This is a genomic window from Streptomyces sp. NPDC014995 (genome assembly GCF_043080745.1).
GTDB lineage: Bacteria > Actinomycetota > Actinomycetes > Streptomycetales > Streptomycetaceae > Streptomyces.
The window spans coordinates 16,141-73,811 of the sequence record NZ_JBIBVX010000023.1; the positions used below are offsets into that span (position 1 = coordinate 16,141).

The following is a 57,671-nucleotide window of genomic DNA, read 5'->3' on the forward strand; positions in this document are numbered from 1 at the left end:
CTGTTACCCGCGCGCCGACCCGGATGGGGACGATGCTGGTCCCCTGTTCCGCGCATTGCCACGCCCGCTCGGCCTGACGCCGCTCTGCCGTTCCCGCGCCCCAACCCGGGGTTCAACCGGACGCCGGTCTCGGTTCGCCTGTGCCGACCCGGCCGGGGCCGAGGCCGGTTGCCTGTTACCCGCGCGCCGACCCGGATGGGGACGATGCTGGTCCCCTGTTCCGCGCATTGCCACGCCCGCTCGGCCTGACGCCGCTCTGCCGTTCCCGTGCGCCGACCCGGCCGGGACCGGCGCCGGTTTCCCGTTCACCTGCGTCCGCGCCTTTTCGGGCCGCCGGCGACCCCCCTCATATCCCTCCGCCCTCCGTCTCCAGCTGACCGCGCCGCTGCCCGAGCCGCCCCCGTCGACGGCCGCCCGACCGTTCCGGTCCGGCGCCGCCCCCCGAACCGGGTGCGCTGAACCCGCCGGGGACGAGGCGCGACGGGGCCGTGGTCGGTGGGGCGACGGGTGCGGGGGGAGACGGACGGCTGTCTGTCGGCCGTGCGGCCTCCGGTGCGCCCGTGCCCGGGCCCGCGTCGGAGGCGGGGCGGGGCGCCGCGCGGCCCATCACGCGGGTGTGCGGCATCAACTGTGCGCAGGCCGCGCACACTTCGCTGAGTGTCCACACCTGGCCGACGGCCGGGTCGTGGCGCAGCACCAGGACGACCAGGCCCGCGCAGGCGATCCGGGTGCCCTCGTGGAGCGCGCACCGCTGGCGGCGGCACCAGCAGGCGGCGTCGGGCCGTACCGAGGCCGCTCGGGCGTGGGCGGCGGCATGGGCCTCGGCGAAGCGGCGCAGGGCCGCGAGGTCGCGCGAGCGCGGTGGCATCGCGCACGCCGAGGAGCAGGTGACCGAAGCGGTGCGGTTCCGGTGCCCGACCACACGGATCGTCCAGCAGCGTCCGGGACGGCGGGCTGACGGGGCGTCAGGATGCATGAGAGCCAAGACCACATGTCCTTCGTGGGAGGCGAGACGGGCGGAAGGGGCACTCCGGGCTGGTTCCGGCGCGGCGCTCCGGAAGTGACCCCGTTCACAGCATTCCCGTGCCCCCGCGGACCATTCGCGCCGTGCCCCCTCCGGCCGACGGACCGCCGTCGCGAGGACCAACGGCGCGTGAACGTACCCGTCCGTCCGTCAGTGCGGAAACGCCCGCGGCTGCCTGAGCCGGGGGAGCGCGTCGCGGAACTCCTCGATACGGGAGCTGATCTGGCGCATGAGAACCGTGTCCTCGATGCGGTCCAGATAGAGGTTGCGGCGGGCGAGGGCGGGCGCGTCCACGCAGAAGTACAGCGCCATCAGCGGGTTGACGAACAGTTCGCCGTCCTTCGTCCGCTCCGTGAACCGTACGTCGCCGAATTCGCCGCGTACGGCGGCGGCGACGGAGCCGTTGACGATGCTGGGGTGCCCCGGGGTGTGGGCCTGGGCGTGGGCCACCGCGTCGACGTACAGGGCGCCCTCGCGGCTGTCGCGCGGCAGGGAGAACGCGCCGAGGTAGGCGCCCTCCCGGTCCAGGGCGGCAAGGTTCTCCAGCACGAGGGAGTGGTTGACCCCGTGGTAGGAGTCCACGCCGAAGCCGAGGCACGCCACCAGCCGGTGCTCGACCTCGTCGAGGCCGTGCACGACGGCCAGGCTGGCCATGTCCTCCTCGGGCGTGCCCAGTCCGTGCTCGTCGCCCCGCATGAGGATGTCCGTCCCGCCGTCCACCAGGACGACGGCGTCCACCCCGCCCAGGTGGTCGAGGAGCGCGCGGTAGGCGGTCCGCAGCGGGGCCACGCCGGTGCGCGGGAACGCGTACACCGTCGAGGGCAGGCCGTGGAGATCGAGCCAGCGGGCCAGGGTGCGCTCGGGGAAGTAGTCGCCCCGGGCCGGGGTGCCGGGGTCCACGGCCGCGACGTCCGGCTCCACCCACACGTCCGCGGGCAGGCCGTACAGGTCGGAGAAGGAGAGGTTGGCCAGATGGACGTCCTTGCCCGCCGCCCGCAGGGCGAGCGCCAGCGGGAGGCCCGCGTAGACGTCGAAGCCGCCGCCCGCGCCGGCGACGAGTATCCGCCGCGCGTCGCGCAGCCGGGTGAACAGGGGTGGCTCGTGGAGGGAGAACACGCCGGGACGCTAACAGGCGTCGACCACGGGGCCCACCGAAAAAGCGGCCCACCGAAAAAGTGGACGGGTACGCCGAGGGCCCGGAAGTCCGTGACTCCGGGCCCTCGGAACAAGGCGATCACGCGCCGCAGACGCGCTCACGCGCCACCCCTGCGCTCACTCGCCGGGGACGAGCTCAGGCGCCGCTCTCGCGGAGCATGTCCTCACGCTCGACGATCTTCACGCGCTCACGGCCCTGCGGCTCGCCCAGTGCCTTCTCCGCGGCGTCCAGCTTGTACCAGCCCTCCCAGGTGGTGAAGCGGACGTCGCGCTCGGCGAGGAACGCGTCCACGGCCTCCGGGGCGGGAGACGCCGGCGTGTGCAGACGGCCGTTGGCGAAGTCGTCCAGCAGGTTCGACACGGTCTCGTTGGCGTCGCCCTTGGTGTGGCCGATCAGACCCACCGGGCCGCGCCGGATCCAGCCCGTGACGTACGTCGACTGCAGGTGCGCGCCGCTCTCCTCGATGACGCGGCCGCCCTCGTCCGGGACCGTGCCCGAGTCGATGTCCCAGGGCAGCTTGGGCAGCTTCTCGGACAGGTAGCCGACGGCGCGGTAGACGGCGGTGACGTCCCAGTCCTTGAACTCGCCGGTGCCCTTGACGTTGCCGGTGCCGTCCAGGGCGGTGCGCTCGGTGCGCAGCCCCACGACCTTGCCGTCCTCGCCGAGGATCTCGGCCGGCGACTCGAAGAAGTGCAGGAACAGCTTGTGCGGGCGGTCGCCGATGTCGCGGATCGCCCAGTTCTCCAGCGTCTTGGCGACCATGTCGGCCTGCTTGTTGCCGCGCCGGGTGGCGATCGAACCCTCGTCGTAGTCGATGTCCTCGGGGTCGACGATGACCTCGATGGTGGGGGAGTGGTCCAGCTCCCGCAGCTCCATCGGGGAGAACTTCGCCTGCGCCGGGCCGCGGCGGCCGAAGACGTGGATCTCCAGCGCCTTGTTGGCCTTCAGGCCCTCGTAGACGTTCGGCGGGATCTCCGTGGGCAGCAGCTCGTCCGCCGTCTTGGCCAGGATGCGGGCCACGTCGAGGGCGACGTTGCCGACGCCGAGGACAGCGACCTTCTCCGCCTCCAGCGGCCAGGTGCGCGGCACGTCCGGGTGGCCATCGTACCAGGAGACGAAGTCGGCGGCGCCGTACGAGCCGTCCAGGTCGATGCCGGGGATGGACATGTCCCGGTCGGCCATGGCGCCGGTCGAGAAGACGACGGCGTCGTAGAAGGCGCGCAGGTCGTCCAGGTTGATGTCGGTGGGGTAGTCGACGTTGCCGAAGAGGCGGATCTGCGGCTTGTCGAGGACCTGGTGCAGGGCGGTGATGATGCCCTTGATCCGGGGGTGGTCCGGAGCCACGCCGTAACGGATCAGCCCGAACGGGGCCGGCATGCGCTCGAAGAGGTCGATGGAGACACCGGGGTCGGTGGCCACATCGGACTTGAGCAGCGCGTCGGCGGCGTAGATCCCGGCGGGGCCGGCTCCGACTATGGCTACCCGCAGGGGGCGGGACATGATCAGTTCCCTTCGAACGACGACAGATCGACTCGACGGGAAGCCTAAACTAAGGCAAACCTAAGTCGGTACGCGGGTCCGGTCTATGAGCTCATAAACGTCATTTATGAGCCAGGGGCGGGGCCCGCTCAGGCCGTCGGGAGGGCCCGGGAACGTCCGGTGGACGGGACAGGAAGGCGAGCAGGAGGAGCAGGCCGCCCCCGGGATGTCCTTCGGCCGGGTCCTCGCCGTCAGGGCAGCGGCTGTTCCGCCCAGATCACCTTTCCGCTGGGCGTGTAGCGGGTGCCCCACCGGTCGGTGAGCTGGGCGACCAGGAACAGGCCGCGGCCGCCCTCATCCGTCATCGCCGCGTACCGCAGGTGCGGCGAGGTGTTGCTGCTGTCGGACACCTCGCAGATCAGGGTGCGGTCCCGCAGCAGACGGACCCGGATGGGCGGGCTGCCGTAGCGGATCGCGTTGGTGACCAGCTCGCTCAGGATCAGTTCCGTCGTGAAGGACAGCTCCTCCAGGTCCCAGCGCTCGAGCTGCCGGACGACCGCGGACCGCACCTCGCCCACCGCCGCCGGGTCCACCGGCACGTCCCACTCGGCGACCCGCTCCGCGCCCAGCGCCCGGGTGCGCGCGACGATCAGCGCGATGTCGTCGTTCGGGCGGGCCGGCAGCAGCGACTCCAGCACGACCTGGCAGGTCTTCTCCGGCGAGCCGTCGGCCCGCTCCAGGGCGCCGCGCAGCCGTTCCAGACCGGTGTCGATGTCCTGCCTGCGGTCCTCGACCAGCCCGTCGGTGTACAGCACCAGCCGGCTGCCCTCCGCCAGCTCCAGCTCGGCCGTCTCGAACGGCAGCCCGCCCAGCCCGAGCGGCAGCCCGGCCGGCACGTCCGGGAACTCCACCTGGCCGTCGGGGTGCACCAGGGCGGGCGGCGGATGGCCGGCGCGGGCGACGACGCAGCGCCGGGAGACCGGGTCGTAGATGGCGTACAGACAGGTCGCCCCCGAGACCGGCGCGGCCGTCCCGTCGGCCGCCTCGTCCTGGTCGATACGGGCCACCAGCTCGTCCAGCAGCCCGAGGAGCTCCTCCGGGGCGAGATCCAGGGCCGAGAAGTTGTGGACGGCGGTGCGCAGCCGGCCCATGGTGGCCGCCGCGTGCAGCCCGTGGCCCACGACGTCGCCGACCACGAGCGCGACCCGGGCACCGGACAGCGGCAGCACGTCGAACCAGTCGCCGCCGACGCCCGCCTGCGCGGGCAGGTAGCGGTAGGCGATGTCCAGCGCGCCCTGCTCGGGCAGGGTCCGCGGCAGCAGGCTGCGCTGGAGGGTGACGGCCATGCCGTGCTCGCGGGTGAAGCGGCGCGCGTTGTCGATGGAGACCGCGGCGCGCGCCACCAGCTCCTCCGCGAGGACGACCTCCTCCGGATCGAAGGGCTCGGGCCGCTCCGAACGGTAGAAGCTGACCACCCCGAGGAGCAGTGCGCCCGCCCGCACCGGCACGGTGATCAGCGAGTGGATGCCGAACTCCATCACCTGTTCGGTCCGTTCCAGGTCCTGCGCGCGCCAGCCCGGTGACTCGGCGAGCCGGGCCTCCAGGACGGGCTGCCCGGCGGCGAGACTGCGGGCCTGCGGAGCGGTGTCGACGAAACGGATGCGCTCGCCCACCGCGTACAGCGGCGCGCCCTTGCGGATCCCGCTCATCGCGGTGCGCCGCAGCACGGCCCGGGAATCCGGCTCCTCCCCCTCCAGGACGGCGTCGAAGAGGTCCACGGTCAGGAAGTCCGCGAACCGGGGCACGGCCAGTTCCGCCAGCTCCTCCGCGGTCCGGGTCACGTCCAGGCTCGTCCCGATGCCCACCCCGGCCGCGTACAGCATGTCGAGGCGTTCGCGCGCCGCCTCCGCCCGGCCCGACAGGGCGCGCAGCTCCGTGGAGTCGCGGAGCGTGGCGACGCTGCCGGCGGGTCCGCCCGCCAGATCGGTGGGCCGCTGGTTGATCGCCAGCAGCCGCTCCCCGACCAGGTGCACCTCGTCCGTGACCACCCGACCGGAGGCGAGCAGCTCGGCGGTGTCGGCGTCCAGCCCGAGCTTGCGGACGTCACGGCGTTCGGCGTCCGGCGGCAGGTTCAGCAGCCGGTGCGCCTCGTCGTTGGCGAGCAGCAGCTCCCCCTCGCCGCCGACGATGATCACCCCTTCGCGCACGGCGTGCAGCACCGCGTCGTGGTGTTCGTACATGCGGGTCATCTCGCGCGGACCCAGGCCGTGGGTCTGGCGCAGCAGACGGCGGCTGACCAGCGCCGTGCCCCCCGTCGCGAGGGCGAGGGCCGCCGCGGCGGTGGCCAGCACCAGCGGCAGCTGACGGTCCGCGTTCCCGCCGACGTGCGCGGTGGTGATGCCGGCCGACACCAGCCCCACGACCCGGCCGTCGGCCGCCTTCACGGGCACCACCGCCTGCACCAGCCGGCCGATGGTCCCCTCGATCTCCTCGACCACCGTGCCGCCGGCCTGCGCGGGTGCGAGCGTCCCGACGAACTTCTTGCCGATGCGGTCCGGCTTGGGGTGGGTGTAGCGGATGCCCTCGGTGTTCATGACGACGATGAAGTCGACCCCCGACGCCTCGCGGGCGGCCTCGGCGCGCGGTTGCAGCACCGCCGTGGGGTCGGGACCGCGCAACGCCTCGGCCATGCCCGGGGCGTTGGCGAAGGTCTCGGCGACGGCGAGGGAGCGGTTGCGGGCCTCCCGGGTGCTGTCGTGCCGCACCTGGAGCACCAGGGCGACCACCGCCGCGACGACCAGCAGCAGCACGATGACGACCTGGAGGACGAACACCTGAGCGGCGACGCTGCGCCCGCCCAGCGTGCGCTCGGGCGTCCGCCGCGCCCGCAGGCCCCGGGGACGACGGGCCGGCCGGGTATCCGATCGCCCCAGGAGTCGGACCATGTGCCATGTCTACACTGCCCGGCTCCGTGAGGCGAGGGGCGGTACGCAGAGTGATGGAGCGTTCCCGGTCCGGCGCTCACCGGGACAGCGGGGTGGCCAGCAACAGGGCGATGTCGTCGGGCCGGTCCGCGGCCTGCCGGGCCGTCGCGGTGAGCCGGTCGGCGACGTCCGCGAGGGACCGTTCGGGCGGAGCGCCGGCGGCGGCCAGGGTGGTGCGCAGGGCGGTGATGCCGTCGTCGATGTCGTGGCCGGGCCGCTCGACCAGCCCGTCCGTGTACAGCGCGAGGATCGCGCCGGGCTCCAGGCGCAGTTCCGCCACCGGGTAGTGGGCGCGTGCGTCGACTCCGAGGACGACCCCGCCCGGCAGGTCCACGGTCCGGGTACGTCCGTCGGGACGGCGCAGCAGCGGCGGCGGGTGCCCGGCGTTGACCGCCCGGGCCAGGCCGGTCGCCGGATCCAGGCGGACGTAGCAGCAGCTGGCGAACTGGCCCGGGTCGAGGTCGATGAGGAGGTGGTTGGTGCCGCCCATGACCTCCTCGGGCGGCCGGTCGCCGAGCGCGAACGCCCGCACCGCGCTGCGCAGCTGCCCCATGGTCGCCGCGGCCTGCACGCCGTGCCCCTGGACGTCGCCGATGACCAGGGCCAGGCCGTCCCCGGCCTCCACGACGTCGTACCAGTCGCCGCCCACCTCCATGCCCTCGGTGCCGGGCAGATAGCGTCCGACGGTCTCCACGCGCGCGTGCCGCGACAGCCGCCGGGGGAGGAGTGCCTGCTGGAGGCCGCGGGCCAGGGCGGCCTCGGTGTCGTAGCGCTTGGCCTTCTCCATCGCGTGGGCGATCAGGCCGGCGAGCGCGGTCAGGACCGTGCGCTCCTCGGAGCTGAAGCTGCGCGGACGGTCGAAGCCGAGGATGCAGGAGCCGACCCGGCGGCCGGAGGCGATCAGCGGCAGGAAGGCGCGGGCGCCCTCCGTCGCGTCGAGCGGGATGCCCGGATAGGCGTCCGCCAGCTGCTGCATCGAGTCGAAGAAGAGCGGGCGGCCGGTGGTGAGCGTCTCCACGCCCGGCAGCCGCGCGTCCAGCGACGCCCTCGAACGGGGCCAGGAAACCCTCGGGGAAGCCGGTCTCCCAGGCCAGGTACAGGTGCCGCTCCTGGAGCAGGTAGATGGCCAGCCGGCGGCCGCCGAACGCGGGCAGCAGTTCCTGCATGACCACCGCCGACACCTGGCGGGCGGTCACCGCCTCCGTCAGTGCGATGGCCAGGACGATCGGGCGGTACGGCGGGGCGGTGGCGGCGACGGCGTCCGGGGCGGGGGCCTCGGTCTCCGTGTCGGCCGTGTCAGCCGCGGCGGTCGCGGCGGTCGCGGGCCGGTCCGAGGCATGCGGTACGCGGTTGGCCGGAGCGGCGGTGCAGGTGAGGAGGTCGGGGCCAGGGTAGACGGCCATGCTCAGCCAGTCGCCTTCGTACGGCCGCGGCGCGGCCCCCCGGTCCTGGTCCTCGGTGGCGGGTCCGGACCGGCGGACGTGGAAGTGCACCGGCTCCTGCGGTGACAGCAGGGCGCCGCGCAGGTGCTCCTCGTACGCGGGCTGGTCCAGCCAGGGCACGGCCTCCCACAGGGACCGGCCGAGCAGCCGGGAGCGCTCGGTGCCGAGCAGGTGCGCGGCACGGTGATTGGCGTAGACGATCAGACCGAGCCGGTCCAGGCAGAACACGCCCTCGGGCAGCAGGTCGGCGGCACCGTCGGCGAGGGCGCCGGGCCCCGGGTCGACGAGGACGCCGGTGACCGGGGCCGACGGGGTCGGACCGGGCGGCCACAGCTCCAGCAGCCGCAGGCCCCCGTCGGTGGTGCGGACCTGGACCGGACGGGGCGGCGGTCTGCCCTGGGCGGCCTCGCGCAGCAGGGCGGGAAGCGGGTGGGCGTCCGCCGGGTCGACGGCCCGTACCAGGGCGTCCAGGGTGCCGGGGCGTTCGTCCGGCGCGAGCCCCAGCAGCGCCCGGGCGGGCTCGTCGGCGGTGACGGCGCCGGTCGACGGGTCCCAGGCCAGTTGCCCGACCCGCCCCGGCGGTCCCGCGGCCGGCGGACGGACGCAGAGCGGTTCGTCGTCCCAGGTGGCGGTCCCTCCCTCGGCCTCCCGGTGGAGCAGCGCGGCCGCGAGGTCGCCCGCCACGAGCGTCAGCCGCTCGCGCGGCGCCAGCACCTCCCCGGCGTCGGAGACCGCCGCGTGCAGCACGGTCATCACCCCGAAGGGCCGGCCGTCCGCCACGACGGGCACGTTGAGCGTGCCGAACTGGAAGGGCAGGCCCGCCGCGTACTGGGGGTAGCGGCGCATGGCCTCCGTGGCGTTCGCCAGGATCACCGGCACGCCGAGCCGGTGCGCGTCGGCCACCGGGAACGGCCGGTCCACGCTCACCCGCCACCAGGGCCGGAACAACGGCCCGGGCAGTCCAGCGAGCACCGCGAGGCGCAGCAGTCCGGGCGTACGGGAGCGCAGATACACGCCGCCGGCGCGGGCGCCCACGGCACTCAGCGCGTCCGCCGCGGCCCCGGCCAGCACGCCGGCCGGCACCCGCTCGTCCCCGGCGCAGCTCCCACTCATCGGCCCCACCTCGTCCGTGCGCCGCCCGACGGGCGACACAGCAAGAATGCGCCACATCGACGGCGGTATGCATCCGCGCGGGGGACCGGACGGAGCCCGGCGGAGAGGGCAGTGCGGACGGGGTGCGGATGGAGTGCGGATGGAGTGGGGACGGAGTGCGGACGGATGGGGTGAGCCGGTGGCGGTCCCCAGCTCAGCCCCGGTTCACCCGGCCGCGGGCATGGCCCAGCTCAATCCCGCTCCGTACGTCTGTCCGGCCCTCTCCCGGTGTCGCCCGGCCGCCCGCCCGGTTGCCCCCGGCCTCCCAGCCGCCGTCCCAGCCCCGCTCCGTCTGTCCGGCCCCTTCCGGGCTTCGCCCGGCCGCCCGCCCGGTGGCCCCCGGCCGCCGTCCCAGCCGCCGGCCCAGCCCTGCTCCGTCTGCCCGGCCCTCGTCCCGGGCTTCGCCCGGCCGCCCGCCCAGTCGCCCCGGCCGCCGACCCCGCCGCCCCGGCTGCCCGCTGCCCAGTCGCCCTCGCCGACCCAGCCACCCCCCGCCCTACCGAGCCGCCCGCCCAGCCTCCCGCAGCGTGCGGGCATGGGTCAGGAAGCCGGTCAGGGCCAGTTCGAAGGCGCGGTTGGCGCGGCCTTCGGCCACTGCGGCGAGGGCCTCGGCCAGGCGGGGGGTGGGGGTGCGGTCCGTCAGTTCCCACATCGTCTCGGGGGCCGCGAGGTCGAGGGCGGAACCCAGGACCAGGTTCTCCAGGGCGATGATCAGCGGCATCACCTCGGCGGCGGCGAAACCGGCGTCCAGCAGCAGGGTCACCGCGCGCTCGTACTGCTCCAGGACCCGCGGTGCGCGAACGGGTGACGTCATCAGCAGGGGGATCGCCCGCGGGTGGGCGGCGAACGCGGCGCGGTAGGAGCGTGCCCACGCCTCCAGCGCGGCGTCCCAGGGCGTGAGGTCCAGGGTCCCGGGGTCGATCGCGGACGCGACCCGCTCGCGCAGCAGTTCCACGATGCCGTCCCGGCCGTCCACATGGTGGTACACCGAGCCGGTCTGGACGCCGAGCAGCCGCGCGATCCGCGGGACGCTGAAGTCGCCCTGTTCGTCGATCAGTTGCAGCGCCGTGGTGGTGATGCGCTCGCGATCGAGGAGCGGTGTGCGCGGCCGTCCCATGGTCAGTGTGCTCCCTGCGGTCTGCCCCGGGTCTTCCCGGATGCCCAACGGAAGGCTACATTGCGGAAACCGAAAGCCTTTAGGTTTACGGGTCCCGGCGCACGTCACCCCCGGTGCGCGGGACCTCGGCGCGATCCCGCACGCCCTGGTCCAGGCCGTCGCCGTGGGCCGTGAATCCGGCCGCCCGCCCGTCCGGAACCCCTCCCGTCCGCCGCTCGAAGGGCTTCCCCCATGTCCGTGACCACCCCCGACCCCGCCCAGGAGAGAGCGCCGTCCGCGGCGGCGGGCCTGCGCACCGGCACCCTCGGCACCGCCGACATCGCCTTCTACGTCGTCTCCGCCGCCGCCCCGCTCACCGTCATGGCCGGTGTCGCCCCGCTCGCGATCCTCCTGGGCGGCGTCGGCGCCCCCGTCGGCTACCTCGTCGCCGGCCTCACCCTGGCCGTCTTCGCCGTCGGCTTCACCACCATGAGCCGGCACATCCCGCACGGCGGCGCCTTCTACGCCTACATCACCCGCGGTCTCGGCCGCCCCGCCGGCGTCGGCGCCGCCCTCCTCGCCCTGATCGGCTACAACGGCATGGAGATCGGCGTCTACGGCCTCCTCGCCACCGCCACCCAGGACACCGTGCACGCCCTCTCCGGCTCGGACGTGCCGTGGCTGCCGATCTCCCTGGCCGGCGTGCTGCTCATCGGCTACGGCGGCTACCGCTCCATCGACTTCGGCGCCAAGGTCCTCGGCGTCCTCCTCGTCGCCGAGACCGGCATCCTCGTCCTCCTCGCGGCGGGCGTCCTGATCAAGGGCGGCGCCCATGGACTGTCGGCCGCCTCCCTCGCCCCCGGCAACGTCCTCGTCCCCGGCACCGCCGCCGTCCTCGCCTTCGCGTTCGCCGCGTTCACCGGCTTCGAGTCGACCGTCATCTACCGCCGCGAGGCCCGCGACCCCCAGCGCACGGTCCCGCGCGCCACCTACCTCGCCATCGGCTTCCTCGGCCTCTTCTACGCGTTCGTCGTCTGGATCGCCATCCAGGCCTTCGGCAACGACGACGTCCTCGCGGCCGCCGCCGAGGACCCGGCCGGACTGTTCTTCACCGCCATCAGCACCTACGTCGGCGACTGGGCGGCCGACCTGATGCACGTCTTCATCGTCACCAGCGTCCTCGCCTCCCTCCTCGCCTTCCACAACGCCATCAACCGCTACGGCCTCGCCCTCGCCGAGGAAGGCGTGCTGCCCCGGCGGCTGGGACGCGTCCACCCCCGCCACCGCTCCCCGTACGTCGCCGGCCTTGCCCAGACCGTGCTCGGCGCCGTGGTCGTCGTGGCCTTCTGGGCGGCGGGCGCGGACCCCTACGGGCAGCTCCTGCTCTGGGTCAACACCCCGGGCATGATCGGCCTGCTGCTCCTCCAGCTCCTCGCCGCGATCGCCGTCCCCTGCTACTTCCGCCGCGTGCGCCACCAGGAGGGCACGCTGCGCACCCTCGTCGCGCCGCTCGCCGCGACCGCCTTGCTGGCCACCGCGATCGTCCTCGTCGTCGGCCACATCGACCTGTTCACCGGCGCGTCCCCGACGGTGAACGCCGTCCTGGTCGCCGTCGCCCCCACGGTCTTCGCCGCCGGCCTGCTGCTCGCGTGGTGGCTGCGCCGCAGACGGCCACGCGTGTACGCCCGATTCGCCGCCGAATGACCTCACCGAGCAAGGGAGCCGCACTCAATGCCCACCGCCGACCTGATCGTGACCGGAGCCCGCATCCGCACCCTCGACCCCGCACGCCCCCGGGCCACCGCCGTCGCCGTGCGTGACGGATGTGTCGCCGCGGTGGGGGAGGAGACCGACGTGTGCGACTGGCGCGGGCCCGGCACGGAGGTCGTACGGATGGACGGCGCGCATCTCGTGCCCGGGCTGGTGGACGCGCACAGCCACCCCGTGTGGGGGCTGGAGATGGCGACCGGCACCGACCTGTCGGCGGTGACGGATCCGGCCGGGCTGCGGGCCGCGCTGGCGTCCGCCGAACGCGTCGACGGCTGGGTCCTCGGCTACGGCCTGGACCACAACGCCTTCGAGGGCCGGCCCATCGACCGCGCCCTCGTGGAGGACGTCCTGGCCGGATCGCCGGCCTTCCTGCGCCTGTACGACGGCCACTCCGCCCTCGCCGACGGCAAGGCCCTGGCCGCCGCCGGGATCACCGGAGCGCGGGACTTCGCGCAGCGCTCGCAGGTGGTGTGCGACGACTCGGGACGGCCGACCGGGTACCTCGTCGAGCACGCGGCGATGGACCTGGTCGCCGCGGTCGCCCCCCGCCCGTCGCACGGGGCCCGCCGGGCCCGTCTGCTCGACCTGCTGTCCGCGATGGCGGCGACCGGGCTGACCGGCGCCCACGTCATGGACGGCGGCGACCTCGACCTGGTGACGTCCGTGGCCGAGGAGACGGTGCTGCCGGTGCGGCTGCGCTTCGCGCCCTGGTGCATGCCGGGCGCGGACGCCGACGACCTCGGGGAGCTGATCGCGGCACAGGCCCTGAAGGGCCGTCACTGGCGGGTCGGCGGAGCGAAGTTCTTCATGGACGGCACCGTCGAGGGCGGCACCGCCTGGCTGGAGCACGCCGACTGCCACGGCCAGGGCACGGACGCCTTCTGGCCGGACCCGGAGGCCTACGCCGCCGCCGTCCGCACCCTGCACACGGCCGGCGTGCCGACCGCCACGCACGCCATCGGGGACGCGGCCGTCCGCCACGTCCTGGACACCGTGGCCGCCCTCGGGCCGGGCGCGCGGGGACGGCATCGGATCGAGCACATCGAGACGGCGCCGGACGACCTGCTGCCCCGGTTCGCGCAGGTTGGGGTGGCCGCCTCGATGCAGCCCCCGCACACCGCCTACACCCGCCCCGACGGCACCGACGAGTGGTCCCGCCGGCTCGGCACCGCACGGGCCGCCCACGCCTGGCGCCTGCGCGACCTGCGCGACGCGGGCGCCACGCTCGCCCTCGGCTCGGACTGGCCGATCGCCCACCACGACGTCCGGGTGGTCCTGGCGACGGCCCGCAGCCCCCGGGGCGCGGCCTCCCGGCGACCGGGCCTGACCGGCCTCGAAGCGCTGGAGGGCTGCACCACCCACGCGGCCCGCGCGGCGGGGGAGCACGAGGTCGCGGGCCGGATCGCGCCCGGCTTCCGGGCCGACCTCACGGCCTTCTCGGTGGACCCGGTGGAGGCTCCGGCGGACGAACTGGCGGACGCACCGGTCCGTCTGACGGTGACGGGTGGTCATGTCGTCCACCGCGCCGACTGACTTAGGGGAGGAACTCCCGCTCTTCGGGGTAACCGCCCGCCATGGGCGAGATAGTGGTCGGCACCTGTTCGTGGACGGACCGGGCGCTCGTCGGCAGCGGCTGGTACCCGGCCGGACGGCGGGACGCGGAGGGCCGGTTACGGCACTACGCCGAACGTTTCCGGGTCGTCGAGGCGGACTCGACGTACTACGCCCTGCCGAGCGAGCGCACCAGCGGGCTGTGGGCGGAGCGCACCCCCGACGGCTTCGTGTTCGACGTCAAGGCCTTCTCCCTGCTGACCGGCCACCCCACCCGGCCCGCCGTGCTCCCGCCGGGACTGCCCGAGGACATCCGTTCCCCGAAGGCGCTGGACGAGGTGTGGCGGCGGTTCGCGGACGGCGTCCGGCCACTGCGGGAGGCGGGCCGGCTGGGGGCCGTCCTGTTCCAGTTCCCGCCGTGGCTGCGGCCCGGGGCGCGGGCGCGGGAGTTCCTCGCCGAGTGCGCCGAGCGCACCGCGGGGTGGCCGGTCTGCGTGGAGTTCCGCCACCCCGACTGGTGGCGCGGTGAACGGGAGCGCACGACCGCCGAGTTGCTGCGGTCGCACGGATTCTCCGCCGTCGCCGTCGACATGGAGCCGTCGCTGCCGTCCGCGGTTCCTCCCGTCACGCCCGTCACCTCGCCGCGGCTGGCGGTCGTGCGCCTCCACGGCCGCAGCCCGGCCTGGGGCACGGGCAGCAAGGAGGACCGCTTCCGCCACGAGTACACCGACGACGAACTGCGGGAGTGGCTGCCCCGGGTGCGCTCGCTGGCCGGGCGGGCCGAGCAGGTGCACGTGCTGTTCAACAACTGCTGCGCCGACGCGGCCGTCCGGGCCGCCGCGAGGATGCGCGAGCTCCTCGGGCACTGACGGGACGCCGGTGGCCCGTCAGCCGGTCGCCCTGAGGGTGTTCCTGGCGAGTTCGTACGCCGGCAGCATCGCCTCGTGCTCCTCGGTGTCCATGCCGCCGAGGTGCAGTACGACCGGGCCGTCGGGCGTGGTCACGGCGAGGGCGCGCTCCGTCTTCGTCTCCTCCAGCAGCTCGCTGGTGGTGACGTACTCCACCTCCGCGCCGGTGAGGTCGCCCGCCCTGAACGTGCGGTACGTCGCCCCGCTCGCCGCGCTCTCGGCGGTGACGAAGTCCTCCAGCACGGCGCGGGCGTCGGCGTCACCCGGCCTGCCGGTCCACACCCGCAGGAAACCGATCTTCCCGGCCGGCTTCGCGTCCACCTCGCAGGCCATGGTGACGGGGCCCTGGCGCAGCAGCGCGTCGGCGAGCTCGTCGGTCGGTTCGTCGCCGGTGCCGCCCCCCTGCGCGGCCGCGTCGACGGCCTCGGCCTTCCAGGACTCGGCGATGTCGAAGGTGACGGGCAGTTCGCAGGCGGACCCGTCGGCGCCGATGCTGCCCCCGCGCGCCGCGACCTCAGCGGTCGCCCGCGTCGTCGCCGACGCCTTGGCGGACGCTTCCCGGTCCTGCCCGGCCTCCGCGCATCCCGTCACCACACCCGTCAGCAAGGCCGCCACCGCCAGGCCCCGTCCCGCGTTCCCCGCCCCGAAGCGCACCGCTGTCTCCCCTTCTTCCCGGCACCGGTCCACCCGGTACCGGCGGAGCACTGTATCCGAGGCCTCGGGCGCCGCGGACGGGCAGGTCACGGCGGACGACGCGAGCGCGCCCTCCACTCACCCGAAGGTGCCCTGCGCCTATTCGAGCGTGCTCTCCTCGACGTTCTCCATCCGCGCGTACAGCACCTGCTCGTTCACCTCCAGGTCGTTGATCAGCCTGAGGGCGGCCGCGATGCCGTTGCCGACGAGTTCGCCGGCGATCTCGCCGTACTCCACCTGGAGGACGGTGTTGGGGGCGCGATCGTCGTCGGCGGCGCGCAGGGGGTCCCGCCAGGTGCCGTGGGCGACCGGGCTTCGGCGCCGGTTCAGGCCTTCGGGTGAGGGACGGGGTGACGATGCCGCGCCCGCCCCCGGATGCGGGAATGTCCCGGCCCCCTCCGCCGTTGTACCGCGTGACTGACATGCACCGCTCAATGCAGGGGATGCGGTGCGAGGTCGGTGAAAGGAGGTCCCCCATGGCCCGCAGTACGGCGCGCCCCGTCGTCACCCTGAGGTCCACCGCCGGCACCGGAGTCACCTACGTGACCCGGAAGAACCGTCGGAACGACGCCGACCGGCTGGTCCTGCGCAAGTACGACCCCGTGGCCGGACGGCACGTCGCCTTCCGCGAGGAACGGTGACCCCGGAGTTCGAACGGAGGAGGCAGTCATGAAGGTGCGCAAGTCCCTGCGCTCCCTGAAGTCCAGGCCCGGCGCCCAGGTGGTGCGCCGCAAGGGCGTGACCTTCGTCGTCAACAAGAAGGAACCCCGCTTCAAGGCCCGCCAGGGCTGAGCGGCCAGGACCGGCCCGGTGGGCCCGGACCCGATGCGGGCCGGGCCCACCGGCATGCCGTCACCCGCCGCGCCCGCTCACCGGGCGGGGCGGCCCCTGCCGTCCTACGGTGGGGAAGCGGCCGGGCTCTCCGGAGACACCGTCCGCTCCCGGCCGGCGCCGACTTCCCCCACCGTCCGAACCGGCCGGGATCCCGCACGGACGGCGGCCCCTGCCCCAAGGCTCCGCCTCAGTGGCGCACCGCGTCCGGCGCCGCCGCGCGCGTGGACAGCGGACGGTCGGCCGGCACGAAGAACAGGGCACAGATGGCCAGGGTCCCCGGCCCACGGTTCTCCGCCCTGTGCACCCCCTGCGGTCCCACGGGCTCCACGATGCACTCCCCGGCGGGGGTGACGCACTCCGAACCGTCCGCCAGGGTCCGGGTGAGCGTCCCGGCGGTCACCACGGCCACGACCCTGCCCTCGTGGTAGTGCCAGGGCAGCTCGCCGCCCGGCGGGATCTCGTACCTCGCCACGACGACCCGCGTGCGCTCCGGCACGGCGAGTGCGAGCCGTTCGGTGAGGAGACCGTCGGCCAGCAGGGCCGGTACCGGGTCGACGGCGGCCGGGGCCGCCACGGGCGACAGCCTGCTCACGAGGCCCGCCTCGGTAACGGGGCCGGTGTCATGTTCCGCTGGTCAGTGCGTTTCACGGTGGTCAGATTATCCGACCGGTGTTACGCGACGGTGACGGGATGTCAGGTGCGGGTGGTACAGCAGCCCACCGACAAGGGCGTCCGGTACGCGCCCGGACGCGGGCTCGGAATGATCCTCGACGGCCGTCCTGGCGTCTACCAGGGCGACCGACCCGGCGCGCGGCCCTCCACCTCGACGCGGACCGCTCGCACGGGTGCGGAATTCGGCCGTACGCCCGGGCGGGCGCGCGGCGGACGTTGGGGAGACGGTGGGGATCGTGGGTCCGGCACACAGACGGCGGCAGGTCGGGAGCGGGCGGCGTGGTCGTGGCGCCGACGGCGGGCACGGAGCCGGTGCGGCGTCGCGTGCGGCCGCCTTCGTCGTGCGCACGCTGCGCGCCGAGGGGCAGGCCATCGTCGTCGACCCGGTACGACGGCTGCGCCGGCGTGGACCGTCCGCGCTCCTGCTCGCGTTCGTGGCCTGCGGTGGCGTGATCCTCTTCCACGCCCTCGCGCAACGGCCGGCCGGCGCGGAGGTGGTCCGTGCCGTCGGCGGGGTCCAGGGCGACCTGCCCCTGTGGCTGGCCCTGCTGCGCACTCCGGTCTCCCTGTACGTCCCGGCACTCGACCTGCCGGTGTGGGCCGGCATCACCCAGCTGTTCCTCGCCTTCGCCCTGGCCGAAGTCACCCTCGGCCGGGCGCGGACCCTGGCGGTCGCCTACGCCACCACGCTGGCCGGCACCCTCACGGCACGGCTGATGATCGCGGCGGGGCCGGACCGGTGGGGGTTCGGACTGCCGCCCGAGGCGGGGCAGGTGCTCGACACCGGCCCGTCCGCGGCGGTCGTCGGACTCTTCACGTACCTCTCGGTCGTCCGCCGCGCCCCCGTCGTCTTCATCCTCACCGGCGGCTCGATGGTGTGGGAGTCGATCGCCAGACCCAACCTGGCCGGCCGCGAACACCTCGTCGCCGTCGCCGCCGCCCTCGTCCTGGGCCTGTTCCACGGACAGGGAGGCAGATGGCGGCGGAAGCTGTCCCGGCCCGCACCCGAGCACGCGGAGCCGGAGTCTCCGGAACCGGAGCACACTCCTGAGGTACGCGCGAAAGCGCAGGACGGAGCCCTTCCCCAAGAGGTTCCTGTGAATTCCCGGGGCGGTTGAACACTCCCGCCTGCGGCTGCGTATGGGACGGGGGGATTCTCATGTCCTGGCCGCCGACGAGGTTTTGGAGCACTCCGTGGGACACAACAGGCGCAGACGCCCGACGGGCGGACGGCGCGCGACCTTCGCCGCGGTCGCGTTGATGCTGGGCGGCGGCGGCCTGATGGCCGCGAACGTCTACGCCTCCGCGACCGAGGACGACACCGGAAAGCCCTGGACGTCGGGCTCCGTCACCATCGACTGCCCCGACGTCGGCAGCCGGCTCACCAGCGTGCCGGACGCGGCCGCGCCCGAGGTCGACCGCGAACTCGCCCTGCTGGACGAGCAGATCGCCGCCGCCTACCGCCAACTCCAGGACTCGGCACAGGCCGTGCGCCAGGACGCCGGCTTCGCCGACAACGCGGTGATGAACCCGCTGAAGGAGAAGCGCGGCGCGACCATCGAGCGGATCGCGGTCGCCCTCGACCGCGCCGGCGACCGCCCGGACGGCCTGGGTGACCTCGCCGCGTGCAGCCTGCGCACGGCCGACGACCAGGCGGGCGAGGACGGTCAGGGTCAGGACGGTCAGGGCCAGGGCGACCAGGGCCAGGACGGTCAGGACCAGGGCGACCAGGGTCAGGACGGTCAGGACCAGAACGCCGGGCAGGACGACGGCCAGGCGGGCGAGGACGGTCAGCAGGGCAATGGCGGGCAGGCCGGAAACGGCCCCGTGGCCGCCGACTACGTGGACATCACCACCGTTCAGCCCAGCGGGCAGACCCCGCCGCCGACCGCCGACGCCTCCCGCGGCACCTTCACCACCAGCTGCGGAGTCAACGAGAACGGCCTGTTCAACTCCGACAACGTGATCGTCGCGCCGGGTGTCACCAACGGCGCCCACCACTTCCACGACTACGTCGGCAACCAGGCCAACAACGCCTTCGCCTCCGACGACGACCTCGCGAACGCCGACACCAGCTGCGTCGACCAGGGTGACAGGTCCTCGTACTTCTGGCCGGTGCTGCGTCTGCAGAACGGCACGCAGGAGCAGGACGCCCAGGCCCCCGGCGGCGGCATCGAGGGCAACGCCGGTGAGATCGTCACGCCCAAGGAGGTCACGATGACCTTCGTCGGCAACGCGCGCGGCGAGGTCACGGCCATGCCCCGGCTGCTGCGCATCATCACCGGCGACGCCAAGGCGTTCGTCAACGGCACGGCCAACGCCAACGCCTCCTGGAGCTGCACCGGTTTCGAGGACCGTCAGCTCAAGGACAAGTACCCCCTCTGCCCCGACGGCAGTGACGTGGTGCGCACCTTCCGCTTCCAGAGTTGCTGGGACGGCACCAACATCGACAGCGCCAACCACCGCACCCACGTGGCGTTCGCCGCCGCCGACGGCGGCTGCCCGGCCGGTTTCCGGGCCATCCCGCAGCTCGTCCAGCGGATCGTCTACGACGTCGACGCGCCCAGCCTCCAGGACGGCGGCCGCACGACCCCGCTGTTCGCGGTGGACTCCTTCCCCGAGCAGCTGCACAAGCCGGTCACGGACCACGGCGACTTCATCAACGTCTTCGACGAGGACCTGATGGGCCAGATGGTCGACTGCATCAACGAGGGCCGCACCTGCGGCGCCGGCACCGGCGGCGACAACGGCGGCGGTGCCGACAACGGCGGTGGTGACAACGGCGGTGGTGCCGACAACGGCGGTGGTGCCGACAACGGCGCCGGTGCCGGCGGTGACGGTGACGGTGCCGACCAGGGCCAGGGCCAGGACCAGGGTGGTCAGGACCAGGGCCAGGACCAGAACCAGGGCCAGGACCAGAACCAGGGCCAGGACCAGGACCAGGGCCAGCAGCAGCCCGCCCCCGCCCCCGCCGAGTCCCAGGGCGAGCCCGCCGCGGGTGACGCCGGGTCCGCCGACGTCCCGCGCAGCGCGGAACCCCGCGCTGCCACGAAGCCGACCGCCAAGTCCACCCAGGCACCCGCCCCGGACACCGGCTCCGGCACGGGCGCGGAGAGCGACGCCGGCGCCGCCGCGCCGGCCCCGGCACAGACCGCGCCCCCGGCCGACGCGGGCGACACCCCCGTCGTGCCGGCGCCCCAGGCCCAGGGCGGACTCGCCGACACCGGCGCGAACCTGTGGCCCGCGGCCGCCGGAGGCCTGCTGGTGACCGGTGGTTTCGTCCTCCTGCGCCGTACCGCCAGGCGTTCGTACTGAATCACCCGCCACGCCCCTGGCGCGGAGGCGGTCACGTTCGGGTGCTCCCGGACGCGGGAGGCTCCCCGGCCACCCGGCCGCACGGTATATGTCACTCGGAGCGACCGGCGCGGTCGCTCCGAGTGACGCCCCGGATCGGGGCGGCCGCCGCGCGACCAGGGGAGCACCATGGAGTCCATGGCGTACGACTACGACCTCGGCACCCACGGGCGTACCGTCACCACCTCCTCGCCCGACGCCCAGCGCTGGTTCGACCGCGGCCTCGTCTGGTCGTACGCCTTCAACCACGAGGAGGCCGTCGCCTGCTTCGAGGCCGCCGCCCGCGCGGACCCCGACTGCGCGATGGCGTACTGGGGCATCGCCTACGCGCTCGGCCCCAACTACAACAAGCCCTGGGAGTTCTTCGACGACCAGGAGCTGGTACGGACCGTCGCGCGCACCCACGAGGCGGTCGAACGCGCCCACGAGAAGGCCGCACGCGCCACGCCCGTCGAGCGGGCCCTGATCGGCGCGCTGCGCGCCCGCTACCCGCAGGAGCGGCCCGCGGACGACTGCTCGGTGTGGAACGCCCCCTACGCCGACGCCATGCGCGCCGTCCATGACCTGGCGCCCGACGACCTCGACGTCGCCACCCTGTACGCCGACGCCCTGATGAACCTGACGCCCTGGCAACTGTGGGACGTGCGCACCGGCGAACCGGCCGAGGGCGCCCGCACCCTGGACGCCAAGGCGGTGCTCGACCGGGCACTCGCCGACGGGGCCGTCGACCACCCCGGCATCCTGCACCTGTACATCCACCTGATGGAGATGTCGTCGTCCCCGGAGACGGCCCTGCCGGTCGCCGACCGGCTGCGCGACCTGGTGCCCGACGCCGGGCACCTCCAGCACATGCCCTCGCACCTGGAGGTGCTGTGCGGCGACTACCGGGCGGTGGTCGCGGACAACGCCAGGGCGGTCGCCGCCGACGAGAAGTACCGCGAGCGGGCCGGGGCGATGAACTTCTACACCCTCTACCGCGCCCACAACCACCACTTCAAGATCTACGGCGCGATGTTCCTCGGCCAGGCGCAGGTGGCCCTGGAGGCCGCCGACCGGCTGGAGGAGTCGCTGCCGGAGGAACTGCTGCGGGTGGAGAGCCCGCCCATGGCGGACTGGCTCGAGGCCTTCCTCGCCATGCGGGTGCACGTGCTGGTCCGCTTCGGACGCTGGGCCGACATCCTCGACCTGCCGGCACCCGCCGACCCAGGGCTGTACAGCATGACCACCGCGATGCGGCACTACGCCCGCGGTGTCGCGCTCTCCGCGACGGGCCGCATCCCGGAGGCGGAGGCCGAACGCCGGCTTTTCCACGAGGCCGTCGCCCGGGTCCCCGAGACCCGCATGCTCTTCAACAACACCTGCGCCGACATCCTCGCCATCGCCTCCTCGATGCTCGACGGCGAGCTGGAGTACCGCAAGGGCGACCACGACGCCGCCTTCGCCGCCCTGGAACGGGCGATCGCACTGGACGACGACCTCCCCTACGACGAGCCGTGGGGCTGGATGCAGCCCACCCGGCACGCGTACGGCGCCCTCCTCCTGGAACAGGGCCGCATCGAGGAGGCCGAGGCGGTCTACCGCGCCGACCTCGGTCTCGACGACACCCTGCCACGCTCCTCCCAGCACCCCGGCAACGTGTGGTCCCTGCACGGGCTCCACGAGTGCCTGGTGCGGCTCGGCAAGGAGGGCGAGGCCCGGATCGTGGCCCAGCAGCTGAGGTTCGCGGCCGCGCTGACGGACGTACCCGTCGAGGCGTCCTGTTTCTGCCGCCTCGACACCACCGCCGGGACCCCCGGCACGAGCGGCTGCTGCGGCATGGACAATTGACCGACCGGCGGCCCGGATGCCGAGCGGTCCCGCCGTCATGATCATGGAGGCAGCGGGCCGCGGGTGTCCGGTGCGGGTCGTACCGATGGCGCTGTCCACGCGGAAAAACAGGGGGTCCTCGCACGATGGCGGGCGCAGGGTGAACGAGACACGTACGACGACGACCGGTGGCCACGTCCGGCCGTACGGAGGGGTGGGCCGCGCGCGGGGATGGGCGCGGCTCGCCCTGTTGCTGATCGCCGGCTGCGCCGCGGTCGTGGGGGCGGGGGCCGGATCCGGCGGCTGGCTGGTGCTGCTCGCGGGACTCGCCGGGCTGGCGCTGGCCGGGGCGGGCGTGTGGTGGATGCTCGCGCACCGGGGCGGGGCCCGGTTCCTGGGCGGCCTGCTGGCCGTGACCGCGCCGGTCGGCGTCCTGGTGCTGTACGCCGCGTCGGGGCTGTGGGTGGTGGCCGTGGGCGCGCTCGCGCTGTGGGCGGCCGCGCTCGCCTCCGCCCGGACCGCGCTGCGCAGCCTGCGCCGTCCGCGGGGCACCCACGGCCGCCGCACCCGGCCGCCCCGCCGGCCCGTCCTGATCATGAACGTGCGTTCGGGTGGCGGAAAGGTGGAGAAGCACCGTCTCGTCGAACGCGCCGAGGCGCTGGGCGCCCGGGTGGTCCTGCTCGGCACGGGCGACGGCTGGACCGACCCGGTCGTGGAGGCCCGCAAGGCCGTCGCCGAGGGCGCCGACCTGCTCGGTGTCGCGGGCGGCGACGGCACCCAGGCGCTCGTCGCGGCCGTGGCGGCGGAACACGGCCTGCCGTTCCTGGTCGTCGCCGCCGGCACCCGCAACCACTTCGCCATGGACCTCGGCCTGGACCGCACCGACCCCGTGCGCAGCCTCGACGCCCTCACCAACGGCGTGGAACTCCGCGTCGACCTGGGCGACGTCGACGGGCGGGCCTTCGTCAACACCGTCTCCTTCGGGGCGTACGCGGAGATAGTGCAGAACCCCGAGTACCGCGACGCGAAGGCCGCCACCGCCCTGGATCACCTGCCGGACCTGCTTCAGGGCGGGGCCGGCCCGACCCTGGAGGTGCACGCGGACGACGCTCGGATCGAGGCGCCGCAGGCCGTCCTGGTCAGCAACAACGCCTACGCCCGCGCCGACCCGCTCGGCGGCGGCCGCCGCCCTCGTCTGGAGACCGGACTGCTCGGCGTGATCGGCGTCCGCGTGGAGGGCGCCGCCCAGGCCGCCGAACTGGCGCTGCTCGGCGAACGGGCCAGCGGCATCACCTCCCTCACCGCCCGGCGCGTGGTCGTCGAGGCCGACCGGGACCGCATCCCGGTGGCCGTCGACGGCGAGGCACTCGAACTGCCCACCCCCGTCGTGTGCACCGTGCGGCCCAGCGTGCTCCGGGTCCGGGTGCCCCGGCACCGCCCCGGCGCCGCCTACGCGCCACCGGCCATCGACTGGCGGCGCATCGTCCGCCTCGCGCTCGGCCACCCCGACCCCCGCACGATCAAGGATGCGTACGATGTCTGACCGCCGACCGAAGTTCTCCGCCCTGCGACTCGTGCGCGACCTCGCCACCCTGGACCAGGCGCTGTACGAGGCGGTCACCGTCACCAGGACGCCCACCCTGGACACCGCGCTGCGCAGGCTGTCCGCCGCCGCCGACCACTCCAAGCTCTCCTTCGCCGTCGCCGCGGGCCTGGCCCTGCGCGGCGGCCGGGGACGCCGCGCCGCCGTCCTCGGCGTCGCGGCCGTCGCAGTGGCCTCGGCGACCGCCAACCTGGTCGGCAAACGGCTCGTACGCCGGCCGCGACCGCACCGCGCCGCGGACTCGCCGTTCCCGGGGCGCCATGTGCCGATGCCGGACTCCGCGTCCTTCCCGTCCGGGCACACCGCCTCGGCCGTCGCCTTCGCGGCCGCCGTCGGCCCGGCCCTCCCGGCCGCCGCCGTCCCGCTGGGGCTGCTCGCCTGCGCGGTGGGCTACTCGCGGGTCCACACCGGCGTGCACTACCCGGGCGACGTCGTCGCCGGCGCGCTCCTCGGCACGGGCTCGGCGGCCCTGGTGCTGTCCCTCGCGGCCCGCGCCGACGCCTGAGCGCTCCTACCCGCGCCCGCAGTACAGGAAGAGGTGGGGCTCGGGTCCGGCCTCGGGGTGGTCGGGGGTGAACAGCGTGTTCTCCTCGGCCAGCACCGTCAGGCCCGCCCCGGTCACCACCTCGGCCAGGTCCTCGCCGGCGAAGCTGGTGACCCGCACCGGCTGCCCCATGAAGACGGCGTCGACGCCCTCGACGTCCAGCGGCACGGTGGCGAGCACGAGGCTGCCGCCCGGCAGCAGCGCCCGCGCCAGCCGGCCGAGCAGGGCGGCCTGCTCCGCGCGCTCCATCTGCAACAGCGAGAAGTACACGCAGACCGCGTGGAACGACCCCTCGTCCAGCGGCAGTTCGCGCACGTCCACGCACCGGAACGTCGCCCCGGGCACCTGCCGGGCGGCGAGGTCCACCATCACGGGGGAGACGTCCACCCCCAGCACGTCGTGCCCCGCTCCGGCCAGGGCCGCGGCCGTCGGCCGGCCCGTCCCGCTGCCGACGTCCAGCACCCGGCTGCCCGGCGCGAGCCGGCCGAGCAGCCACTCCAGGGACCGGTGGTGCGCCTCGGAGTGCGCGAACGCCTTCTCGTACCCGGACCCCAGCGCGTCGAACACCGCCGCCGCACGCCGCCCGTCGTCCTTGCCGTCCAAGCCGCCCCTCCCGTCGTGGTAACGGATCCGGCGATCCTCGCACTCCTGACGGCGAGTCACAACGGCGGCCGCCGCCTCCGCTCGCCCACGACCCCAGGCCCGCCGGGCGCACGGGGCCGCGCTCCCATGGGCCGGTTCACGCCAGGCGCGGGGGCGGTCCCGGAAGCGGCCGGAATCAGAGTTTCCGCTACCGTCAGTAACGTGATCAACTTTCATCTTCAGGTGGGGCTACTGGCAAGTAGCCGCCGGCCCCGGCCCCCGTCGTTCCGTCTGGAGGACCCCCATGACCACTCCCGAGGAAGCCCTGCACCAGGCACGTGCCACCTATGAGGAGCACGTCCGCACCTGTCGCCAGTGCCATGTCGACACCGTGCCGTGCGCCGTCTCCAAGCACCTCCTGCGCATCTACAACAACGCCAGGAGGGGTCAGGCGCGTCCGAACCAGGCCGTCCGCTGAGGTCCGGCCTCACCGCCCCGCGGACACCGCCACCGTCAGGTCCCTGATCTCGTAACCGCCGATGTCGTCCTTGAACGACACGCGCGGCTCGCCGGTCATCCGCAGGCCGTCGAGCGCGAAGAGCCGGCTGAGCAGGACGTCCGCCTCCAGTACGGCGACGGCGGCGCCCGGACAGCGGTGCGGACCGTCCCCGAAGGCGAGCCCGGCCGCCCCCGGCCCCAGCCCCAGTACCCGGCCCGGACGCAGGAGGTACGGGTCGGGGCCCACGACGTCCGGGTCGGCGTTGGCCTCGTCGACGAAGACGGTGACCAGCTCGCCGGGGCGGACCACGACCTCGCCGTCCGCCGTGGGCAGCCGCAACGGCGCGGTGGCCCGGCGCGACAGCCGCCCGACGACGGGTTCCAGCCGAAGGATCTCCTGGAGCAGGCCGAGCCGCTCCGGCTCGTCCGCCGCCCGGTACCGGCCGAGGAGCTCCGCGTCCCCGAACAGGTGCCAGGCGGCGGCACAGACGAACTCACGGGTGGTGACCATGCCCGCCGCCGCGTACGTCAGGCACTCGCCGAGGATCTCCGCGTCCGAGCACCCCTCGGCGAGCAGGTGGGAGATCAGGTCGTCACGCTGCCGCCGGCGGTGGGCGCGGATCGCGGGCCGGACGTCGGCGAGGTGGATGCGCAGCCAGTTCACGTTCTGCCGCACCAGCCAGTACAGGCCCCGCACACCGGTCAGCCCCGGCCGGCCGAACTCCTCGGGGAAGAAGCGCTCCAGCCTGCCCTTCAGGCCCGGACGGCTGTGCCGCAGGCCGATGATGTCGCACACGACCTCGATCGCCATGGTGAAGCCCAGATCGGACAGCTGGGCCGTCCCGGCCGCCCGGAGCGCCGCCACCTGCTCCTCGGCGACCCGCACCATCAACGGGCGGTAGTGCTCGTCCACGCGACGCGGTGTGAAGAACCGGGCGGTCTGCCGCCGTTGCTCCCGGTGCTCGGCACCGTCCTGGTACAGCACGGGGCGCCGGACGCGGGGCGGCAGCTTCTCCACCGTCTCGATGCCGAGCCCGGCCTGCACGGTCTCCGTGCTGCGCAGCACCTCGCGGGCGAGCGCGTACCCGTGGACCAGCCACGACCCGTCCGGCCCGCGGCTCACGGGACAGCCGGGCCGCTCGCGCCCCCGGTCGACCTTGCGTGCGGTCTCCTGCGCGTCCCCCATCGGGCCAACCCTCCTCCGGCCCGGCCTTCGCCGGGCCGGAGGCCAGTGTGACCGCCGTGACGCGCACCGCGGGGCACGCTTACCGGCCATGGATCACCGGCCACGGTGGGGGAGGGGCGGGCGCGGTCTCAGACGGGCCGTACCGCGCCGCGCAGCGCGCCCTCGCCGAGGCTGTGCACCGACTCCTCGCGGATGGACGCACCGGGGCCCGGCGCGTGGATCATCATGCCGTTGCCCGTGCACAGGCCGGTGTGGCTGAGGTCGTCGTGGAAGAAGACGAGGTCGCCGGGTTGCAGATCGTCGAGGCCGACCCGGGTGAAGGCCCGCGCCTGGTCGACGGAGGCCCGCGGCAGCGTCACCCCGGCGGCCTTCCAGGCGGCCTGGGTGAGGCTGGAGCAGTCGTACGACTCCGGTCCCGTCGCACCCCATACGCACGGCCGCCCGATCTGGGCGCGGGCGAAGGCGAGGGCCTTGTCCGCCTTGCCGAGGTAGGCGGGTCCGGACGCGTAGGAGGTGGCTCCGACGGGTGCTTGGGCCGGGGCGGCGAATTCCGGGACCGGGAGGGTGAACTCGGGGGCGGGGAGCGTGATGTGCGGTGCCGGGAGCCCGGTGGAGGCCGGAAGGCCGTAACCAGCCGTGACGTCGGCCGGGACCGGAGCGGCGATGTTGGCTGCGGCTGCGGCGGGTTCGGGGGCCGGGAGGGTGAACTCGGATGCGGGGAGCGTGATGTGCGGTGCCGGGAGCCCGGCGGAGGGTGCCGGAAGGCCGTAACCGGCCGTGACGTCGGCCGGGATGTGGGGTGCGGCGGTGACGTCGGCTGTGAGTTCGAAGGCCGGGAGGGTGAACTCGGGTGTGGCGGGCGCGGCTTCCGGCGCCGGGAGACCGGCGGAGGGTGCCAGCAGGCCGTAACTGGCTGCGAGGAGGCCGGTTTCGGGGGCCGGGAAGCCGGACACGGGCGGTCGTAGGACGGGTTCGGGCGTCAGGGCGCCACGAGCGGCGGCGGGCAGGCCGGTTCCGGCGGCCGTGGCGGGGTTGCCCGCGCCCGTCGGCCCGGACACGTCGGCACCCGGGCCCGCCGACTGTCCCGGCCAGGTGTCCGTCGTCGTCGGCCGGTAGGCCGGGAGTTCCCCGGTGTCCCAGGTCCGCCAGACCGGCCGCGACTCGATCGCCGGCAGCGACGGCACCGGCTGCGGGACGCCACGGGCCAGCACCTCACGGGCCACGGTGAGCTTGCGCCGGATCTGCTCCTTGGTGTTCCGCAGCCCGGACCGCGGCGCCGCCGTGGCGGAGGCGGGCGCGGGAAGGGCGGCCGGGGCGGAGGGGGACGCGGGCAGCAGGGCCTTGGGTTCCTCCTGCCGGGGCGCGGGCGCCGCCGGCAGCGCGGCCACGGCCCGCCCGGTCGGTTCCGGCACCCGCCGCTCGCCCGCCTCCAGCTCGAGCCGGCTGCCGGCCGCCTCCAACTCCCGTACGGCGTCGGAGCCGGCCGGTCGCTGCGGGCGGGGGGGTTGGGCCGGGCGCCCGGGCTGACGATCGGCCGGCAGGGCGGCGGGGGCGGTCGGTCCGATCCGGCTGCGCGCCACGTCGAACCACTGCCGGGCGACGGCCTCCAGCGACGGATCGGCCGCCCGGCGCCCGCTGTTGGCGACCGAGGTGACGGTCCTGCGGCGGCCGTTCTTCATGGCGCGGGTGGCGTTGAACGTCCCGGTGTCGGACTCGGCCCGGTCGTAGAGGGCGCTGATCCGCTGCTGGACCTCCGCGCGGCTCGGCTCGCCCGCGTCCTCGAAGCGTGCGGAACCCGTGCCCGGGGGGAGCGTGGTGCCATCCGTCGCCATGGAAGACGTACTCCTTCCGTGCTCCGCCGGCCGAGTGGGCGGTGGATGTGGGCGGTCCTGCATCAGGATGCCCCCGAGCTCGCTGCGGTGTCGGGCAGTTGAGCGTCCCACCCCGGGGTTGGACGGTCCCCGGCTCCGGCCGTACCACTGGTGTCACGGACTCGGCGGAGGCCGCGCGGCCGGCGGGGTTCGCCGGAGTCGGTCGTGCGGCCTGGGCGTCAACCTAACGAACTTGTGACGCTGGTGTGAAGATTGTCGTGTCAAATGTCCGATACGTATTCGTGACCTTCGTCTCTCTCCGCCGCAACGACGTTTAGCTCGCCCCGACTTGACCGATACGCCGTGCCACGGTCACCGCGCGACGCCGGTCACGGTCCCGGAACCGGCCGCGCGGCCGTGATGACGGAAGGCGAAGCGCCGGCCCTCCTCGACGGGGACGGGCCGGTCCAGGACGACCGTGAACCGGCCGCGGTGCAGCGGTCGGAGCACGTCGGTGCCCTCGGGCAGCGTCACGATGCCCGGCACGGCCGCGGTCGCGAAGTGGAAGCGCAGGCGATCGCCCGGGAAGACGTCCGCCCCGCCCTCCTCCTCGGCGAGCACGACGACGTCCGCGGAGAACGCGGCATATGCGCGCACCGATCCGGGCGCGGCGACCACCTGACCCGGCTCCACCGTGGCCGCCGCCGCACCCCGTAGCAGCAGGCCCGCGTTCGAGCCGGGGCCGGCCTCCTCGGCGTGCGCCCGGCGCACCTCGATCTGCGCCGCGACGGCGCGCGCGTCGGCGCCGAAGCCCACCACCTCGACCGTGTCACCCGCGCGCACCCGTCCCCGCTCGACCAGGCCCGTCGCCCACACCGCCGCCCCTGGCGCGGGGCGGAAGACATCCCCCACCCACATCAGGAACGGCCCGTCCGCCGCGGTCACGCCCCGTGGGTGTCGGGCTCGGGCTGACGGGAGCGGTCGGCCTCGTCCTGGACCAGCAGGGAGAGCAGGGACGCCACGGTCAGGCCTGCCTCCGCCGGGTGGCGCAGCACCTTGCCGGGCTCGATCCGGTAGGTGTTGCCCCGCCCCTCGCGCGTATGGGACAGGTAGCCGTCCCGCTCGAGATCGGAAATGATTTTCTGGACGGCACGCTCGGTGAGCCGACAGTGCGCGGCGATGTCGCGGATCCGGGCGTTGCGGTCGTCCGCGATGACCGCCAGCACGCGAGCGTGATTGGTCAGGAACGTCCATCCGGTATGCGGTTCAGGCACTCCCTCCATGAGGGCAATCCTAGGGCGTCATATTCACGTATACAAATACCCGAACTCCATTTCGTGTACCGGTTGACGTGTGATGTGCTCTCGGGTGACTCTTGAACCACGTGAAAGTGACCGGGGGAGGCGGTCATGCCGGAGCCTGCGTACGACGCGCACCCGGGTGCCGGGGACGACTGCGTACGGGCCGAGACGAGCGGCGCACCGCCCGCACGGACCGCGCCCGTGCCGGAGATCGCCCTCCGCCCCGACGGTGACCGCGTCGTCGTGGCGGTGCGCGGTGAACTCGACCTCGAGTCCGCCGAGCAGCTCGGCCATGCCCTGCGCGCGGCCCTGGCCGGCGCGGTCGGCGGTGTCGACCTGGAACTCGGCGAGGTGGCGTTCTGCGACTGCTCCGTTCTCAACGTGCTGCTCAGCCTGCGTGACCAAGGCCTGAAGCAGGACAAGACCCTCGTCATCCGCTCGGCCGGTCCCGTGGTCGAGCGGCTGCTCGACCTCACCGGCACGGCCGCCCTGTTCACCGGCCGCGACCCCCGCCGCGACGGCGACGCCGTGCCTTACCGGGACCCAGGGGACGACGGCGCCGCCGACGCCGAGCGGGAGCTGCGCATCGAGGTCGGACAGCTGCGCCGGGCCATGCGGACCCGGCCGGTCATCGACCTGGCCCGCGGCATCCTCATGGCGTCCTTCGCGCTGAGCGCGGAGGAGGCCTGGCGGGTCCTGGTCGAAACCTCCCAGCACACCAACACCAAGCTGCACCACCTCGCCCGCGACCTGGTGGCCGCCGTGCAGGGTGCGCCACCGGCAGGGGCCGTGCAGGAGCAGGTGGCGGCGGCGGTGACCAAGGTCCGGTCGCAGGCCTCGGCGGGCGACGGAATCGATCGCGGCCACGAGTGAATCGGTTGAAGGGAGCGAGTCGGCGATCGATTCGTGTGTCCGAGGCTTGTGCATCCACTGTTTCGATCGTAGATTTCGGGCATTCTCCGTCCTTCCCAACCGGGGTGTGCCATGGACCGTGCCCGACTGCGTCACCTGCTGGCCCGCGAGAGCGCGGAGGCCGAGCGGCGCAACCCCCGCTCCCGGGCCGCCCACGCCCGCGCCGACCACCTCTTCGGCCGCGTACCGATGACCTGGATGAACAAGACGGCCGGCGCGTTCCCCCGCTACCTGGACTCCGCGCGCGGCGCCCGGGTGCGCGACGTCGACGGGCACGAGTACATCGACTTCTGCCTGGGCGACACCGGTGCCATGGCGGGCCACTCCCCGGCCGCCGTGGCCGACGCCGTCCAGCACCGGTTCACCGCGCTCGGCGGCGCGACCGCGATGTTGCCCACCGAGGACGCCGAGTGGGTCGGCGCCGAGCTGACCCGGCGGTTCGGCCCGACCCGCTGGAGCTTCGCGCTCACCGCGACCGACGCCAACCGCTGGGCCATCCGTCTCGCCCGCGCCGTCACCGCCCGCCCCAAGATCCTGGTGAACGCCTACTGCTACCACGGCAGCGTCGACGAGTCCCTGATCGTGACCGGCCCCGACGGCCACGGCACCGCCCGCCCCGGGAACGTCGGCGCGCCCTGCGACGTCACCCTCACCAGCCGCGTCGCCGAGTTCAACGACCTGGACCACCTCGAGCGCGAACTCGCCCACGGCGACGTGGCCGCCGTCCTCATGGAACCCGCCCTCACCAACATCGGCATCGTCCTGCCCGACCCCGGCTACCTCGAAGGCGTCCGTGAGCTGACCCGCCGCCACGGCACGCTCCTGATCAACGACGAGACCCACACCTTCTCCGCCGGCCCCGGCGGCTGCACCGCCGCCTGGGACCTGGAACCCGACGTCCTGACCATCGGCAAGGCCATCGGCGGCGGCATCCCGGCCGGCGCCTACGGCCTCTCCGGCGACCTCGCCGACCGGCTGCTCGGCCGCGCCGACCTGGACCTGGTGGACATGGGCGGCGTCGGCGGCACCCTCGCCGGCAACGCCCTGTCCGTCGCCGCGATGCGGGCCACCCTCGAACACGTCCTCACCGACGAGGCGTTCGCCCGCATGCACAAGCTGTCCGAGCGCTTCGAGGCCGGCGTGCGCGCGGCCATCGCCGCCCACGCCCTGCCCTGGTCCGTCAGCCGCCTCGGCGCCCGCACCGAATACCGCTTCACCGCCCCGGCACCCCGCACCGGCACCCGGGCCGCGGCCGCCGGCGACACCGAACTGGAGGACTTCCTCCACCTCTACCTCGCCAACCGGGGCGTCCTGCTCACCCCCTTCCACAACATGGCCCTCATGTGCCCCGACACGACGGAACAGGACGTCGACACCCACACCGGACTCTTCGCCGCGGCCCTCGCCGAACTGGCCGGCTGAGCCCCGGCGGCAGAGGCGGCCCGCCCGGCACGACCCGCAGGTCAGGCCCTGAGGTGGGCCGGCCCGAGGGAGAGCGAAAGGACTCACACATGGACGAGATCGACCGGGCCATCCTGCGGGAACTGCAGACCGACGGACGCATCGCGTACGCCGACCTCGGCCCCAGGGTCGGGCTGTCCGCGTCCGCCGCCCGCCAGCGCCTGCAACGGCTGCTGGACTCCCGCGCCGTCCAGGTCGTCGGCGTCACCGACCCGATGGCCATGGGGGGCCAGGCCATGGCCCTCCTCGGTATCAGCGTCGACGGCGACCCGCGTCCCGTCGCCGACGAACTCGCCGCCCACCCCGAAGTGGTGTACTCCGTGTTCACCTCCGGAGGCTTCGACCTCTTCGCCGAGGTCGTCAGCCCCACCGCCAAGGACCTGCTGGACTTCGTCAACGACACCGTGCGGCCGATCGACGGTGTCGGCGCCGTCCAGTCCTTCCCCTACTTCGCCATCCACACCCACCGCTTCCTGTGGGACGTCGGCTGAGCCCGGGGCCGCCCGCCGACCCGGACACCCCGCTCCGGTAGAACTGGCTGCCATGCGCATCGACTACGCTCCCGAGTCCCTGGGCTCGGGAGCCTTCTACCGGCTCCTCACCGCCGTCGTCGTCCCCCGGCCGATCGCCTGGGTGTCGACCCTGGCGGCCGACGGCACGACCGCCAACCTCGCCCCGCACTCGTTCTTCACCGTCGCCTGCACCGATCCGCCGATCGTCCAGTTCACCTCCGTCGGCCGTAAGGACTCGCTGCGCAACATCGAGGCCACCGGCGAGTTCGTCGTCAACCTCGCCCCCGAGCCGCTCTTCGAGCAGATCAACGCCAGCGCCGTCGACTTCCCCGCCGAGGAGGACGAGTTCGACGCCGTCGGTATCGAGCGGGAGCCGTCACTGCACGTCAAGCCGCCCCGCGTGGCCGCCTCGCCGGTGGCCCTGGAATGCCGGCTCCACTCCACCCTGGGCATCGGCAACTCCACCCTCGTCCTCGGACAGGTCGTGCACGCCGCCGTCCACGAGGACGCCGTCGTCGACGGACACCCCGACATCCGCAGGCTGCGGCCGCTGGCCCGGCTCGGCGGCGACGAGTGGAGCACGATCGGAGAGGTCCGCGCACTGGGGCGGATCGCCTACCGCGACTGGCCGAAGAACTGAAAGAGAGGGTGCGCCGCCCGCGGGCGGCGGGGGCGCCGCACCCCTCCGTAGAGTGATCATGTGACGCAACACGACGCAGCCGACGCCCACTTGCCCGCCCTCACCGTCGCCCAGGCCGACCGTCTGCGCGGCCTGACGGCCGACCACTTCGCCGCCCGGCACGGCATACGCCCGACGGTCGAGGCGGACGTCGTCGAGTACGACGGCCACCGGCACCCGCTCACCAACCTCGCCCGATGGTGCCGGGACGCGCCGGAGGAGACCTGGCCCGACCTCGTGCGCCAGCACTTCACCCGCCTGGACTCCGCCTCCCGCGGCGACGAGGACGCGCGGGAACTGCTGCGCCACACCCGCCTGCGCCTGCTGCCGTCCGACGCCTTCCCCGCCGACGCCGCGGACCGGTTCCGGTACGTGCGCCCGGTGGCCGAGGACCTCATCGCCGCCCTCGCGCTGGACACGCCCGAGTCGGTGCGGATCCTCGGCGACGGCGACGTCGCGCGGGCCGGCCTCGACGCGCTGTGGGCCGCCGGACGCGCGAACCTGCTGGCCGAGCCCGTGGAGTACACGCAGGTCCCGGGCCCGTCGGGGGCACTGCTGCACTCCGTCCACGGCGACTCCCACTTCGTCGCCAGCAAGGCGCTGGTCCTGCCCGAGCTGGTCCGGGACGTCACCGGACGCGACCTGCCGCAGGCCGGCGCCCTCGTCGCCGTACCGACCCGGCACCTGCTGGCCTTCCACCCCGTCGTGGACGGCACCGTCGTGGACGCGGTCAACGACCTGGCGGCGTACGCCCTCGGCGCCCACCAGGACGGCCCCGGCCCGCTCACCCCGCGCCTGTACTGGTGGCACCAGGGGCGGCTGGTCTGCCTCACGGCCTTCGACCACGACAGCCGGGTCCTGTCCGTGGTGCCCCCGCCGGAGCTGCTGGACCTGATGAAGAACCTGCGCGGCGCCGAACGCCCGGCGTCCGACGAGCCCGACGTGGACCGGCTCGCGCGGACCGTGGCCGACGCCACCGGGCGGCTCGCGCAGGACCCGGCCGGCTTCACGCCCGCCTTCCGGGCCGCCCTGGCCCACGCCCACGCCCGCTGCGCCGACGACCCCGACGCGGCGAGGTTCGAGACCTGGCAGGCCTGGGTCACCGCGACGCAGATCGGCAGCGCCCTGTTCGCCACCACGCTCGCCCGCGAGGGCACGGTGCACTGCCGCATCGGCGACCGGGTCCACGCGTTGCCCGCCACCGGCCCGGCCCCGCACGCGACCCCCCGCGCCTGGCTCGACGCCTTCTGGCTCGCCCTCGTCTGCCGCGAGGCCGACCGGCTGAGGACCCTGTGCCGGGTCCCGCTGGAGGACCTGCGCCGCGCCGCCCCGGACGACGACGACTACGTCTTCCACTGGATCGACACCTTGCGCAGCTACGCCGGGAACGTCTCCGCCGACGACATCGTGCCCAAACTCGTCGCCACCATGGAGTCCTCCCACCCCCATGTCGCCACCCGCACCCCGGCCGACTTCCTGAACCTCGTCGACTACCAGCCCGTCGCGCTCTTCCACCGCGTCCTCACCCGGCAGCAGGACCTCTTCACCGAGGCCCTCGGCGAGGCCGTCGCCCATCACGCCCGCTTCTACGACGGGTCGGCCGACCCGCGCCGCCACGTCGCCCTGGGCCCCCTCGCCCTGGCCTGCCTCGCCCACGACCAGGGCTTCCCCGTCGACACCGGCTCCCCCCACCTGCCGAAGCACCTCGTCCAGCGGTCCTGGTACGGCGAGTTCGACACCGCAGACGCCTGACCGGGGATCCGGAAGCGGCCGGCCCGGTCCGCCGGCTCGGTCGCCAGCGTGCTGGACCCGGCCGGCCGGCCGCCCCGTCAGCCGGTCAGGATCCCGCCGCCCGTCCCGCGCCACTCGCGCGGCGAGACGCCGTAGGCACCGCGGAAGACGCGGCTGAAATGGGCCGGGTTGGCGAAACCCCACCGCTGGGCGACCGCCGAGACGGTGGGGGCCGACGCGTCCGGGCGGCCCAGTTCCCGGGCGCACTCCTCCAGCCGCCGCTGCTGGATCAGCCGGGCGACCGTCACGCCCTCGCCCTCGAACAGGCGGTGCAGGTAGCGCACCGAGATGTGGTGTGCGGCGGCGACCGTGAGCGGGGACAGCTCCGGATCGCCCAGATGGCGGTCGATGTGGTCCCGGACGCGCAGCACGAGGTGGTCGTGCGCGCCCGTCTCCCGCCGCCCGCCCCGCCGCGTCCGCTCCTGCACGAGCGTGGCGAAGAGGTCCACCACGCCGGAGGCCAGCCGCGCCGCGACCGCCGGCGAACACGCTGGAACGGACGTGGTCAGAGCGGTCAGGAACGACACCAGCAGCGCGCCGAACCCCTCCGTGGCGGGGATCGCCGTACCGGTGACCTGCCCTACCTCCTCCTCGGGCAGCCCCACCGCCCGGCGGGGCATGTGCACGACCCGGGTGGCGAACGGTTCCGGGTAGTCCAGGGAGTACGGGCGTGTCGTGTCGTAGACGACCAGGTCGCCCTCGCCGACGCCGGCGTGCCGGCCGTCCTGGACGAGGGTCGCCGTGCCCGTCGTCTGGACGCCGACCGCCACGTAGTCGGCGGGCGTGCGGGCGATGTGCCGGGAGGTGCGGCTGGCGCGCTGCGGGTCGGCCTCGATGGCGCAGATCCGCAGGTGTCCCAGGCGCGCGCTGGAGATCCGGCCGGAGAACGGCCCGTCGCCGCGCGCGGTGACCGACATCGGCACCAGCGCCGTGCTCAACGCGTCGCGCCAGTAGGCGAGTTTCTCCCCGTCGGGGACCGAAGCCGTCGTCAGCACCAGGTTCACCCGGTTCTCCTCTCCACCTGTGCGGTACCGGCGGAGACCTCGGATCCGTGGCGCGGTGAGTGACCGGGGCCCGCGGGGCCCACTGCTGCCGATCGGCCGGGGGCGGGCGGCGACGCTGCGGCCCCATTTCCCCGCCGTCCCCAGCCAAGCAGGGGCCCGGGCCGCCCTCCAGGCAGGAAGCAGGCAGAAACCGCCCGTGCGCCGGCGCGACCACCGGCTGTGCGCGGGCAGAACAGTCCCGTGCGCTCGGGGACAAGACGCGGGGGAGGCGGCCGGGCGAGGATGGGAGCACGACGAGGGGAACTCGCCCGCCGACGACGCCCGCGCCCGCCGTCGTCCCGCGCCGCGGCGGCGCGAGACGACGGCCCGGTCAGCGGGCGTCGAGGCGGGCGAGAAGGTCGCGGGCCCGGGCGACGCGCTGCGGGTCGGCGTCCAGGCCGAGCGCGACACAGCGGGCGAAGGCCTCCCGCGCCTCCCGCGGCCGGCCCGCGGACAGCAGCGCGTCGCCCAGATGGACGAGATGCCGGCTCTCCAGGGCGGCGTTGCCGCTCTTGCGGGAGATCGCCGCGGCGGTGCCGAAGTGGTCGACGGCCTCCGTCCATCGCTCCATCAGGGCGTAGCCGCTGCCCATGCCCGAGTGCAGTGCGCTCCGGGAGAAGTCGGCGATGTGCGACTCGATCCGGTCACCGGCCCGCTCCAGGAAGGCCAGCGTGTCCCGGTAGCGGACGAGGGCCTCCTCGGGCCGCCCGGAGTCCAGCAGGACCATGGCGTGCCCGTGCCGCGCCTCGAGACTGCCGTGCAGGTCACCCACGGCCTCGAACATCGCCGCCGCACGGTGCATGTGGCCGGCGGCCGGAGCGTGGTCGCCGAGGTGACGCAGGGCCTGCCCGCGGTACACGTGCGCCCACGCCTCCTGCCCGACGTCGGCGGCGCGCCGCGCGGCGGCGAGGGCCTCCGCGGAACGGGCGAGACTGTCGTGCGGTCGGCCCTCGCACACCAGCAGCGCCCACGCGTGGTAGTTGAGGTGCGTCGCCTCCAGCACCGGGTCGCCCAGCGCCCGCGCCGAGCGGGCGGCGCTGCCGAACACCTCCGGCCAGTGCCCCCAGAAGATCCACTGGTCGGAGAACCAGTGCAGCGCCTCCGCCACCGCCACCACGTCGGCGTGGTCCCCGGCGGCCGCGGCCGCACGCAGTGCGGCCAGCCAGTTGGCGCCCTCGGCCTGAAGCCACCGGCGCGCCTGGTCGGCGCTCGACAGGTCGACGGTGCCCTGCCAGTCGGGCGGGGGAGCGCCGTGGCCGGGCTCGAACCAGCGGCCCGCGACGACCGCCGTCTCCAGCAGCCACCGGTGCAGCGCCGCCCGCACCCGTTCGGCGTCCGGCGCGCTCTCCTCGGCCTCGAGCCGGGCCCGGGCGAACAGCCGCAGCAGGTCGTGCGGCCGGTAACGGTCCCCGTCCGCCCCCAGCAGTCCTGTCTCGACCAGCTCCTCCAGCGTGTCCTCGGCGTCGAACACCCGCTGCCCGGTCAGCACCGCCGCCCCGGCGGCACCGACGTCCGGGCCGGGCACCAGCGCGAGCCGCCGGAACAGCCGGGCGGCCGGCGGCGTGAGCTGGCGGTACGACAACGCGAAGGCGGCGTCGACCCGGACGTCCCCGGCGGCCAGCGCGTCCAGCCGCCGGTCGTCGACCGCGAGCCGGTCCGCCAGCCGCCGCACGGTCCAACCGGTGCGGGTGGCCAGCCAGTTGCCCGCCACCCGCAACGCCAGCGGCAGATGTCCGCAGCGCTCGGCGACCTCGGCGAGGGCGGCCGGATCGGCCGTGGCACGCTCCGCCCCGACGAGGCCGGTCAGGAACTCCGCGGCCTCCCGCGGGCTCAACTCGCCGAGCGGCAGCCGGTGCACGCTCTCCAGCCCGGTCAGCATCCGCCGGCTCGTCACCACCACCATGCCCGCCCCGGCGGCCGGCAGCAGCGGGCGCACCTGGCCCTCGTCACGGGCGTCGTCCAGCACCAGCAGACAGCGCCGCTCGGCCAACAGCTGCCGGTACAGCGCCGTATGACCCTGCGGTCCGGCCCTGACCAGGTCACGATCGGACACCTGGAGAGCCTTGAGGACGCCCAGCACGAGTTCGGCCGGGCCGGGCGGGTCGTCGTCCGTGCCGCGCAGGTCCACGACCAGCTGACCGTCGGGGAAACGGTCGGCGAGGTCCCGGGCGGCGTGCAGCGCGAGCGTCGTCTTGCCCGTCCCCGGCGGGCCGGACACGGCCACCACCGGCGGGGCCCCCTCACCGGCGGCGTGCGCCGCGACAGCGCGCGCCGCGAGCCCGGCGAGCCGCCCCAACTCCCGTTCCCGGCCCACGAAGTCGTCGATGCCACGCGGGAACGCCCGCACGCCCGCCGGGCTGTACCCAGGGGTCCGCCCGGAGCGCGCGGCCGCCAGCAGCCGTTCCCGCTGCGCCTCGTCCAGGCCCAGGCCGTCCGCGAGCGCGGCGACCGTCCGCCGCTGCGGAGCCGCCCGACGCCCCCGCTCCAGATCCCCGATGCCCCGCACGCTCACGCCCGACGCCTCCGCCAGACCCTCGATGGTCTGCGACGCGGACAGCCGCAACTCGCGCAACAGCGCCCCGAACGCCGGCCGCTCCCCGGTCAACCCCGCCCCTTCTGCTCGCCACGCCCCCGCCCGTGCCCGCGAGTCAGTCCCCGGGCCGGTTCCCCGGGCCGGTCCCGGGGCGTGATCATCCGAATTCTAGAAGTACCGGCCGGCCGGGCGGGCCGCTCCGGCCGGCGGGCGAGGGGCGTTGTCAGTGGTCGCCAGTAGTTTCGTTCCTGTCGCGCCGCTCCGGCGTGACAGCCCCCCTGTGCCGCGCCGGCCCGGCGTGACGCCTTGTGCTGCAAAGGAGATGGTGCGTTGTCGGACTGGGAGAGGTCGAGTACGGCCCGGGTGGTGCCGCCCGCACGGCCACGCAAGCTCGCCAAGGTCCCCTTCGTCGAACTGGCCGACGGACGCCTCCAGGGCGTGGTCTCCAGCGGCTCGGACATCGAGCGCGTCTACGTCTCGTCGGTCGCCTCCGGCACCTACGCGTTCGCGTGCAGCACCAACAACAACCGTCCCTGCGGCGGAGCCCGCGGCTCGTTCTGCAACCACATCCGCGCCCTGATCACCGAGGCGGTCCTCCAGTACGGTGCCGAGCGCGTCGCCCGCTATCTGCGGGCCGAGCCCGAGGGCGGGGAGACGAGCGCCCCGGCCCTCACCGCCGCCTTGCTCTCCACCCATCCCGCGCAGGCGGACGGCAAGGCCGCGGCGGCCCCCGTCTTCAGCAGGTTCCTGCGCCACCTCGCCTACCTCGAACTGGCCCCCACCACCGCCCCGTTGCCGGAGATGCAGTGGTTCGCGCCGACCCGGACGGCGGCGACGGCCACGGTGGTGCCCGCGAGCGAGCCCGGTACCGGCGTGGGGGAGCGGACCGACCCGCTCACCGCGCCCGTCGACGGGCTCGACGACGCCCTGGCGGCGGTCGACGCCTTCGACCGCGCCCTCGTCGCGGGTCTGCTGCGTCCGCAGCCCGCCCGCGTCGCCGACCTGACGGAGCTCGCCCACGCCGTCGCCGGCTCGCCGCTGGCCGCCCGGGTCGCCGAGGCGACCGAGAAGGCGGCGGCCGGAGCCGCGAGCGAGGACCACTTCACCGCCCTCGCCGCCGCCCGCACCGCCCTGCTCGGCGCCGCCCACGACGCGCTGGCCGCCCGCCTCGACGAGGTGAGCGGACGCACCCGCGGCGGGACGACGACGGCGGCACCCGCCGAGCGGCAGACGGTCAACCTGCTCATGGCCGCCCGGACCTGGCTCGCCGACCTAGCCCGCACCGGCTGGCAGGGCATCGACCACGAACTCGTCGGCGCCGCCGCGCCGATCGTCTCCGCGATGCTGCCCGACCCCGCGCTGCGCCGCCTGGCGACCCTGCTCGACGGCTTCGCCGCCGAACTCGCCGCCTCCTGCCCCGGCGCCGCCCTGGAGCGGTTCCCGGCCCGCCGCTGGGGGGACCTGTGGGCGCGTGCCCTGCTCCTGACCCGGCCCGGCGCCGCCGAGCCGACCGCGGCCGGCACCGCCACCGGCCGTCTGCTGCCCCTCGGCGTCGACCTGCACGAACACGCGACCGCCGCGCAGGCGCAGGTCCACGCGGTGTTCGAGCCCGCCGACGGCACCACGCCCCGCCTGATGCGGGCGAGCGTTTCCGTGCCGAAGCCGGACACCGTCGTCGCGACCGGCGTCTGGCAGCTCCTGCGACCGCACCTGTCGCTGCTGGCCGCGCTCGGCGAAGGGCGGGCCATGGACCTCACCGACATGCCCCTCACCGAGGAGGGCGACCTGATCTGGGACGAGGAGCGGGCCCGCGCGGGCGACCCCGCCGACGCCTTCGCCGCCGCCCGGGTCGCCCTGCCGACGGCGACCGCCGCGCCCACCGCACCCCTGGACCGCCATCCCGCGCGCCTCGCCGAACCGGTGTTCCTGGAGGGCTACGACGCCGTCCGGGACGGCGACGCCCTCACCTTCCGCTTCCCCGGACACTCCCTCGCCGTCGACACCGACCGCGTCCCGACCGCCGGACCGCTCACCCCCGAGGCCGTCGCGGCATCGAGCGCCTGCATCGGCCTGCTCCGCTGGGACGACGGGGAGTTCCGCGTCCAGCCGCTCGCCGTCGAGACGACCGTGCGCAAGAAGACCGTCGCCCTCCAGGCGGGGGCCTGGGCCGGCGGCACCACCGACAAGACCGGCGTCAAGGCGGAGAAGGCCGCGACGGACGCCGTGACCGTCCTGCGGGAGCGGGCGGGAAGGCTGCTGCGGAAATGACCGAGCACACCACCGAGCACACCACCGAGCACACCACCGACCACACCGCCGCGGCGGCCGCCCACGACAACCGCCGCCAGGTCCTCTACTGGCGGCTGCTCGCCCGGCTCTTCGACCCCGAGGAGCAGGCCGCCCTGGAGTCCGCGAGCCTCGCCGTCGTCGAGGACATCGGCCTGCCGCCCGCACTGCTGGACCCACAGGCCTCCGTCGACTCGATCGTGCAGCGCCACCCGGAACTGGCCACCGAGTTCGACGGCCTGATGCTCCCGAAGCCCGGCGCGGATGCCGGCGGAGACGTTGGCGGGCGTGCCGGCGGGGGCGTCGGCGGGCATGGCGGCGGGGGCGTCGGCGGGCATGGCGGCGGGGACGCCGACTCGGACGCCGGTAGGGACGCAGACGGGCACCTCGGCCTGGACGCCGGCGGGCGGCACACCGGCGCGGACGCCGAGAGGCACACCGGCGCGCACCCCGGACGGGACGCCGGCGCGGACACCGACGGGCACGCCCGTGTGCACCCGGGTGGGGAGACCGTCCTGGACGCCGACGGGAAGACGGTCCTGGCCGCCGACGGGCCGACCGGCGCGGACGCCGGCAGGCTCACCCGTACACACCCCGGCGGGGAAACGGGTGTGGCCGCCGACGGGCCCATCGGCGACGCCGCAGCGGACGCCGACGGGGACGTCGGCACGGACGTCGGCGCGGACGGCGGTCCCGGTGACGGGCGGGACCGGGCCGCCGAGGTGCGGCGGGCGGCGCTGGTCTCCAAGGTGCTGCTCAACGTCTTCGCCACGGGGAGCGGAGCCGTCAGCGCCGGGCAGCTGTCGCGGTGGCAGTCCGACGCCGGCTGGCTGGAGCGCGCCCTCGGCTGCTCGCCCGGTGACCTGCGGGGCGGACGCACACCGGGCGGAGTGAGCCCGACCGGATCCGGCGGCGGCAGGACACCCGACCTCAGCCGTCTGATCCCGGCGATCGGACCGGAACTCGGCGCCCTGGAAGCCGACCTCGTCAAACGCATGCGCCTGCGCGAAGTGCTCGCCGACCCCGTGCTCGCCGCCCGGCTCACCCCGAGCATGTCGCTCATCGAGCAGCTCCTGCGCGACAAGAACAACCTCTCCGGCGTCGCCCTCGCCAACGCCAAGGCCCTCATCCGCCGCTTCGTCGACGAGGTCGCCGAAGTACTGCGCACCCAGGTGGAGAAGGCCACGGTCGGCGCGATCGACCGCTCGGTCCCGCCCAAGCGCGTGTTCCGCAACCTCGATCTCGACCGCACCATCTGGAAGAACCTCACCAACTACAGCCCCGAAGAGGAACGCCTCTACGTCGACCGCCTCTACTACCGGCACACCGCCCGCAAGACGACCCCGCAGCGGCTCGTCGTGGTCGTGGACCAGTCGGGCTCGATGGTCGACTCCATGGTCAACTGCACCATCCTGGCGTCGATCTTCGCCGGACTGCCGAAGGTGGACGTGCACCTGATCGCGTACGACACCCAGGCGCTCGACCTCACCCCCTGGGTGCACGACCCCTTCGAGACCCTGCTGCGCACCAACCTCGGCGGCGGCACCGACGGCACCGTCGCCATGGCACTGGCCCAGCCGAAGATCGCCGAGCCGCGCAACACCGTCGTGGTGTGGATCTCCGACTTCTACGAATGGCAGTGCCAGCCCCTGTTCGACAGCATGGCCGCCCTCCACCGCTCCGGCGTCAGGTTCATTCCCGTCGGGTCGGTCACCAGCTCCGGGCGCGGCAGCGTCAATCCCTGGTTCCGGGAGCGCTTCAAGGACCAGGGCACACCGGTGGTCTCCGGCCACATCCGCAAGCTCGTCCACGAACTCAAGACCTTCCTGACCTGACCTCCCCCCTCCTGGACCTGACCTCCCTCTCTCAGAAAGGCCCTCCGATGACCGACCTGCTGCGCGCCCCCGCCGAGATCAAGTACGCCGAGGAACTGGACTGGCTGGAGTCCGTCGACGACCACCCCAAGCCGTTCTCCTGGCGTCTGTCGCCGAAGATGGTCCGGCTGTTCGTCCTCGGCTCCGAGCGCGCCGACGGCCTCGACCGGGAGATCCCGCAGAAGTGGTTCGGCGACCGCAGCTTCGTCGAGCGCTCCATCGTGACCCTCGCCTCCGACCGCGGCCTGCTGCTCATCGGCGACCCCGGCACCGGCAAGAGCTGGCTGGCCGAGCTGCTGTCCGCGGCGATCTGCCGCAACTCCACCCAGGTCGTGCAGGGCACGGCCGGCACCACCGAGGACCACATCAAGTACTCGTGGAACGTGTCCATGGTGATCGCCAAGGGCCAGTCCCGCGCGTCGATGATCCCCTCACCGATCATGACCGCGATGGAGACCGGCACCATCGGCCGCTTCGAGGAGCTCACCCGTTCCACCAGCGACGTCCAGGACGCGCTGATCTCGATCCTGTCGGAGAAGTACATCTCCGTCCCCGAACTCGACAGCGACAACATCGTCTTCGCCAAGCCGGGCTTCTCCGTCATCGCCACCGCCAACAGCCGCGACCGGGGCGTCAACGACCTCTCCTCCGCCCTCAAGCGCCGCTTCAACTTCGTCCGCATCCCGGTGGTGACCAACAAGAGGAGCGAGACGGAGATCGTCCGCTTCCGCACCGAGGAGCTGCTGCGCCGCCACCAGATCGACCTGGACGTCCCGCCGACCCTGCTGGACGTGCTGCTGCAGAGCTTCGCCGACCTGCGCGCCTCCGCGGCCGCCGCGGGCAGCGACGACGAGAAGCTGGAGTCCGCGCTGTCCACGGCCGAGCAGATCGGCGTCCTGGAGGACGCCATCCTGCACAGCAACTTCTTCGGCGAGCGCGCCCTCACCGCGCACACCCTCGCCTCCTCCCTCGTCGGCTCCCTGGCCCGGCGCGAACCCGAGGACCTCGCCATCCTCAACAAGTACCTGCACGGTGTCGTCGAACCGCGCAGCAAGGAAGAGGGCGGCTCCTGGCCGGAGTTCCTCGAGGGCGGCCGCGACGCGATCGCGACCCTGTCGTGAGCGCCCTGCCCGAGGGCACGTTCAGCGCCCTGCGCACCCAGCTCCAGGACGCCGCCACCGCCTTCGCCGACGGGCCCGGAGCGCTGGAGGGCCTCCTGCGCGGCATCGTCGACGACGTCGAACGCGCGGTGCGCGAGCCGCTGGAGATCTTCCCGGTCTGCCACCACTCACCGGCCTCGGCCCTCGCCATGGCCCGCCGGCTGCGCGAGAAACAGCCGAAGGTGATCTACCTCGAGCTGTGCGAGGACATGGCCCCCCTCCTCACCGAACTGCGCAACTGCCGCCTGCCGGTGGCCGTCCAGGCGTTCGCGAGCGAGGTCGACGGCTTCCCCGCCGACTGGTCGCCGCTCTCCGTCGTCGCCCCGGTCACCGAGGCCTCGGCCGAGTACCAGGCGATCGCCTACGCCCTCGACACCCCCGGCGTCGAACTCGTCCTCGTCGATCGCTCCTCCGACCACGTCTTCCAGTGGGAGACGCCCTCCACCGAGGAGGCCGGCCCCGGCACTCCGGCCGGTGACGAGGAGACCGCCCTGCACGGCGACGCCGTCGGTGTGGAGATCGGCGACCTGCGGCCCCGCTTCGCCGAACTGGAGGAGCACCTGCTGCGCCACGGCCGGGTACGGCACTGGTCGGAGTGGTGGCACCAGTACGTCGAACTGCCGCTCGGCGACAGCGACCACGACACCTACCGGCAGGTCATGCTGCTCATCGGCAGCCTCTTCCGGCGTCTCGCCCCCGGTGACCCGCGACGCCTGCGGATCGACGAGGACCGCGAGCGCTACATGTGGACGCGGATGCGCGAGCACCTCACCGCCACCGGCACCGACCCCGCCGACTGCCTCTACGTCTGCGGCGCGTTCCACGCGGCCAGCCGCGTCGAGGAGTTCGGCGTGCACGGCGGCGACACCTTCACCATCACCCCGCCCACCGCGACCAAGTGGCGGCACGGCCTGATCCCGTCCAGCCACGCGGCCATCGAGGCACAGTTCGGCCTCGCCGCCGGCTCGGTGTCCATCGCCGCCACGGAATGGGCGAAGAACCTCAGGCGCACCGGCGTCCGGCCGTACCGTCTGGAGGGCCAGGCGGGCACGAAGAAGAGCGGCAGGACGAGGAAGGCCCTGCCCGCGCCCGCCGCCCCGGCCCCGCCCGCAGACCGGCTCACGGGCTTCCTCCAGCGGCCGCCCGCCCTCGACCCCCTCGACGAGGCCGAACTGCTCGGCTGGTCGGTGGACATCGTGCGGGCCGCCCGGCGCAACGGCTACCTGGCCTCCACCGCCGACGCGATCGCCGTGTTCGAGACGTCGATCCTGCTGGCCGGGATGCGCGACCGCGTCAGGCCGACGCCGTACGACTTCCAGGACGCGGCCGTCACCTGCATCGAGAAGGACACCGTGCCGGGGCGGCGGGACGTGGGCCGGCTGGTCGAGATCATGATGGGCGGCGACCGCGTCGGACAGGTCGGCTACGACGCGCTGCCGCCGCTCGCCCGGGACGTGCACGACCGGCTGGCGCCGCTGAACCTCAGACTGCAGCAGCGTGGAGTGCAGCGGGCCCTGCTGGACATCGCCTCCCGGCCCGAACTCGAGCGCTGCTCCGACGTGCTGTGGATGCTGCGCCGTCTGCTGCCCGGGGGCGCCGCACGGCCGATCATGGGCGACCGCCGTCTCGGCGAGCGCCCGATCCAGGAGTCCTGGGACCTGGCGCTGGGCACCCACCAGCGCGCCCTCATCGAACTCGGCTACGAGGGCGTCAGCATCGAACAGGTCCTGGAACAGCGGCTGCGCCGCGCCGCGTACGCGCCGCAGGCCACGGCGGCGCAGGTGCTGGAGACCGTCGAGGACGCCATCCGCTACCTGCGCAGCCGCCGCCTCGCCGACGAACTGGGCACCCGTGCCCTGGAGGTCCTGGCGGGCGAACGCACCGTCGACGGCGCACCGGAGGTGCTGCGCCGGGTCCGCGGCCTGCTGGCCTACTACCGCACGAGCGAACCGGCGCTGCCGGCCTGGATCGAGTCCTTCGTCAAGACGGGATACGCGCACTACTGCACCCTGCTGCCGACGGCGTTCACCGACGAGGACGCGACGGTCCGCCAGGTCGCGGCGATGCTGGGCTTCCTCTTCGGCATGGAGGGCCTGGCCCTGTCCCTCGGCTGCGACCGGACCCAGCTGGAACTGGCCCTCGCCCAGTCCCACCCCCAGGAGCCCGCTCGAACGGCCCTGCTGTGGGCGGCGCAGACCCACCTGGGCACGCTGTCCCGTGCCGCCCTGCGGGCGCGCTGCGACGACCTGCTCGCCAACCCCCTGGTGGTGCCCGCCTACCCCCGGTACCTCAGCGGCTTCGTGCACGCCCTGGAACCGGTGCCGGGTCTGGCCGACTTCGTCGTCGAGGCGGTGTCGAACGCCTTCGCCCGCCTCCCCGACCCGGTCCTGCTGCCCTGGCTGCCGACCCTGATCACCACCCTGCGCGCCGGTGGCACCGAGCTGGCCCCGCTGCTGATCCGCGAGGCGGGCCGACTCTTCCCGGTCCGGCTCGCGGACCTGGACGCCTGGGTGCCGCCGTGGCAGCCGGCACAGGAGCCGCCGGCCGCACAACCCGGGCAACCCGCCGAAGCGGCCCGCGGCGTCGCGCTGCTCGCCGCCCACCCGGCGGCGTGCGACGCGCTCGCGGACCTGCTGGGCTGCGACGGCACCTGGACCGGCCCGGACCCCGCCGCCCCGCGGGGCTCCGCCCTCCTCACCCACCACCCCGGGACCGCGACGGCACTGGAGGCGCTGCTGGCGGCCGCCTGACACGAAGGGGCCGCGCCACCGACGTCGTGCGGTGGCGCGGCCCCTCGCGTCCATGAGGCGGACAGCGTGTCACGCCTGGCGGCGGACTGCCCTGACGGTCTAACCGCGACCGACGCCCAGGGTGACCACCCCGGTGACCTCCGCCCCGATGCCGTTGTCGTACACGACGTCCGCCGTGGACTTCTTCCAGATCCTGATCCGGAAGGTGTCCGGGGCGTCCGTGGCGGTGACGCGGAAGGCGTAGCCGCTCACGCCGTTCACCGTGCCGGAGCCCTGGAGGACGGCTCGGGAGCCCGTGACGACCAGCCAGTCGGAGCCCGTCGAGCGGAACTTCAGGCGGGCCGGGCCGAAGTCGAAGGTGGCCTGGCCGGCCGGGGTGGTGGCGCCCGCCCCGTACTGCGCGGCGAAGGAGAAGACCGCCTTGCCCGTCAGCTCCGGCTGGGCGGAGTAGGCCCCGGCGGGGGAGCCGATGAGGCCGGCCCCGGCCGCCGGGCCCGCGGCGCGGTCGTACACGATCAGCTCGGGGAGCGTCGTGCTGTCCGAGGCGCCGTCGTCGTCCGTGACGATCACCACCGGCCGGTGGATGCCGGCCGCGGTGTAGGTGTGCTCGGCCCGGCAGCCGGTGGCGGTGACCGTGCCGGACGTCGGCTCGGTACCGTCCTGCCAGTCGACCGCGCAGGTGTGGGTGTCGGACGCGCCCGGGTCACCGAACGCGGCGGTGACGACGGCGCGCTGGCGGACGCTCACCGGGGACTCCGGCCCGGCGGCGGAGCTGATCGCCGGGGCCGCGTTGGAGACCGTCACGGTGGCGGAGTCGCTGCTGCGGCCGCCGGTCAGGGTGACCTCGTAGCTGCCGTCGTCCGTGCAGGTGAGCGTGGTGCGGGCCGACGCCGGGTCCGCGAAGGCGCAGGGCGCGCCGTCCTCGACCGTCCACTTCGGGCCGCCGGCGCCCGAGACCGTGCCGGTCAGCGGGACCGCGTCGCCCTCCTTGCCGGTCACGTCCGGTCCGGCGTGGGCGATGGTGACCGGGTCGACGCCGGTGAGCGTGGGGACGACCTTCTCGATCAGGCCGTCGGCGTCGAACTCCATCCTGTCGATGGTGGTTTCACGGTGGGTGCCGTCACCACCGGGGATGGCGAAGCGGTGGTAGGCGATGTACCAGTCGTCGGTGCCCGGCACCTGGACCACCGAGTGGTGGCCGGGGCCCTTGACGCCCAGTGAGAGGTCCTTCTCCAGGATCACGCCGCGCTTGGTCCACGGGCCGGTGGGGGAGGGGCCGGTCGCGTAGGCGACGCGGTAGTTCTCGTCCCGGGTGTCGTTCTCCGACCACATGAAGTAGTAGGTGCCCTTGCGCTTGACGACGAAGGAGCCCTCGTTGTAGCCGCTCGGGGTGATGTCCTGCACCTTCGAGGCGTCGAAGGAGGTCATGTCCGCGTTGAGCGGGACGACGTATCCGCGGCCGTTGCCGAAGTACAGGTACGACTGGCCGTCGTCGTCGGTGAAGACCGCCGGGTCGATCATCTGCCCGCTCAACTGGCCCGCCTTCAGCAGGGGCCGGCCGAGCGCGTCCTTGAACGGGCCGGTGGGGGAGTCGGAGACCGCGACACCGATGTTCGCGTCGGCGGAGAAGTAGAAGTAGTACTTCCCGTCCTTCTCCGCCATCGTCGGCGCCCACGCCCTGCTGTCCGCCCAGCTCACGTCCGGCCCCAGGTCGAGGATGACGCCGTGGTCCTTCCAGTGGACCAGGTCGGTGGAGGAGTACGCCTTGAACTGCGTGCCGCTCCAGCCCGCGAAGCCGTCGGTGGTCGGGTACAGGTAGAAGGTGTCGCCGAAGCGCACGATGTTCGGGTCGGCGTTCAGGCCCGGCAGCACCGGGCTCTTCATGATCAGCGCCGACACGGTCCAGGTGCGCTTGCGGCCGTCGGAGCCGGTCACCTCGTACGTCACCGGCTCGCTGAAGTCCCGGACAGTGCCGGAGGCGGGGCTGATCGCCGCGCCGTGGGCGAGCGTGAACTCCGGCGCCAGCGCGGTGACGTCGGTGCCCTCGGTCAGCGGCAGGGTGATCCGGCTGTGCGCGTCGTCGACGAGCGCGTCGACCTTCAGCGCGGGGTGGGCCGCCCGGGCGATGCCCGTGGTGTTGCCGCTCAGCTCCAGCACCTCGGCGGCCGACAGGGCCCGGTCGTAGACACGGAAGTCGTCCATCTCGCCGCCGAAGTACGGGTCGGCGGAGTACAGGGACCTGCCGACGTACCCGCTGAAGTCCTTGGCGGAGTCGTACAGTTCGGACGGTTTGGTGGTGACGCCGGTCGTGCGGGCCGCCTCGACGCCGTCGACGTAGAGGATCATCGTGCCGGTCGCGCCGTCGAGCGTGACGGTGACGTGCCGCCACTCGCCCGGAGTGAGCTGCGCGCCCGCCGTGAGCTTCGACTCGGCCGACCAGCTCGCCTTCGTGATCGCCGAGTAGAGCTTCGAGGAACCGTTGGAGGGGCTGGCGAACAGGTACTTGTTGCTGTCGGGTCCGAGCCCGAACAGCCACTGCCAGTTGCTGCCGCCCTGCCACTTCGCGTACGTCGAGACGGTGACGCTGCCGGCGTTCTTCAGCACCCCGTTGGGGATCTTCACGTACGGGGAGGTGGCGGAGTCACCGGACATCCTGAACGAGCCGCCGTGCACCCCGGTGCCGAAGGCGGGCGTACGGACGTAGGTGCCGTGGTAGCCGTGGCCGCTGGAGTCGCGGGCGATGTTGCCGGAGGTCTCGTCGAAGTCGTAGTGCAGGAGCAGGTCGGCGGGCACGTCCGGGCCCTCCGTCGAGACCGTGACCTCGGCGCGGACGGCCGTCGCGGAGCCGTCCGAGAGGGTGCCGCTCACCGTGAAGGTGCCGGTCTGCGCGTAGGCGGAGGCGGGGACGTCCTCCCAGGTGACGGCGACCGGCCGGCGCGCGCCGTCGGCGTACTCGGCGATCACGGTCGCGGGCAGGACCGGGGCCTCACCGACCCGCGTCGTCACCGCCACGTCCTCGACGCTCTCCACGAGCTGGTCGGGCTGGTAGGCGCGCAGCAGCCGGTCGTACTCGGCCTGGGTGACCGGCAGGACGGTGCCGTGGCGGGGCTTGGCCGGGAGGTCGTAGCCGGTGGACGGGGTCCAGGTGCCGGAGCCGAGGTCCGTCGTCTCGAACGGGATGTAGCCGCGGCCGCCGAACTCGTCGAGGAACGCGTACCACTTCTCCGCGGTGTTCGACTTGAACACCAGCGGCCCCTCGGCCGCGCTCATGGTGCCCTTGCCGATGCCCTCCGCGACCGCGGTCCAGGAGGTGCTCAGCAGCGAGTCGCTCTTCTCCTCGAAGATGAACTTGCTGTTCGGGGTGGAGGAGGTGTTGTTCCGCTCGTCCTTGGAGAGGCGGTAGTAGGTGCCGTCGTGCTGGATCACCGTGGAGTCGATGACCGAGTAGCCGCGGTCGATCCAGACCTTGGGCTCGCTGAAGGTGTGGAAGTCGCGGGTCGTCGCGTACATCATCCGGTTGTAGGTGCTTCCGGAGTGCGCCGCGTTGTCGTACAGCTTCGACGCCCAGAAGACCACGTACTCGCCGAGCCGCGCGTCGTAGTAGGCCTCCGGCGCCCAGGTGTTGCCGGCGCTGTCGGGGGAGACCTTCACCAGGCGCTGGTTCGTCCAGTGGACCAGGTCGGTGGACTCCCAGACCATGATCGACTTGCTGCCGGTGCGCTGGGAGGCGTCCCAGTCGCCGTTGCCGTAGATCCTGAGGTCGGTGGCGATCTGGTAGAACTTGTCGCCCTCCGGCGAGCGGATGATGAACGGGTCGCGCAGGCCCTTCTCGCCGAGGGACGAGGTCAGGACGGGCTTGCCGTTGTTCAGCTCCCGCCACTTCAGCGGGTCGTTGCCCTTGCTGAGCGCGAAGTAGAGCTGCTCGCCGTCGGCGGTGCCCTCGCCGGTGAAGTAGCTGAAGAGGTAGCCCTTCAGCGCGGCGGGCGCGGGGAGTTCGGGCACCTTCGCGGTGAACACGCGGGTCGCCCGCGCGTCGCCCTTGGCGACGGTCGCGGTGAGTTCGACCGTGGTGGCGCCGGTGCCGTGCGCGGGCCGGTGGACCACGCCGTCGGCGGCGATCACGTCCGGCCGCGCCGAGGACCAGGTGACGGCGGTGCCGAAGGCGCCGGTCGCCGGGAGGGTGAGGTTGCCGCGCACGTCGTCCAGGTTGTACACGGTCAGCGCCTCGGCCGCCTGCCGGGCGGAGGCGGCGTCGTCGAACGCGGCGAGGACCGTGACGTCGAAGGTCTTGGTGGCGGTCACGGTGCCCTTGCGCAGGGTCGCCGTGAGCGTGGCGTGACCGTCGGGCTCGCCGGCGGCCGGGCGGGTCACCTTGCCGGCGTCCGACACCACGGACGGGTTGTCGCTGGCCCAGGTGATCGTGGAGCCGCCCGCCGGGCCCGTCCGCGGCAGGTTCAGGTCGGCGACGACGGCACCGGTGTCGCCCAGGTCGAGCGCCGCCTCGTCGTCGGCGACGCCCTGCGTGGCGACGGGGAGGGCGAGCTGCTCGACCTCGGAGGCCGCCAGCGCCCGGTCGTACACCCGGAAGTCGCGCATCCGGCCCTTGAACAGCTTGTCGCCGGAGTAGACCGACTTGCCGATGTAGTTGGCGGTGGTGGTGCCGGAGCCGATGGCGCCGGGGGTGATGGTGACGGAGGTGTTGCGGGCGACCTCGACGCCGTCCTCGTACAGCACCCCGGTGGTGCCGGTCTGGGTGTAGGTGATGTGCTTCCACACCGCCCGGGTCAGGTTGTGGGAGTCGGCCGGCTTGGTGGTCTGCTCAGTCGACCAGTTGCCGGTGGCGATCGACGTGCGGAAGGAGTTGCCGGTGGTGAACAGGTAGCCGTTGCCGCTGCTCCCGCTGGAGTTGCCGAAGCCGTAGAGGAAGTACGGCGTGCTCTGCGTGGCGTCGATCAGCACGTCCGTGGAGACGGTGATCGCGGTCATGCCCTTCATGACGTCGTTCGGCACCTTGACGTAGGTGTCGGTGCCGTTGAAGGCGAGGCCCTGGCCCGACCAGTCGGCGGTGCCCTGGACGGTGCCGTCGCGGCCGTGGCCGGAGGCGTCGGTGAGCCCGGAGGGGCCGTCCAGCTCGTACCGGAGGGCCAGACCGTCGGTCACATCGGCGACCTCGGCCGCGTGCACGGGTGCCGACGTGCCCAGAAGTCCCAGGAACAGGGACGCGGCGGTCACCCCGGCCAGGCGGTCCGCCCAGCGTCTCGCGCGGCTGCGAAGTGGTGGGATGTGCGTCATGTCGAGCCACCGTTTCAACTGTGTGACGTTGTGTTGCGAGAGTGTCAGGCGGTGTGCGGTGCGGCGTCAAGAGATCTCGAACAATGTCCGACCCGTCGAACGGGGTGGCCCGTCAGCGGCTCCCGTCCGGTGGCGGGTGGACGGGAGACGTACGTCCGTGCGCGTGCGTCCCGCGCGGTGGGGTGGCCGCGGCCTCCGGCGCGCCCCGTCGTCGCATGACGGCGGTGGGGAGGGGGATGCCTGGCACGAGGCCCCTCGCACGACGCACGACGCACAACGCACGACGCACGAGGACGAGGAGGACGTCAGTGACGGACGTCTGCTTCAGGGCCGACTTCGCTTCACCCCGGCAGTGGATCGCGGGCCGTTCCTGGGCCTATCCCGACGGCGGGCCGGTGAACCCCGGCGACAACAAACTCGACCACCTGGTGTCCGATCCCGCGTACTCCCGCAACGGCACCTTCCGCGCCACGCGCCGCGCCGACGGCCTGTGGGACACCGGCCTGCTGACCACCGAGGGCAGCGAGGAGGGCTTCATGGTCCGCGCGGGGGACCGCCTCGACGCCCGGGTCCGGCTGCCGGCCGAGACGGGGGCCTGGCCGGCGATCTGGACCTGGCGGGACGGCGACCAGGAGATCGACGTCTTCGAGTACCACCCCGACAACCCGGATCTGCTGGAGCTCTCCAGCCACGTACGGGCCGCCCACCGCTACCACCGCGACGAAGCCGTCCGCCCCGGCGGCCGGGTCGACCTGAGCGTGGAGTTCGGCGCGGACGACGTCGTGTGGGCCCTGAACGGCAGCCCCGTCTTCGCCGACCACCGCGGCGTGGGGCGACACTGGCACGCCTTCCTCGTCGTCAACCTGTCGGTGTGCGCCGGCCGCTACCACCCGGCACCCGATCCGGACGTGACGGAGATGTCCTTCGAAGTGTCCGCCCTCACCGTGAGCCGGGGAACGTGAGGCCGAACCACCCTGCCACGACCGGCATGTCCCGGCCACGCGGGCTGGGCCGTTCGGGCGCGGGGTCCACCGAACGGCCCAGCCCGACGGGACGCCGGGCGGCGTACGCGGTCTGCTGGAGGCATGCCCGGCAGAAGGGAAGAGCCGTGTACGAGATGAAGGTGGGCCTGGCGTCGGGCGGCGGTGAGCTGGTGTGGCACGTGGTGTCCCGGCAGCACGACAGCAGCCTGTGCGGAACCGCTCTCCTGGCCGCCGCGACGTCGGCCACGCACAACACCGACCGCCACTGCGCCCCTTGCATGGTCCGGCTCCAGCAACTGATGGACGCCGCACAGGACTGACGACAGCCGCGACAACGACCCCTCACCCCGCGAGCCTCATCCGTCGGCCGGCATCACCCTGGTCATCCGGCCGTTGGTGCCGGCCTTCGGCCTGCTCCGGACAGCCGCTCTCGTCGTAGTCGCCGCCGAGGGGTGGGCACGGCCGTCCCGGCAGATGCCGACCACGGCGCTCGGCTGCCGGACGGGTACATGACGGGTGTCCGCGTCGTCCGGCCGTCCCGGCACGGGTGCCGACCACGGCGTTCGGCTGCCGGACGAGCAGATCGCGGATGTCCGCGTCGTCCACCTTTCCCGGCTCCCGCTCAGCCTCGCGGCCCGGTCTCACGCTTCCCCTGGCCCCGCCGGCCCCGCCCCAGGGCGGCGGGCATCCGCTCGGACGCCGCCGGGCCCGGAACCGTGCCGCCGGCTCGAAGCGCCCGTCGACGACCCGTCTGCCGCTGTCCGCCGCCGTCCTCCGCACCGGAGCTCGGTCGCCCGGGCCGGCGGCAAGGACGCACGACCGCGCGGAGGCGGTCGGCCTCCGCGGGATGTGACAGGTCCCGGGCCGGGTACCAGGGGACCGAGTGGCCCGACTCACATGGCACTCCCGGGACGGCACCGACACGATGGTCCCGTCACCGGGCAGGCTGAAGGGATCCATGATGTTCCGCAAGGTGCTGGTCGCCAACCGTGGTGAGATCGCGATCCGGGCGTTCCGCGCCGGTTACGAGCTGGGAGCGCGCACCGTCGCCGTCTTCCCCCACGAGGACCGCAACTCACTGCACCGGCTGAAGGCCGACGAAGCCTATGAGATCGGCGAGCCGGGGCATCCGGTGCGGGCGTATCTCTCCGTCGAGGAGATCGTGGCGGCCGCCCGCCGGGCGGGCGCGGACGCCGTGTACCCGGGCTACGGGTTCCTGTCCGAGAACCCCGAACTGGCCCGCGCCTGCGAGGAGGCGGGCATCACCTTCGTCGGACCCGACGCCCGCACCCTCGAACTGACCGGCAACAAGGCCCGCGCGGTCGCCGCCGCCCGCGAGGCGGGCGTACCGGTGCTGGGCTCCTCGGATCCGTCCACCGACGTGGACACCCTGGTCCGGGCCGCCGACGACATCGGCTTCCCCGTGTTCGTCAAGGCGGTCGCGGGCGGCGGCGGTCGCGGTATGCGGCGCGTGGAGCACCCCCCGCAGCTGCGGGAGGCGATCGAGGCGGCGTCCCGTGAGGCGGCGTCCGCGTTCGGCGATCCCACCGTCTTCCTCGAGAAGGCCGTCGTCGAGCCCCGCCACATCGAGGTGCAGATCCTCGCCGACGGCGACGGCAACGTCATCCACCTTTTCGAACGCGACTGTTCGGTCCAGCGCCGCCACCAGAAGGTCATCGAGCTGGCGCCCGCCCCCAACCTGGACCCGCAGCTGCGCGACCGCATCTGCGCCGACGCGGTCCGCTTCGCCCGCCGGATCGGCTACCGCAACGCCGGCACCGTGGAGTTCCTCCTCGACCGTGACGGCAACCACGTCTTCATCGAGATGAACCCGCGCATCCAGGTCGAGCACACGGTGACCGAGGAGGTCACCGACGTCGACCTGGTCCAGGCCCAGCTGCGCATCGCCTCCGGCGAGACGCTGGCCGACCTGGGGCTGTCGCAGGAGACGGTCACCCTGCGCGGCGCGGCCCTCCAGTGCCGTATCACCACCGAGGACCCCGCCAACGGCTTCCGCCCCGACACCGGCCGCATCAGCGCCTACCGCTCACCGGGCGGCTCCGGCATCCGCCTCGACGGCGGCACCACCCACGCGGGTACGGAGATCAGCGCGCACTTCGACTCGATGCTGGTCAAGCTCACCTGCCGGGGCCGGGACTTCCAGACCGCGATCGGCCGCGCCCGGCGTGCCGTGGCCGAGTTCCGCATCCGGGGCGTGGCCACCAACATCCCGTTCCTCCAGGCCGTCCTGGACGACCCCGACTTCCAGGCCGGACGCGTCACCACGTCGTTCATCGAGCAGCGGCCGCACCTGCTGACCGCCCGTCACTCCGCCGACCGCGGCACCAAGCTGCTCACCTACCTCGCCGACGTCACCGTGAACAAGCCGCACGGCGAGCGGCCACAGCTCATCGACCCGAGCAGCAAGCTGCCCCCGCTGCCCGACACCGAGCCGCCCGCCGGCTCACGGCAGCGGCTGGTCGACCTCGGCCCCGAGGGCTTCGCCCGCTGGCTGCGCGAATCCCCGACCATCGGCGTCACCGACACCACCTTCCGCGACGCCCACCAGTCGCTGCTCGCCACCCGCGTGCGCACCAAGGACCTCCTCGCCGCCGCCCCGGTCGTGGCCCGCACCCTGCCCGAACTGCTCTCCCTGGAGTGCTGGGGCGGCGCCACCTACGACGTCGCCCTGCGCTTCCTCGCCGAGGACCCGTGGGAGCGGCTGGCCGCCCTGCGCGAGGCCGTCCCCAACATCTGCCTCCAGATGCTGCTGCGCGGCCGCAACACCGTCGGCTACACCCCGTACCCGACCGAGGTGACCGACGCCTTCGTGCAGGAGGCCGCCGCCACCGGCATCGACATCTTCCGCATCTTCGACGCGCTCAACGACGTCGGCCAGATGCGGCCCGCCATCGACGCCGTACGGCAGACCGGGACGGCGATCGCCGAGGTCGCCCTCTGTTACACCTCGGACCTGTCCGACCCGAACGAGCGCCTGTACACCCTGGACTACTACCTGCGGCTGGCCGAGCAGATCGTGGCGGCCGGCGCCCACGTCCTGGCCGTCAAGGACATGGCGGGCCTGCTGCGCGCCCCGGCCGCCGCCACCCTCGTCTCCGCGCTGCGCCGCGAGTTCGACCTGCCGGTGCACCTGCACACCCACGACACCGCGGGCGGCCAGCTCGCCACCTACCTCGCCGCCATTCAGGCCGGCGCGGACGCCGTCGACGGCGCGGTGGCCTCCATGGCCGGGACGACCTCGCAGCCGTCGCTGTCGGCGATCGTCGCCGCCACCGACCACTCCGCCCGCCCCACCGGCCTCGACCTCCAGGCCGTCGGCGACCTCGAGCCCTACTGGGAGGGCGTGCGCCGCATCTACGCCCCCTTCGAGGCGGGTCTCGCCTCACCCACCGGCCGCGTCTACCACCACGAGATCCCCGGCGGACAGCTGTCCAACCTACGCACCCAGGCCGTCGCGCTCGGTCTCGGCGACCGCTTCGAGGACATCGAGGCGATGTACGCCGCCGCCGACCGCATCCTCGGCCGCCTGGTCAAGGTCACCCCGTCCTCCAAGGTGGTCGGCGACCTCGCCCTGCACCTGGTCGGCGCCGGGGTGAGCCCCGAGGACTTCGAGGCGACGCCGGACCGGTACGACATCCCCGACTCCGTCATCGGCTTCCTGCGCGGCGAACTCGGCACCCCGCCCGGCGGCTGGCCCGAGCCGTTCCGCAGCAAGGCCCTGAAGGGCCGCGCCGAGCCCAAGCCCGTGACGGAGCTGACCGCCGAGGACCGCACCGGCCTGGAGAAGACCCGCCGCGCCACCCTCAACCGGCTGCTGTTCCCCGGCCCCACCCGCGAGTTCGAGACCCACCGCCAGGCCTTCGGCGACACCAGCGTCCTGGACAGCAAGGACTTCTTCTACGGCCTGCGCCCGGGCAAGGAGTACGCCGTCGACCTCGAGCCCGGCGTGCGGCTGCTGATCGAGCTCCAGGCCGTCGGCGAGGCCGACGAACGCGGCATGCGCACCGTGATGTCCTCCCTGAACGGCCAGCTGCGGCCCATCCAGGTCCGCGACAAGGCGGCGGCCTCCGACATCCCGGTGACCGAGAAGGCCGACCGGTCCAACCCGGGGCACGTGGCCGCGCCGTTCGCGGGCGTGGTGACGCTGGCGGTCGCCGAGGGCGACGAGGTCGAGGCCGGCGCCACGGTCGCCACCATCGAGGCGATGAAGATGGAGGCCACCATCACCGCCCCGCGGGCCGGCCGGGTGAGCCGGCTGGCCATCAACCGGATCCAGCAGGTGGAGGGCGGTGACCTGCTCGTCGAGGTCGGCTAGTCGGCTTCTGCCCGCGGGCGGCCGCGTACCGCCCCCGCGCGTCGTCCTTCTCCGGTCCGTTGTGGTTCACCCGCACGCCGAACGGCTCGGGGCCCCACACGGACGGCTCGTCCTCGCCTCGGACCGGTAGTGGTGACGCGGGTCCAGCTCCTCGAGCCCGGTGCGGGGCGGGCCGCCGAGCAGGACCTCGGCACCGGTGCCGGAGCGGGTGCCGGGGCCGAGGTGGTCGGACGGTGGCCGACGCCCCGTGCGTCGGCCCGGTGGCCGCCCTTTTCGGCCAGGGCCCGCCGACGGCCCTACGCGCCCGGCGTGCCGCGCGGCCTGACCAGCCCGGACTCGTACGCCAGGATCGTGGCCTGCACCCGGTCCCGCAGTCCCAGCTTGGACAGCAGGGCGTTCACATGCGTCTTCACCGTTCCCGTGGTCACCCCGAGCGCGGCCGCGATCTCGGCGTTCGTCAGACCCGACGCGATGTGCAGCAGCACCTCCCCCTCGCGCGGCGTGAGGGAGGACAGCGCGCCCGTGACGGACGGCGGCCGCGGGGCGCCCTGCGCGAAGGTGTCGATGAGACGCCGGGTGACGGTCGGGGCCAGGATGCCCTCCCCGGCGGCCA

40 protein-coding genes and 2 pseudogenes (1 of these 42 running past the window's edge) are annotated in these 57,671 nt (G+C 73.8%); 24 read left to right on the plus strand and 18 right to left on the minus strand.

From position 1 onward, the window contains the following. Positions 1-346: 346 nt before the first annotated feature. From ACF1A1_RS35245 to ACF1A1_RS35270, 6 genes and pseudogenes are all read right to left on the minus strand, one after another. A complete protein-coding gene (locus tag ACF1A1_RS35245; RefSeq protein ID WP_392005613.1) occupies positions 347-868 on the minus strand; it encodes a hypothetical protein in 522 nt (173 codons plus the stop codon). 306 nt (positions 869-1,174) lie between these two features. Then, the gene (locus ACF1A1_RS35250) at positions 1,175-2,140 is read right to left on the minus strand and encodes a DUF1152 domain-containing protein (RefSeq protein ID WP_392005615.1); all 966 of its coding nucleotides are present in this window, start codon (positions 2,138-2,140) and stop codon (positions 1,175-1,177) included. Between the two features lie 175 nt (positions 2,141-2,315). After that, positions 2,316-3,680, minus strand: a complete 1,365-nt coding sequence (locus tag ACF1A1_RS35255) for an FAD-dependent oxidoreductase (RefSeq protein ID WP_392005617.1) — start codon at positions 3,678-3,680, stop codon at positions 2,316-2,318. A 230-nt stretch (positions 3,681-3,910) separates the two neighbouring features. Then, the gene (locus ACF1A1_RS35260; RefSeq protein WP_392005619.1) at positions 3,911-6,604 is read right to left on the minus strand and encodes a SpoIIE family protein phosphatase; all 2,694 of its coding nucleotides are present in this window, start codon (positions 6,602-6,604) and stop codon (positions 3,911-3,913) included. Between the two features lie 76 nt (positions 6,605-6,680). After that, a pseudogene (locus ACF1A1_RS35265) lies at positions 6,681-9,198 on the minus strand (SpoIIE family protein phosphatase). Positions 9,199-9,733: 535 nt separating this feature from the next. Then, positions 9,734-10,354 (minus strand): TetR/AcrR family transcriptional regulator, encoded by a 621-nt coding sequence (locus ACF1A1_RS35270; protein WP_392005621.1) that lies wholly within the window; start codon positions 10,352-10,354, stop codon positions 9,734-9,736. 231 nt (positions 10,355-10,585) lie between these two features. Here ACF1A1_RS35270 and ACF1A1_RS35275 point away from each other — a divergent pair, with 231 nt between their 5' ends. The 3 genes from ACF1A1_RS35275 to ACF1A1_RS35285 are packed head-to-tail and all read left to right on the plus strand — an operon-like array spanning position 10,586 to position 14,523. Continuing rightward, positions 10,586-12,037, plus strand: coding sequence for an APC family permease (locus ACF1A1_RS35275; protein WP_392005623.1), 1,452 nt, complete (start codon positions 10,586-10,588; stop codon positions 12,035-12,037). Between the two features lie 27 nt (positions 12,038-12,064). Beyond that, positions 12,065-13,636 (plus strand): amidohydrolase, encoded by a 1,572-nt coding sequence (locus tag ACF1A1_RS35280; protein ID WP_392005625.1) that lies wholly within the window; start codon positions 12,065-12,067, stop codon positions 13,634-13,636. Positions 13,637-13,677: 41 nt separating this feature from the next. Beyond that, positions 13,678-14,523, plus strand: coding sequence for a DUF72 domain-containing protein (locus tag ACF1A1_RS35285; RefSeq protein ID WP_392005627.1), 846 nt, complete (start codon positions 13,678-13,680; stop codon positions 14,521-14,523). Between the two features lie 18 nt (positions 14,524-14,541). On the opposite strand, the gene ACF1A1_RS35290 is transcribed toward ACF1A1_RS35285, so the two are convergent. Then, positions 14,542-15,216, minus strand: a complete 675-nt coding sequence (locus tag ACF1A1_RS35290; protein WP_392005629.1) for a lipoprotein — start codon at positions 15,214-15,216, stop codon at positions 14,542-14,544. A 138-nt stretch (positions 15,217-15,354) separates the two neighbouring features. Next, positions 15,355-15,492, minus strand: coding sequence for a hypothetical protein (locus ACF1A1_RS35295; protein ID WP_392005630.1), 138 nt, complete (start codon positions 15,490-15,492; stop codon positions 15,355-15,357). Positions 15,493-15,731: 239 nt separating this feature from the next. On the opposite strand from ACF1A1_RS35295, the gene rpmG reads away from it, so the two are divergent. Then, positions 15,732-15,896, plus strand: coding sequence for a 50S ribosomal protein L33 (gene rpmG, locus ACF1A1_RS35300; protein WP_392005632.1), 165 nt, complete (start codon positions 15,732-15,734; stop codon positions 15,894-15,896). A gap of 28 nt (positions 15,897-15,924) precedes the next feature. Beyond that, the gene (ykgO, locus tag ACF1A1_RS35305) at positions 15,925-16,047 is read left to right on the plus strand and encodes a type B 50S ribosomal protein L36 (RefSeq protein WP_392005634.1); all 123 of its coding nucleotides are present in this window, start codon (positions 15,925-15,927) and stop codon (positions 16,045-16,047) included. A 229-nt stretch (positions 16,048-16,276) separates the two neighbouring features. Here the strand turns inward: ykgO and ACF1A1_RS35310 are convergent, their stop codons facing one another. Beyond that, positions 16,277-16,681, minus strand: a complete 405-nt coding sequence (locus ACF1A1_RS35310; protein ID WP_392005636.1) for a cupin domain-containing protein — start codon at positions 16,679-16,681, stop codon at positions 16,277-16,279. 421 nt (positions 16,682-17,102) lie between these two features. Here ACF1A1_RS35310 and ACF1A1_RS35315 point away from each other — a divergent pair, with 421 nt between their 5' ends. The 5 genes from ACF1A1_RS35315 to ACF1A1_RS35335 all read left to right on the plus strand — a co-directional run bounded on the left by ACF1A1_RS35315 (position 17,103) and on the right by ACF1A1_RS35335 (position 24,029). Continuing rightward, positions 17,103-17,879, plus strand: coding sequence for a hypothetical protein (locus ACF1A1_RS35315; protein ID WP_392005748.1), 777 nt, complete (start codon positions 17,103-17,105; stop codon positions 17,877-17,879). A gap of 163 nt (positions 17,880-18,042) precedes the next feature. Continuing rightward, positions 18,043-20,076, plus strand: a complete 2,034-nt coding sequence (locus tag ACF1A1_RS35320; RefSeq protein WP_392005750.1) for a DUF1996 domain-containing protein — start codon at positions 18,043-18,045, stop codon at positions 20,074-20,076. A gap of 168 nt (positions 20,077-20,244) precedes the next feature. Beyond that, a complete protein-coding gene (locus ACF1A1_RS35325; RefSeq protein WP_392005638.1) occupies positions 20,245-21,942 on the plus strand; it encodes a hypothetical protein in 1,698 nt (565 codons plus the stop codon). A gap of 139 nt (positions 21,943-22,081) precedes the next feature. Further along, positions 22,082-23,464 carry a diacylglycerol/lipid kinase family protein gene (locus ACF1A1_RS35330; RefSeq protein WP_392005640.1) on the plus strand — a complete coding sequence of 461 codons (1,383 nt, stop codon included), beginning with the start codon at positions 22,082-22,084 and terminating at the stop codon, positions 23,462-23,464. After that, positions 23,457-24,029, plus strand: coding sequence for a phosphatase PAP2 family protein (locus tag ACF1A1_RS35335; RefSeq protein ID WP_392005641.1), 573 nt, complete (start codon positions 23,457-23,459; stop codon positions 24,027-24,029). The genes ACF1A1_RS35330 and ACF1A1_RS35335 overlap by 8 nt, the downstream gene beginning before the upstream one ends. Before the next feature lie 6 nt (positions 24,030-24,035). Here the strand turns inward: ACF1A1_RS35335 and ACF1A1_RS35340 are convergent, their stop codons facing one another. Further along, complete coding sequence (locus ACF1A1_RS35340; RefSeq protein WP_392005642.1) at positions 24,036-24,671, minus strand: class I SAM-dependent methyltransferase; 636 nt, start codon at positions 24,669-24,671, stop codon at positions 24,036-24,038. 283 nt (positions 24,672-24,954) lie between these two features. Here ACF1A1_RS35340 and ACF1A1_RS35345 point away from each other — a divergent pair, with 283 nt between their 5' ends. Next, complete coding sequence (locus ACF1A1_RS35345; RefSeq protein ID WP_392005644.1) at positions 24,955-25,128, plus strand: hypothetical protein; 174 nt, start codon at positions 24,955-24,957, stop codon at positions 25,126-25,128. A 9-nt stretch (positions 25,129-25,137) separates the two neighbouring features. Here the strand turns inward: ACF1A1_RS35345 and ACF1A1_RS35350 are convergent, their stop codons facing one another. The 4 genes from ACF1A1_RS35350 to ACF1A1_RS35365 all read right to left on the minus strand — a co-directional run bounded on the left by ACF1A1_RS35350 (position 25,138) and on the right by ACF1A1_RS35365 (position 29,428). Next, positions 25,138-26,334: a cytochrome P450 gene (locus ACF1A1_RS35350; protein ID WP_392005646.1), complete on the minus strand. Its 1,197-nt coding sequence runs from the start codon at positions 26,332-26,334 to the stop codon at positions 25,138-25,140. A 128-nt stretch (positions 26,335-26,462) separates the two neighbouring features. Next, the gene (locus tag ACF1A1_RS35355) at positions 26,463-28,166 is read right to left on the minus strand and encodes a C40 family peptidase (RefSeq protein ID WP_392005648.1); all 1,704 of its coding nucleotides are present in this window, start codon (positions 28,164-28,166) and stop codon (positions 26,463-26,465) included. A 351-nt stretch (positions 28,167-28,517) separates the two neighbouring features. Next, complete coding sequence (locus ACF1A1_RS35360; protein ID WP_392005650.1) at positions 28,518-29,090, minus strand: EF-Tu/IF-2/RF-3 family GTPase; 573 nt, start codon at positions 29,088-29,090, stop codon at positions 28,518-28,520. Then, positions 29,087-29,428 (minus strand): helix-turn-helix transcriptional regulator, encoded by a 342-nt coding sequence (locus tag ACF1A1_RS35365; protein WP_392005652.1) that lies wholly within the window; start codon positions 29,426-29,428, stop codon positions 29,087-29,089. Before ACF1A1_RS35365 ends, ACF1A1_RS35360 begins: the two co-directional genes overlap by 4 nt. A gap of 126 nt (positions 29,429-29,554) precedes the next feature. Between ACF1A1_RS35365 and ACF1A1_RS35370 the strand changes: the two genes are divergently transcribed. The 5 genes from ACF1A1_RS35370 to ACF1A1_RS35390 all read left to right on the plus strand — a co-directional run bounded on the left by ACF1A1_RS35370 (position 29,555) and on the right by ACF1A1_RS35390 (position 34,762). Next, the gene (locus tag ACF1A1_RS35370) at positions 29,555-30,319 is read left to right on the plus strand and encodes an ANTAR domain-containing protein (RefSeq protein WP_392005654.1); all 765 of its coding nucleotides are present in this window, start codon (positions 29,555-29,557) and stop codon (positions 30,317-30,319) included. 111 nt (positions 30,320-30,430) lie between these two features. Then, entirely contained in the window at positions 30,431-31,780 is a 1,350-nt protein-coding gene (locus ACF1A1_RS35375) for a transaminase (protein ID WP_392005657.1), read from the plus strand. An 89-nt stretch (positions 31,781-31,869) separates the two neighbouring features. Further along, positions 31,870-32,310: an Lrp/AsnC family transcriptional regulator gene (locus ACF1A1_RS35380; protein ID WP_392005659.1), complete on the plus strand. Its 441-nt coding sequence runs from the start codon at positions 31,870-31,872 to the stop codon at positions 32,308-32,310. Positions 32,311-32,362: 52 nt separating this feature from the next. After that, positions 32,363-32,971, plus strand: a complete 609-nt coding sequence (locus tag ACF1A1_RS35385) for a flavin reductase family protein (protein ID WP_392005661.1) — start codon at positions 32,363-32,365, stop codon at positions 32,969-32,971. Between the two features lie 60 nt (positions 32,972-33,031). Beyond that, on the plus strand, positions 33,032-34,762 hold the full coding sequence (locus ACF1A1_RS35390) for an immunity 49 family protein (protein ID WP_392005663.1): 1,731 nt from the start codon (positions 33,032-33,034) through the stop codon (positions 34,760-34,762). 77 nt (positions 34,763-34,839) lie between these two features. On the opposite strand, the gene ACF1A1_RS35395 is transcribed toward ACF1A1_RS35390, so the two are convergent. Together ACF1A1_RS35395 and ACF1A1_RS35400 are read right to left on the minus strand one after the other, a co-directional pair. Continuing rightward, positions 34,840-35,805, minus strand: coding sequence for a helix-turn-helix domain-containing protein (locus ACF1A1_RS35395; protein ID WP_392005665.1), 966 nt, complete (start codon positions 35,803-35,805; stop codon positions 34,840-34,842). A 370-nt stretch (positions 35,806-36,175) separates the two neighbouring features. Next, positions 36,176-38,449, minus strand: coding sequence for an ATP-binding protein (locus ACF1A1_RS35400; protein WP_392005667.1), 2,274 nt, complete (start codon positions 38,447-38,449; stop codon positions 36,176-36,178). Positions 38,450-38,707: 258 nt separating this feature from the next. Here ACF1A1_RS35400 and ACF1A1_RS35405 point away from each other — a divergent pair. The 5 genes and pseudogenes from ACF1A1_RS35405 to ACF1A1_RS35425 all read left to right on the plus strand — a co-directional run. Continuing rightward, positions 38,708-39,211: pseudogene (locus ACF1A1_RS35405) on the plus strand (hypothetical protein); the annotation flags it as partial. A 9-nt stretch (positions 39,212-39,220) separates the two neighbouring features. Next, on the plus strand, positions 39,221-40,645 hold the full coding sequence (locus tag ACF1A1_RS35410) for a hypothetical protein (protein WP_392005752.1): 1,425 nt from the start codon (positions 39,221-39,223) through the stop codon (positions 40,643-40,645). Positions 40,646-41,055: 410 nt separating this feature from the next. Beyond that, positions 41,056-42,498, plus strand: coding sequence for a VWA domain-containing protein (locus tag ACF1A1_RS35415; RefSeq protein WP_392005754.1), 1,443 nt, complete (start codon positions 41,056-41,058; stop codon positions 42,496-42,498). A gap of 47 nt (positions 42,499-42,545) precedes the next feature. After that, entirely contained in the window at positions 42,546-43,658 is a 1,113-nt protein-coding gene (locus ACF1A1_RS35420; protein ID WP_392005669.1) for an AAA family ATPase, read from the plus strand. Further along, positions 43,655-46,447 carry a hypothetical protein gene (locus ACF1A1_RS35425; protein WP_392005671.1) on the plus strand — a complete coding sequence of 931 codons (2,793 nt, stop codon included), beginning with the start codon at positions 43,655-43,657 and terminating at the stop codon, positions 46,445-46,447. The genes ACF1A1_RS35420 and ACF1A1_RS35425 overlap by 4 nt, the downstream gene beginning before the upstream one ends. Before the next feature lie 99 nt (positions 46,448-46,546). Here ACF1A1_RS35425 and ACF1A1_RS35430 read toward each other — a convergent pair whose 3' ends face one another. Further along, positions 46,547-51,739 carry a family 43 glycosylhydrolase gene (locus ACF1A1_RS35430; protein WP_392005673.1) on the minus strand — a complete coding sequence of 1,731 codons (5,193 nt, stop codon included), beginning with the start codon at positions 51,737-51,739 and terminating at the stop codon, positions 46,547-46,549. 308 nt (positions 51,740-52,047) lie between these two features. Between ACF1A1_RS35430 and ACF1A1_RS35435 the strand changes: the two genes are divergently transcribed. The 3 genes from ACF1A1_RS35435 to ACF1A1_RS35445 all read left to right on the plus strand — a co-directional run bounded on the left by ACF1A1_RS35435 (position 52,048) and on the right by ACF1A1_RS35445 (position 57,058). After that, entirely contained in the window at positions 52,048-52,701 is a 654-nt protein-coding gene (locus tag ACF1A1_RS35435) for a beta-glucanase (protein WP_392005675.1), read from the plus strand. A gap of 146 nt (positions 52,702-52,847) precedes the next feature. After that, complete coding sequence (locus ACF1A1_RS35440) at positions 52,848-53,042, plus strand: hypothetical protein (protein ID WP_392005677.1); 195 nt, start codon at positions 52,848-52,850, stop codon at positions 53,040-53,042. 641 nt (positions 53,043-53,683) lie between these two features. Further along, a complete protein-coding gene (locus tag ACF1A1_RS35445) occupies positions 53,684-57,058 on the plus strand; it encodes a pyruvate carboxylase (protein ID WP_392005756.1) in 3,375 nt (1,124 codons plus the stop codon). A 296-nt stretch (positions 57,059-57,354) separates the two neighbouring features. Here the strand turns inward: ACF1A1_RS35445 and ACF1A1_RS35450 are convergent, their stop codons facing one another. Next, positions 57,355-57,671, minus strand: partial view of a response regulator gene (locus ACF1A1_RS35450; RefSeq protein ID WP_392005679.1) — the final stretch only. 340 nt of this gene lie beyond the right edge of the window; the window shows 317 of its 657 coding nt (coding positions 341-657); the start codon falls outside the window, past its right edge; its stop codon occupies positions 57,355-57,357.

Coding starts and splice junctions, on each gene's coding strand:
- ACF1A1_RS35280 (WP_392005625.1), top strand. CDS start 12,065: ATGCCCACCGCCGACCTGATCGTGACCGGAGCCCGCATCCGCACCCTC.
- ACF1A1_RS35370 (WP_392005654.1), top strand. CDS start 29,555: ATGCCGGAGCCTGCGTACGACGCGCACCCGGGTGCCGGGGACGACTGC.
- ACF1A1_RS35255 (WP_392005617.1), bottom strand. CDS start 3,680: ATGTCCCGCCCCCTGCGGGTAGCCATAGTCGGAGCCGGCCCCGCCGGG.
- ykgO (WP_392005634.1), top strand. CDS start 15,925: ATGAAGGTGCGCAAGTCCCTGCGCTCCCTGAAGTCCAGGCCCGGCGCC.
- ACF1A1_RS35350 (WP_392005646.1), bottom strand. CDS start 26,334: ATGGGGGACGCGCAGGAGACCGCACGCAAGGTCGACCGGGGGCGCGAG.
- ACF1A1_RS35260 (WP_392005619.1), bottom strand. CDS start 6,604: ATGGTCCGACTCCTGGGGCGATCGGATACCCGGCCGGCCCGTCGTCCC.
- ACF1A1_RS35325 (WP_392005638.1), top strand. CDS start 20,245: ATGGAGTCCATGGCGTACGACTACGACCTCGGCACCCACGGGCGTACC.
- ACF1A1_RS35345 (WP_392005644.1), top strand. CDS start 24,955: ATGACCACTCCCGAGGAAGCCCTGCACCAGGCACGTGCCACCTATGAG.
- ACF1A1_RS35445 (WP_392005756.1), top strand. CDS start 53,684: ATGTTCCGCAAGGTGCTGGTCGCCAACCGTGGTGAGATCGCGATCCGG.
- ACF1A1_RS35275 (WP_392005623.1), top strand. CDS start 10,586: ATGTCCGTGACCACCCCCGACCCCGCCCAGGAGAGAGCGCCGTCCGCG.
- ACF1A1_RS35380 (WP_392005659.1), top strand. CDS start 31,870: ATGGACGAGATCGACCGGGCCATCCTGCGGGAACTGCAGACCGACGGA.
- ACF1A1_RS35430 (WP_392005673.1), bottom strand. CDS start 51,739: ATGACGCACATCCCACCACTTCGCAGCCGCGCGAGACGCTGGGCGGAC.
- rpmG (WP_392005632.1), top strand. CDS start 15,732: ATGGCCCGCAGTACGGCGCGCCCCGTCGTCACCCTGAGGTCCACCGCC.
- ACF1A1_RS35365 (WP_392005652.1), bottom strand. CDS start 29,428: ATGGAGGGAGTGCCTGAACCGCATACCGGATGGACGTTCCTGACCAAT.
- ACF1A1_RS35335 (WP_392005641.1), top strand. CDS start 23,457: ATGTCTGACCGCCGACCGAAGTTCTCCGCCCTGCGACTCGTGCGCGAC.
- ACF1A1_RS35375 (WP_392005657.1), top strand. CDS start 30,431: ATGGACCGTGCCCGACTGCGTCACCTGCTGGCCCGCGAGAGCGCGGAG.
- ACF1A1_RS35355 (WP_392005648.1), bottom strand. CDS start 28,166: ATGGCGACGGATGGCACCACGCTCCCCCCGGGCACGGGTTCCGCACGC.
- ACF1A1_RS35420 (WP_392005669.1), top strand. CDS start 42,546: ATGACCGACCTGCTGCGCGCCCCCGCCGAGATCAAGTACGCCGAGGAA.
- ACF1A1_RS35385 (WP_392005661.1), top strand. CDS start 32,363: ATGCGCATCGACTACGCTCCCGAGTCCCTGGGCTCGGGAGCCTTCTAC.
- ACF1A1_RS35270 (WP_392005621.1), bottom strand. CDS start 10,354: ATGGGACGGCCGCGCACACCGCTCCTCGATCGCGAGCGCATCACCACC.
- ACF1A1_RS35245 (WP_392005613.1), bottom strand. CDS start 868: ATGCCACCGCGCTCGCGCGACCTCGCGGCCCTGCGCCGCTTCGCCGAG.
- ACF1A1_RS35320 (WP_392005750.1), top strand. CDS start 18,043: ATGGCCGCGAACGTCTACGCCTCCGCGACCGAGGACGACACCGGAAAG.
- ACF1A1_RS35285 (WP_392005627.1), top strand. CDS start 13,678: ATGGGCGAGATAGTGGTCGGCACCTGTTCGTGGACGGACCGGGCGCTC.